Annotated in this window: 56 protein-coding genes, 1 pseudogene and 1 riboswitch (2 of these 58 running past the window's edge); of the genes and pseudogenes, 34 read left to right on the plus strand and 23 right to left on the minus strand. The window is 68.7% G+C overall.

Annotated features, from left to right (window positions below; genetic code table 11):
• The 10 genes and pseudogenes from ASE34_RS16835 to ASE34_RS18375 all read left to right on the plus strand — a co-directional run.
• A protein-coding gene (locus tag ASE34_RS16835; RefSeq protein WP_056280453.1) for a hypothetical protein crosses the window boundary here: on the plus strand, window positions 1-202 show its final stretch. The gene continues 221 nt to the left of window position 1, outside the view; 202 of the gene's 423 nt are visible here — the last part of the coding sequence; its start codon lies off the left edge, out of view; its stop codon occupies window positions 200-202.
• Window position 203: 1 nt separating this feature from the next.
• Window positions 204-611, plus strand: coding sequence for a phage holin family protein (locus ASE34_RS16840; protein ID WP_053097996.1), 408 nt, complete (start codon window positions 204-206; stop codon window positions 609-611).
• The gene (locus tag ASE34_RS16845) at window positions 598-879 is read left to right on the plus strand and encodes a hypothetical protein (protein ID WP_056280457.1); all 282 of its coding nucleotides are present in this window, start codon (window positions 598-600) and stop codon (window positions 877-879) included. The genes ASE34_RS16840 and ASE34_RS16845 overlap by 14 nt, the downstream gene beginning before the upstream one ends.
• Before the next feature lie 69 nt (window positions 880-948).
• Window positions 949-1,626, plus strand: coding sequence for a hydrogen peroxide-dependent heme synthase (gene hemQ, locus ASE34_RS16850; RefSeq protein ID WP_053097994.1), 678 nt, complete (start codon window positions 949-951; stop codon window positions 1,624-1,626).
• Window positions 1,627-1,633: 7 nt separating this feature from the next.
• Window positions 1,634-2,650 carry a hydroxymethylbilane synthase gene (hemC, locus tag ASE34_RS16855; protein ID WP_056280459.1) on the plus strand — a complete coding sequence of 339 codons (1,017 nt, stop codon included), beginning with the start codon at window positions 1,634-1,636 and terminating at the stop codon, window positions 2,648-2,650.
• The gene (locus ASE34_RS16860; protein WP_053097992.1) at window positions 2,647-3,438 is read left to right on the plus strand and encodes a uroporphyrinogen-III synthase; all 792 of its coding nucleotides are present in this window, start codon (window positions 2,647-2,649) and stop codon (window positions 3,436-3,438) included. The genes hemC and ASE34_RS16860 overlap by 4 nt, the downstream gene beginning before the upstream one ends.
• Window positions 3,435-4,412 (plus strand): porphobilinogen synthase, encoded by a 978-nt coding sequence (hemB, locus tag ASE34_RS16865; RefSeq protein ID WP_053097991.1) that lies wholly within the window; start codon window positions 3,435-3,437, stop codon window positions 4,410-4,412. The genes ASE34_RS16860 and hemB overlap by 4 nt, the downstream gene beginning before the upstream one ends.
• A gap of 111 nt (window positions 4,413-4,523) precedes the next feature.
• Complete coding sequence (hemL, locus tag ASE34_RS16870) at window positions 4,524-5,852, plus strand: glutamate-1-semialdehyde 2,1-aminomutase (RefSeq protein WP_056280461.1); 1,329 nt, start codon at window positions 4,524-4,526, stop codon at window positions 5,850-5,852.
• A 373-nt stretch (window positions 5,853-6,225) separates the two neighbouring features.
• The gene (locus ASE34_RS16875) at window positions 6,226-6,675 is read left to right on the plus strand and encodes a hypothetical protein (RefSeq protein WP_053097989.1); all 450 of its coding nucleotides are present in this window, start codon (window positions 6,226-6,228) and stop codon (window positions 6,673-6,675) included.
• Window positions 6,672-6,806 (plus strand): annotated as a pseudogene (locus tag ASE34_RS18375) (hypothetical protein); the annotation flags it as partial. The gene ASE34_RS16875 and the pseudogene ASE34_RS18375, both read left to right, overlap by 4 nt.
• Here the strand turns inward: ASE34_RS18375 and ASE34_RS18060 are convergent.
• Window positions 6,745-8,529: an ATP-binding cassette domain-containing protein gene (locus ASE34_RS18060; protein ID WP_235567525.1), complete on the minus strand. Its 1,785-nt coding sequence runs from the start codon at window positions 8,527-8,529 to the stop codon at window positions 6,745-6,747. The pseudogene ASE34_RS18375 and the gene ASE34_RS18060 overlap by 62 nt on opposite strands.
• Window positions 8,530-8,650: 121 nt before the next feature.
• Here ASE34_RS18060 and ASE34_RS16885 point away from each other — a divergent pair, with 121 nt between their 5' ends.
• The 3 genes from ASE34_RS16885 to ASE34_RS16895 all read left to right on the plus strand — a co-directional run bounded on the left by ASE34_RS16885 (window position 8,651) and on the right by ASE34_RS16895 (window position 13,883).
• Entirely contained in the window at window positions 8,651-9,712 is a 1,062-nt protein-coding gene (locus ASE34_RS16885; RefSeq protein ID WP_056280465.1) for an enoyl-CoA hydratase/isomerase family protein, read from the plus strand.
• A gap of 200 nt (window positions 9,713-9,912) precedes the next feature.
• Window positions 9,913-11,640 carry an ABC transporter ATP-binding protein gene (locus tag ASE34_RS16890; protein ID WP_056280467.1) on the plus strand — a complete coding sequence of 576 codons (1,728 nt, stop codon included), beginning with the start codon at window positions 9,913-9,915 and terminating at the stop codon, window positions 11,638-11,640.
• Window positions 11,637-13,883, plus strand: a complete 2,247-nt coding sequence (locus ASE34_RS16895) for an ABC transporter ATP-binding protein (RefSeq protein ID WP_056280470.1) — start codon at window positions 11,637-11,639, stop codon at window positions 13,881-13,883. Before ASE34_RS16890 ends, ASE34_RS16895 begins: the two co-directional genes overlap by 4 nt.
• Window positions 13,884-14,015: 132 nt before the next feature.
• Here ASE34_RS16895 and ASE34_RS16900 read toward each other — a convergent pair whose 3' ends face one another.
• Window positions 14,016-15,479: a D-alanyl-D-alanine carboxypeptidase family protein gene (locus tag ASE34_RS16900; RefSeq protein ID WP_056280473.1), complete on the minus strand. Its 1,464-nt coding sequence runs from the start codon at window positions 15,477-15,479 to the stop codon at window positions 14,016-14,018.
• A gap of 83 nt (window positions 15,480-15,562) precedes the next feature.
• Window positions 15,563-15,672, plus strand: a riboswitch (TPP riboswitch).
• Here ASE34_RS16900 and ASE34_RS18235 point away from each other — a divergent pair.
• The 5 genes from ASE34_RS18235 to ASE34_RS16925 all read left to right on the plus strand — a co-directional run bounded on the left by ASE34_RS18235 (window position 15,666) and on the right by ASE34_RS16925 (window position 21,229).
• Window positions 15,666-16,322 (plus strand): ECF transporter S component, encoded by a 657-nt coding sequence (locus ASE34_RS18235; protein ID WP_053097984.1) that lies wholly within the window; start codon window positions 15,666-15,668, stop codon window positions 16,320-16,322. (Overlaps the previous riboswitch by 7 nt.)
• Window positions 16,319-17,779 carry an ABC transporter ATP-binding protein gene (locus tag ASE34_RS16910; protein ID WP_235567526.1) on the plus strand — a complete coding sequence of 487 codons (1,461 nt, stop codon included), beginning with the start codon at window positions 16,319-16,321 and terminating at the stop codon, window positions 17,777-17,779. Before ASE34_RS18235 ends, ASE34_RS16910 begins: the two co-directional genes overlap by 4 nt.
• Window positions 17,776-18,573, plus strand: a complete 798-nt coding sequence (locus ASE34_RS16915; RefSeq protein WP_056280476.1) for an energy-coupling factor transporter transmembrane component T family protein — start codon at window positions 17,776-17,778, stop codon at window positions 18,571-18,573. The genes ASE34_RS16910 and ASE34_RS16915 overlap by 4 nt, the downstream gene beginning before the upstream one ends.
• A gap of 237 nt (window positions 18,574-18,810) precedes the next feature.
• The gene (locus ASE34_RS16920; protein WP_056280674.1) at window positions 18,811-19,851 is read left to right on the plus strand and encodes a TerC family protein; all 1,041 of its coding nucleotides are present in this window, start codon (window positions 18,811-18,813) and stop codon (window positions 19,849-19,851) included.
• A gap of 94 nt (window positions 19,852-19,945) precedes the next feature.
• The gene (locus ASE34_RS16925; RefSeq protein WP_056280479.1) at window positions 19,946-21,229 is read left to right on the plus strand and encodes a hemolysin family protein; all 1,284 of its coding nucleotides are present in this window, start codon (window positions 19,946-19,948) and stop codon (window positions 21,227-21,229) included.
• Between the two features lie 8 nt (window positions 21,230-21,237).
• Here the strand turns inward: ASE34_RS16925 and ASE34_RS16930 are convergent, their stop codons facing one another.
• Window positions 21,238-21,744: a phosphotransferase gene (locus tag ASE34_RS16930; RefSeq protein WP_082586713.1), complete on the minus strand. Its 507-nt coding sequence runs from the start codon at window positions 21,742-21,744 to the stop codon at window positions 21,238-21,240.
• Between the two features lie 139 nt (window positions 21,745-21,883).
• Here ASE34_RS16930 and ASE34_RS18240 point away from each other — a divergent pair, with 139 nt between their 5' ends.
• The 3 genes from ASE34_RS18240 (at window position 21,884) to ASE34_RS16945 (ending at window position 24,346) form a co-directional block, all read left to right on the plus strand.
• Window positions 21,884-22,540, plus strand: a complete 657-nt coding sequence (locus tag ASE34_RS18240) for a hypothetical protein (RefSeq protein ID WP_230101062.1) — start codon at window positions 21,884-21,886, stop codon at window positions 22,538-22,540.
• Window positions 22,541-22,707: 167 nt separating this feature from the next.
• Entirely contained in the window at window positions 22,708-23,469 is a 762-nt protein-coding gene (locus ASE34_RS16940) for an SDR family NAD(P)-dependent oxidoreductase (RefSeq protein WP_056280483.1), read from the plus strand.
• A 46-nt stretch (window positions 23,470-23,515) separates the two neighbouring features.
• Entirely contained in the window at window positions 23,516-24,346 is an 831-nt protein-coding gene (locus tag ASE34_RS16945) for an SDR family oxidoreductase (RefSeq protein WP_056280486.1), read from the plus strand.
• A 27-nt stretch (window positions 24,347-24,373) separates the two neighbouring features.
• Here ASE34_RS16945 and ASE34_RS16950 read toward each other — a convergent pair whose 3' ends face one another.
• Genes ASE34_RS16950 through ASE34_RS16960 form a run of 3 tightly spaced genes read right to left on the minus strand, consistent with a single transcriptional unit; the run spans window position 24,374 to window position 26,389 of the window.
• Entirely contained in the window at window positions 24,374-25,123 is a 750-nt protein-coding gene (locus tag ASE34_RS16950; RefSeq protein ID WP_053097979.1) for a sulfite exporter TauE/SafE family protein, read from the minus strand.
• 16 nt (window positions 25,124-25,139) lie between these two features.
• Complete coding sequence (locus ASE34_RS16955) at window positions 25,140-25,778, minus strand: bifunctional 4-hydroxy-2-oxoglutarate aldolase/2-dehydro-3-deoxy-phosphogluconate aldolase (protein WP_056280489.1); 639 nt, start codon at window positions 25,776-25,778, stop codon at window positions 25,140-25,142.
• Window positions 25,779-25,834: 56 nt separating this feature from the next.
• Entirely contained in the window at window positions 25,835-26,389 is a 555-nt protein-coding gene (locus ASE34_RS16960; protein WP_053097977.1) for a ribosomal protein L7/L12, read from the minus strand.
• Between the two features lie 70 nt (window positions 26,390-26,459).
• Between ASE34_RS16960 and rlmN the strand changes: the two genes are divergently transcribed.
• A complete protein-coding gene (gene rlmN, locus ASE34_RS16965) occupies window positions 26,460-27,749 on the plus strand; it encodes a 23S rRNA (adenine(2503)-C(2))-methyltransferase RlmN (RefSeq protein ID WP_171821948.1) in 1,290 nt (429 codons plus the stop codon).
• On the opposite strand, the gene ASE34_RS16970 is transcribed toward rlmN, so the two are convergent.
• Window positions 27,698-28,330 carry an NAD(P)H-dependent oxidoreductase gene (locus ASE34_RS16970; protein ID WP_056280492.1) on the minus strand — a complete coding sequence of 211 codons (633 nt, stop codon included), beginning with the start codon at window positions 28,328-28,330 and terminating at the stop codon, window positions 27,698-27,700. The genes rlmN and ASE34_RS16970 overlap by 52 nt on opposite strands.
• Before the next feature lie 66 nt (window positions 28,331-28,396).
• On the opposite strand from ASE34_RS16970, the gene ASE34_RS16975 reads away from it, so the two are divergent.
• From ASE34_RS16975 to ASE34_RS16985, 3 genes are all read left to right on the plus strand, one after another.
• A complete protein-coding gene (locus ASE34_RS16975; RefSeq protein ID WP_056280495.1) occupies window positions 28,397-28,963 on the plus strand; it encodes a TetR/AcrR family transcriptional regulator in 567 nt (188 codons plus the stop codon).
• Between the two features lie 77 nt (window positions 28,964-29,040).
• The gene (locus tag ASE34_RS16980; protein WP_056280497.1) at window positions 29,041-30,669 is read left to right on the plus strand and encodes a DUF4407 domain-containing protein; all 1,629 of its coding nucleotides are present in this window, start codon (window positions 29,041-29,043) and stop codon (window positions 30,667-30,669) included.
• A 39-nt stretch (window positions 30,670-30,708) separates the two neighbouring features.
• Window positions 30,709-31,722, plus strand: a complete 1,014-nt coding sequence (locus ASE34_RS16985; RefSeq protein WP_053097972.1) for an aldo/keto reductase family protein — start codon at window positions 30,709-30,711, stop codon at window positions 31,720-31,722.
• 62 nt (window positions 31,723-31,784) lie between these two features.
• On the opposite strand, the gene ASE34_RS16990 is transcribed toward ASE34_RS16985, so the two are convergent.
• The 4 genes from ASE34_RS16990 to ASE34_RS17005 are packed head-to-tail and all read right to left on the minus strand — an operon-like array spanning window position 31,785 to window position 36,250.
• The gene (locus tag ASE34_RS16990; protein WP_200955193.1) at window positions 31,785-32,690 is read right to left on the minus strand and encodes a carbohydrate ABC transporter permease; all 906 of its coding nucleotides are present in this window, start codon (window positions 32,688-32,690) and stop codon (window positions 31,785-31,787) included.
• A complete protein-coding gene (locus ASE34_RS16995; protein ID WP_053097971.1) occupies window positions 32,687-33,637 on the minus strand; it encodes a carbohydrate ABC transporter permease in 951 nt (316 codons plus the stop codon). Before ASE34_RS16995 ends, ASE34_RS16990 begins: the two co-directional genes overlap by 4 nt.
• A gap of 3 nt (window positions 33,638-33,640) precedes the next feature.
• Complete coding sequence (locus ASE34_RS17000; RefSeq protein ID WP_053097970.1) at window positions 33,641-34,954, minus strand: ABC transporter substrate-binding protein; 1,314 nt, start codon at window positions 34,952-34,954, stop codon at window positions 33,641-33,643.
• Window positions 34,955-35,014: 60 nt separating this feature from the next.
• Complete coding sequence (locus tag ASE34_RS17005) at window positions 35,015-36,250, minus strand: aminotransferase class V-fold PLP-dependent enzyme (RefSeq protein WP_056280500.1); 1,236 nt, start codon at window positions 36,248-36,250, stop codon at window positions 35,015-35,017.
• 165 nt (window positions 36,251-36,415) lie between these two features.
• On the opposite strand from ASE34_RS17005, the gene ASE34_RS17010 reads away from it, so the two are divergent.
• Window positions 36,416-37,132, plus strand: coding sequence for a FadR/GntR family transcriptional regulator (locus ASE34_RS17010; protein WP_056280681.1), 717 nt, complete (start codon window positions 36,416-36,418; stop codon window positions 37,130-37,132).
• Between the two features lie 120 nt (window positions 37,133-37,252).
• Here ASE34_RS17010 and ASE34_RS17015 read toward each other — a convergent pair whose 3' ends face one another.
• From ASE34_RS17015 to ASE34_RS17040, 6 genes are all read right to left on the minus strand, one after another.
• A complete protein-coding gene (locus ASE34_RS17015; RefSeq protein ID WP_053097968.1) occupies window positions 37,253-37,768 on the minus strand; it encodes a glycine cleavage system protein R in 516 nt (171 codons plus the stop codon).
• Window positions 37,769-37,902: 134 nt separating this feature from the next.
• A complete protein-coding gene (locus ASE34_RS17020; RefSeq protein WP_056280501.1) occupies window positions 37,903-38,961 on the minus strand; it encodes a PLP-dependent cysteine synthase family protein in 1,059 nt (352 codons plus the stop codon).
• A gap of 20 nt (window positions 38,962-38,981) precedes the next feature.
• The gene (locus tag ASE34_RS17025) at window positions 38,982-39,791 is read right to left on the minus strand and encodes a hypothetical protein (RefSeq protein ID WP_056280504.1); all 810 of its coding nucleotides are present in this window, start codon (window positions 39,789-39,791) and stop codon (window positions 38,982-38,984) included.
• A 113-nt stretch (window positions 39,792-39,904) separates the two neighbouring features.
• Window positions 39,905-40,708: a GntR family transcriptional regulator gene (locus ASE34_RS17030; RefSeq protein WP_056280506.1), complete on the minus strand. Its 804-nt coding sequence runs from the start codon at window positions 40,706-40,708 to the stop codon at window positions 39,905-39,907.
• 1 nt (window position 40,709) lies between these two features.
• Entirely contained in the window at window positions 40,710-41,114 is a 405-nt protein-coding gene (gene rbsD / locus ASE34_RS17035) for a D-ribose pyranase (protein WP_053097964.1), read from the minus strand.
• An 18-nt stretch (window positions 41,115-41,132) separates the two neighbouring features.
• On the minus strand, window positions 41,133-42,083 hold the full coding sequence (locus ASE34_RS17040) for a ribokinase (protein WP_056280509.1): 951 nt from the start codon (window positions 42,081-42,083) through the stop codon (window positions 41,133-41,135).
• 107 nt (window positions 42,084-42,190) lie between these two features.
• Here ASE34_RS17040 and ASE34_RS17045 point away from each other — a divergent pair, with 107 nt between their 5' ends.
• Window positions 42,191-42,853, plus strand: a complete 663-nt coding sequence (locus tag ASE34_RS17045) for a transaldolase family protein (protein ID WP_056280511.1) — start codon at window positions 42,191-42,193, stop codon at window positions 42,851-42,853.
• Window positions 42,854-43,023: 170 nt separating this feature from the next.
• Here the strand turns inward: ASE34_RS17045 and ASE34_RS17050 are convergent, their stop codons facing one another.
• Window positions 43,024-43,701 (minus strand): FadR/GntR family transcriptional regulator, encoded by a 678-nt coding sequence (locus ASE34_RS17050; RefSeq protein ID WP_053097960.1) that lies wholly within the window; start codon window positions 43,699-43,701, stop codon window positions 43,024-43,026.
• A 46-nt stretch (window positions 43,702-43,747) separates the two neighbouring features.
• Between ASE34_RS17050 and ASE34_RS17055 the strand changes: the two genes are divergently transcribed.
• Window positions 43,748-44,728 carry an amidohydrolase family protein gene (locus tag ASE34_RS17055; RefSeq protein WP_056280515.1) on the plus strand — a complete coding sequence of 327 codons (981 nt, stop codon included), beginning with the start codon at window positions 43,748-43,750 and terminating at the stop codon, window positions 44,726-44,728.
• A 52-nt stretch (window positions 44,729-44,780) separates the two neighbouring features.
• Here ASE34_RS17055 and ASE34_RS17060 read toward each other — a convergent pair whose 3' ends face one another.
• Complete coding sequence (locus ASE34_RS17060) at window positions 44,781-45,539, minus strand: SDR family NAD(P)-dependent oxidoreductase (RefSeq protein ID WP_056280518.1); 759 nt, start codon at window positions 45,537-45,539, stop codon at window positions 44,781-44,783.
• The gene (locus tag ASE34_RS17065) at window positions 45,536-46,396 is read right to left on the minus strand and encodes a fumarylacetoacetate hydrolase family protein (RefSeq protein WP_056280521.1); all 861 of its coding nucleotides are present in this window, start codon (window positions 46,394-46,396) and stop codon (window positions 45,536-45,538) included. Before ASE34_RS17065 ends, ASE34_RS17060 begins: the two co-directional genes overlap by 4 nt.
• A 135-nt stretch (window positions 46,397-46,531) precedes the next feature.
• Between ASE34_RS17065 and ASE34_RS17070 the strand changes: the two genes are divergently transcribed.
• Both ASE34_RS17070 and ASE34_RS17075 read left to right on the plus strand, forming a co-directional pair.
• Window positions 46,532-47,827 (plus strand): L-fuconate dehydratase, encoded by a 1,296-nt coding sequence (locus ASE34_RS17070; RefSeq protein WP_056280524.1) that lies wholly within the window; start codon window positions 46,532-46,534, stop codon window positions 47,825-47,827.
• Complete coding sequence (locus tag ASE34_RS17075) at window positions 47,814-48,779, plus strand: aldo/keto reductase (RefSeq protein ID WP_056280528.1); 966 nt, start codon at window positions 47,814-47,816, stop codon at window positions 48,777-48,779. Before ASE34_RS17070 ends, ASE34_RS17075 begins: the two co-directional genes overlap by 14 nt.
• 139 nt (window positions 48,780-48,918) lie before the next feature.
• Here ASE34_RS17075 and ASE34_RS17080 read toward each other — a convergent pair whose 3' ends face one another.
• Complete coding sequence (locus ASE34_RS17080; protein WP_056280532.1) at window positions 48,919-49,920, minus strand: LacI family DNA-binding transcriptional regulator; 1,002 nt, start codon at window positions 49,918-49,920, stop codon at window positions 48,919-48,921.
• 190 nt (window positions 49,921-50,110) lie between these two features.
• Here ASE34_RS17080 and ASE34_RS17085 point away from each other — a divergent pair, with 190 nt between their 5' ends.
• The 4 genes from ASE34_RS17085 to ASE34_RS17100 all read left to right on the plus strand — a co-directional run bounded on the left by ASE34_RS17085 (window position 50,111) and on the right by ASE34_RS17100 (window position 54,752).
• Window positions 50,111-50,980: a sugar phosphate isomerase/epimerase family protein gene (locus ASE34_RS17085; RefSeq protein WP_056280535.1), complete on the plus strand. Its 870-nt coding sequence runs from the start codon at window positions 50,111-50,113 to the stop codon at window positions 50,978-50,980.
• Window positions 50,981-51,167: 187 nt separating this feature from the next.
• A complete protein-coding gene (locus ASE34_RS17090) occupies window positions 51,168-52,670 on the plus strand; it encodes a sugar ABC transporter ATP-binding protein (protein ID WP_056280538.1) in 1,503 nt (500 codons plus the stop codon).
• A complete protein-coding gene (locus ASE34_RS17095) occupies window positions 52,670-53,704 on the plus strand; it encodes an ABC transporter permease (protein WP_171821947.1) in 1,035 nt (344 codons plus the stop codon). Before ASE34_RS17090 ends, ASE34_RS17095 begins: the two co-directional genes overlap by 1 nt.
• Before the next feature lie 49 nt (window positions 53,705-53,753).
• Window positions 53,754-54,752, plus strand: a complete 999-nt coding sequence (locus ASE34_RS17100) for an ABC transporter substrate-binding protein (RefSeq protein ID WP_056280540.1) — start codon at window positions 53,754-53,756, stop codon at window positions 54,750-54,752.
• An 81-nt stretch (window positions 54,753-54,833) separates the two neighbouring features.
• Here the strand turns inward: ASE34_RS17100 and ASE34_RS17105 are convergent, their stop codons facing one another.
• Together ASE34_RS17105 and ASE34_RS17110 are read right to left on the minus strand one after the other, a co-directional pair.
• Window positions 54,834-55,130, minus strand: a complete 297-nt coding sequence (locus tag ASE34_RS17105; RefSeq protein WP_056280542.1) for a putative quinol monooxygenase — start codon at window positions 55,128-55,130, stop codon at window positions 54,834-54,836.
• Window positions 55,131-55,202: 72 nt separating this feature from the next.
• A protein-coding gene (locus ASE34_RS17110) for a phosphotriesterase (protein ID WP_056280544.1) crosses the window boundary here: on the minus strand, window positions 55,203-55,425 show its final stretch. The gene runs 746 nt beyond the window's last position; the window shows 223 of its 969 coding nt (coding positions 747-969); the start codon falls outside the window, past its right edge — the gene reads right to left on this strand; the stop codon is at window positions 55,203-55,205.

The following is a 55,425-nucleotide window of genomic DNA, read 5'->3' on the forward strand; positions in this document are numbered from 1 at the left end:
GGCCGGCGGTGGCGACAAGACCGCTGGGCAGCGACTCGACTCCGCCGTGGCTGCGGGGCGCAAGGCCGCTGACGACATCGTCGACGCCACCGAGGACGCCGTCGACGAGGTCAAGGACGCCGCGAAGAAGGACGACGCGAAGAAGCCCGCGGCCAAGAAGCCGGCAACGCCCGGCTCCACCGCCGCGAAGTCTGGCAGCTGACATGCCCCGCGGATACCGCGATCGCGCCGAGGACAGCCTGCTGTCCCTGATCGGCGATCTTCCCGAGCTCATCAGCAGCCTCGTCAAAGCCGAGATCAACGCGGCCAAGACCTGGATCTCGAAGACGGCGAAGGACGCAGGAATCGGCTCCGTCTGGTTCCTCGTCGCTCTCTTCTTCCTGTTCTGGGCCGTGCCGGTGATCCTGGTGTTCGCGATCGCCGGGCTGTCGTCGTGGTGGCCGGTCTGGCTGTCCGCCCTGGCGGTGCTCGGCATCCTGATCCTCGCCGTGCTGCTGTTCGCGCTGCTCGGCATCCTGAAGTTCCGCAAGGTGCTCGCTCGTAAGAACCCCGCGCAAGCGGTGGGCGAAGACATCAGACTCGTGAAGGAAGCCGGCAATGACGAACTCTGAGATCACGAGGCCTCTGCCCAAGACGGCGGTTCCGGCGGGCATCGTCGACCCGGTCCAGTCGGCTCGGGCGGAGCTGAAGGCCGCTCTCGCGGCGATCGAGGTCAAGGGCAACTTCCCCCGGCGCATCGACACGGCCTCCAAGCGCGCCGCGGCGAAGGCGAGGGTCTTCGCCGACCGCAACCCGGCTGCCGCGATCGCGGGAGCCGTGGGCGTCGCGGTGATCATCGGCGGTGCCGTCTGGGCGATCGCCCGCGCGCTCTCACGCTGACCGCAGGCCGAATTCCTCGCATCCTGACTCGCGTTCGCGAGTGCTTCACAAAGGGGGCAGACTGGATCCATGTCCGATGCGCGCGAAGAGAACCCGTCCGGCTTCACCCTCTGGGCAGTCTGGCGACGAAACCCCGATGTGGCTGTCACCGAGTCCGACTCCACGGAGCTCGAGACGATCGTCTCGTACATCGAGGACTCCGGCGTCACGGTCCGCGGCTTCTACGACGTCTCGGGCCTGAAGGCGGACGCCGATCTGCTCGTGTGGCTGCACGGCGACACTGCCGAGGACCTGCAGAAGGCTCTTCGCCGCCTCCGCCGCACCGAGTTGCTGCGCACCCTGCTGCCGGTCTGGAACGTCATGGGCGTGCACCGCGATGCCGAGTTCAACCGGGCTCACGTCCCGGGATTCCTTCGCGGCGTGGAGCCGAAGGACTGGCTGTGCCTGTACCCGTTCGTCCGCACGCCGGAGTGGTATCTCGCGCCCGAAGAGGAGCGCCGGAAGATGCTCGCCGATCACGGACGCAAGGGAGCGGCGTTCACCGGGGTCATCGCGAACACGGTCGCGGCATTCGCCCTGGGCGACTACGAGTGGATCCTGCCGCTCGAAGCCGACGAGGTCACCGAGCTGGTCGATCTCATGCGCGACCTGCGCTACACCGACGCGCGCCTGTACGTGAAGGAGGAGGTCCCGTTCTACACGGGTCGACGCCTCCGGTTCGACGAGATCGCGGACGTGCTGCAGTAGGTCGACGATGAACACTCAAAGTCAGACCTCCTCCCCGATCCGATTGGGCACCCGCCGCAGCGCGCTCGCCCAGGCGCAGTCGGGGCACGTCGCCGCCGCGCTCGAGAAGATCTCGGGGCGCCCCGTCGAGCTCGTACCGATCACCAGCGAGGGCGACACGAATCGTGCGTCGCTGTCGGAGATCGGCGGTCAGGGCATCTTCGCCACGCGTCTGCGAGAGGCACTGCTCGCCGGCGAGTGCGACTTCCTCGTGCATTCGCTCAAGGACCTTCCCACCGCGATCCCCGACGGTCTCGTCATCGCAGCGACCCCGGTGCGTGAGGACGCGCGCGACGTCGCGATCACTCGCGGCGGCACACCGCTGCACCAGCTCCGTTCCGGCAGCAAGGTCGGCACGGGATCCCCCCGGCGCATCGCGCAGGTGCACCGGAGGGCTCCGCACGCGGAGGTCGTGGACATCCGGGGCAACGTCGATTCTCGTCTGCAGCGGGTCGCCTCCGGCGAGTTGGATGCGGTGATCCTGGCTGCGGCCGGTCTGTCGCGCCTCGGCACGGACTCCCCGCTGCGCCGCGAAGAGCTGGGCCTCTCCGAATGGCCGACAGCGCCGGGGCAGGGATCGCTCGCGGTGGAGACGCGCACGGATGCCCCCGCAGAGCTGCTCGCCGCGCTCGCCGAGCTCGACGACTTCGACACGCGTCTGGCGGTGACCGTAGAGCGTGCCGTTCTCGAGGGGCTGGATGCCGGATGCCAGGCGCCGATGGCCGCACATGCGGTCGTCGAGGGCGACGAGATCCGCATCAGGACAGTCGTCTACGCCACCGACGGTGGGCGCCGTATCGGCCTCGACGTCACCGAAGCCGTGAACGGGGAGTATATTCGTCGGAACGGCAGCGGCAATGGAGCGGATGCTGCCGGTGGTGCAGACCCGATGCACGCAGCACGCGAGATCGGGTTGTCTGTCGCCCATCGGCTGCTCGAGCAAGGGGCGGCCGACCTCGTCTCCCGAGAGCATTCCTCATCATGACCAATTCGAAGCAGGACCGACCGCTGGACGGCTGGCGCATCCTCGTACCCCGCGGAGGGCCGTGGGGCGACGGTGTCGCCGCCAGTCTGCGCTCCCGTGGCGCGGTGCCCGTCGTGGCACCGCTGATCAATTTCGCCGCCACCACCGACCAGGCAGCCCTCGACGTCGCTCTCACCCGGCTCGCGGATGGAGAGTACGACTGGCTGACGGTGACGAGTGCGACGACCGTCGACGTGATGTTCGCGCACCGCGCGATCGTCCCGCGCCGCACGAAGATCGCGGCCGTCGGCGAGACGACCGCCGCCGCCCTGCAGGCGGTCGGCTACGAAGTCGCGATGGTGCCGGACGAAGACAATTCGGCAGCGGGCATGGCCGAGCAGCTCATCGCCCTCGAGACCGAGCCTCGTCGCATCCTGGCGCTGCGCAGCGAGATCGCGAAGCCCGTGCTCAGCGTCCTCCTGCAGGAGGCCGGTCACGATGTCGACAGCGTTGTGGCATATCGCACGGTCGGCGTCCCGGTCACGGAGCGCATCAAGCGTGATGTCGAGAACGGACGGATCAACGCGATCCTGATCACGAGCGGTTCGGTCGCCGAGCAGGTGCGCGAGCAGTTCCCGCTGATCCCGGACGACACGCTGCTGGCGGCCATCGGTCCGCGCACCGCGAAGGATGCCGATCGGGCAGGTCTGCCGATCACCGTCGTCGCCGACCGTCAGACTGTGGACGCGCTGATCGACGCGGTGTCGAGCTACACCCTCCCGCATGCGGCGGACGAGTTGGCACCGTGAGCTTTCCCGACGTACGACTGCGCCGCCTCCGCCAGTCTGCTGCAGTCCGTGGACTGGTGCGCGAGACCTCGATCGAGCCCCGTCAGCTGGTGCTTCCACTGTTCGTTCGCGAGGGACTCACCGAGGCCGCGCCCATCGGATCGATGCCGGGGGTCGCGCAGCATTCGCTCGACTCTCTGCGGGCCGCCGCGACCGAGGCTGCCGAGGCGGGTGTCGGCGGTGTGATGCTGTTCGGCGTGCCCGCCGTGCGCGACGCTCAGGGCTCGGGCGCCGACGACCCCCAGGGGATCCTCAATGTCGCGACCGAGGCGCTGGCCGCCGAGGTGGGCGATGCACTCGTGGTGCAGACGGATCTCTGCCTCGACGAGTTCACCGATCACGGTCACTGCGGCGTTCTCGCAGCTGACGGGTCGGTCGACAACGATGCGACCCTCGAGCGGTACGCCTCCATGGCGCTCTCGCAGGCGCGCGCCGGCTCGCAGCTGCTCGGTCTGTCGGGGATGATGGACGGCCAGGTCGCGGTCATCCGCGAGGCGCTCGACTCGGACGGCTACACCGACGTGCTGCTGCTCGCGTATGCCGCCAAGTACGCGAGCGCGTTCTACGGCCCGTTCCGTGAAGCCGTCGACTCGCAGCTCACGGGCGACCGTCGTACCTATCAGCTCGACCCGGGCAATCGTCGCGAGGGTGTGCGCGAGGCCGTCGTCGACGAGGAGGAAGGCGCCGACATCGTCATGGTGAAGCCGGCGATGGCGTTCCTCGATGTGCTGCGGGAGGTGCGCGACACCGTCCACATTCCTGTGTGGGCATATCAGGTCTCCGGCGAGTACGCGATGATCGAGGCGGCCGCTGCGAACGGCTGGATCGATCGTCGTGCATCGGTCCTCGAGTCGCTGCTCTCGATCCGCCGTGCGGGTGCTGACGTCGTCCTGACCTACTGGGCGACCGAGGCCGCCCGCTGGCTGCGCGGCTGAGTCGCGCACGCCTTCGCTGAGAGCCCCGTCGATCTGAGTCCCGCCCTCAGGTCGGCGCATTAGCCTGGATGGGATGCCGGGAGAGGTCCGCGCATCGTTGAGGAGTGTGCTGTGACCGACCGCAATGACGACCTGTTCTCCGCTGCCCGCACGGTGATCCCCGGAGGGGTGAACTCGCCGGTGCGCGCGTACGGCTCGGTCGGCGGCACGCCGCGCTTCCTCGCCTCGGCGAGCGGCGCGACGGTGACGGATGCCGCAGGCAACCGCTACGTCGACCTCGTGGCATCCTGGGGGCCGGCGCTGCTCGGCCACGCGCAGCCGGAGGTCGTCGCCGCCGTGCAGGAAGCGGCCACCCGAGGCCTTTCGTTCGGCGCTCCCACGGAGGGCGAAGTCGAGCTCGCTCAGCTGATCGCCGACCGCGTGCGGTTCGGGGAGGTTCGGCCGGTGGAGCGGGTGCGGCTCGTGTCGACCGGAACCGAAGCGACCATGACGGCGATCCGCCTCGCCCGCGGCGCCACGGGACGCGACCTGCTGGTGAAGTTCGCCGGGCACTATCACGGGCACTCCGACGGTCTGCTCGCCGCGGCGGGCTCCGGTGTCGCGACGCTCGCGCTTCCGGGTTCCGCGGGTGTGCCTGCGCCCATCGCGGCTCAGACGCTGGTGATCGACTACAACGATCCCGACGCTCTCGCAGCTGTGTTCGCCGAGCACGGCCCGCGCATCGCAGCGGTGATCGTCGAGGCCGCAGCGGCGAACATGGGTGTCGTTCCGCCGCTGCCGGGGTTCAACCGCCTGCTCGCCGAGACCGCTCACGCGCATGGCGCCCTGCTGATCCTCGACGAGGTGCTGACGGGCTTCCGCGTGCACCCGGCGGGCTTCTGGGGGCTCCAGGCGGCCGCCGGTGAGGACTATCTGCCCGACATCATCACCTTCGGCAAGGTCGTCGGCGGAGGGATGCCGCTGGCTGCGCTCGGAGGCCGTGCGGAGATCATGGACCTTCTCGCTCCTCTGGGACCCGTCTACCAGGCGGGCACGCTGTCGGGTAACCCGCTGTCGGTCGCTGCGGGTCTCGCGACGCTGCGCCTCGCCATGCAGGAGGTGTACGCGACCGTCGACGCGGCCGCAGCGCGAGTCTCCCGCGCCCTGGATGAGGCGCTCACGGAGGCCGGTGCGACCCACGCCGTCGCCCATGCCGGCAACCTCTTCAGCGCCTCCTTCCGCGGATCTGCACCTCGCGACTACACCGAGGCTCAGGCGCAGGAGTCGTTCCGGTACGCCCCGTTTTTCCATGCGATGCGCGAGCAGGGCGTGGCGCTCCCTCCGAGCGTGTTCGAGGCGTGGTTCCTCACCGCCGCTCACGGTGAGGAAGAGCTGCAGCGCATCGAGGCAGCTCTGCCCGTGGCTGCGCGCGCCGCAGCTGATGCCGCCGCGACTGCCTGAGCGGAGCTGACCCCCCCCAGCCGCCGTGACGGCTCCCTCGCGGAAGGCCTCCAGGACGCGCGGGTGGCCCCGCTCGAGGAAAGCAGCATCCGTGGAGGCATACTCGATGCTGCCCTGAGCGATGCGACCGGCTGTTCGTCCTCCAGCCGCGATCTGCCGCCGCTTCTCGACCCAGGAGTCGAGCAGCTCCGCACGCTGCTCGAGGCCGGCGTCGGTGGCGAATGTCATGTTCCGAATCTAGTAGATTTGTTCGAAAGTCGAGCGAAACATCGGAATGGAAAAGGGGTGGAATCGTGGGAACCGACAACGGATCGTTGCCTTCCTGTGAACAAGACACAGACATCTGGAAGGGTGCCGCTGGCAGACTGGACGCATGGTGACGTTGCTGCTGGACCAGACGCAACTCGAGATCGTGCTCTCGCCGATCGAGCGTGCGGCGAGCTTCCACCGGGACAACGTGCGGCTCGTGCGCGACACCATCACCAAGGTCCAGCTCATCGATGATGCGTGGACCTGGTTGCGTGGCGTGCCGAACCCGGGGACGCACATCCCCGGAGTGCTCGCCGCGGGCACGTGGAAGGCCGCAGGCAGCGTCGACTTCGTCCTCATCCGCAAACGTCGTCCCAGCGTGGTCATCGATCTCTCCGGGGATGCGCAGTACCGGCGACTGATCCTCACGACGAGGCACGGCCTCGCCCTGACCCAAGCGCTCCGACTCGATGTGTCGGATGAGCCGGCGGACGTCGAGGAGATCGTGGCGACGTCGCCCACGCCGGTCTCGAAGGGCAGCCGCCGCCCAGTGATCCGCCCGCGTCCCGCCTGACCGTCACGGAACGGGAAACGCCCTCCGCAGCCTTATGGCGCGGAGGGCGTTCGCAATGGGGGAGCGACCTCAGGAGCGGTCGTGCTCACCTTCGTGGTGCTCACCTTCGTGGTGCTCACCTTCGTGGTGCTCACCTTCGTGGTGCTCACCTTCGTGGTGCTCACCTTCGTGGTGCTCGCCCTCGTGGTGCTCGCCTTCGGCATCCGACGCTGCCTGCGCGTCGGCTGATGCGTCGGCGTCTCCGAGCGGATAGTCCTTCGGCTCGTCCTCGTAGTACGCGCGCGCTGCTGCAGCGAGCATCGAGGTGACGGCCGCGGATCGGGGGTCATCGTCAGACGGCGCGGCGACGTCATCCGACGACTCCGACGCGTCTTCGGAGTCGTGCGCCTCGCCGAAGAACTCGACGCCGGAGTGCTCCTCCGCGCCGCTCTCGGCCGCCGAGGGCACATCGGGATCGGTGGGAGCATCGACAGGGGTCGTGCCGAAGAGGATGTCGTCGAAGGAGGGCTGAGGCTGCTCCTCGGCCGGGGTCTCGTGCTCGGTCGATTCCCCCGTCGAGTCGTCGTCGCCGGAGACCTCGTCACCGCCCGCATGCGCGGCGTCGGAGGCCACATCAGCCGCATCCTCGGCGTCGTTCGCATCCGAGGCGTCCGCTGCGTAGCCGAGCTCCGCCGCGGCGTACTCGATGTCGCGAGCCGCATCCGCTGCATCCGCGGCGGCGTCAGCCTCGACGTCGGCCGCATCGGCCTCCGCGCGTTCGGCGTCGGAATCGGACGAGTCGGAATCGGACGAGTCGGCTTCGGACGCGTCGGCATCGGACGCAGCAGAATCGGGGGCACTCGGACCGGACACGTCCTGAGCGTCGGACGCAGCAGGGACCGCCGCGAGCGGCGCCGTCGCATCCGCGACCGGCGTCTCCGACTCGATGACCGGTGCAGCCGTGATGGCCTGCGGGGCGAGTCTCCCGCCGCGCACGAGCTCGATGAAGACGTCTTCGAGCGTCGGGCCGCGCTGCACCAGGGTCGCCAGAGCGATGCCGGCCGATGCGGCGATGGCGCCGACGGCGCCGGCATTGCTGCCGCGGACCGTGAGACCCGAGCGGAGCACCTCGACCTCGAGGCCGGCGGCCGAGAGCGCCGCCTTCAAGGCCGCGCGATCTTCGGCGTCGACGACCACGGATCCGGCGGACGGGTCGGCCAACTTCTCGATGCCGCTCGAGAGGACCAGCTGGCCCTTCGAGAGCACGAGCACGTGGTCTGCGACCTGCTCGATCTCGCTCAGCACGTGTGAGGAGACGAGAACCGTGCGGCCCTCATCGGCGAGCCGGCGCAGGAGGAGTCGGATCCACCGGATGCCCTCGGGGTCGAGCCCGTTCGCCGGCTCGTCGAAGACGAGCGCGCCAGGGTCGCCCAGCAGCGCGTGCGCGACGCTCAGCCGCTGCCGCATCCCGAGCGAGAAGCTGCCGATGCGTCCTTCCGCTTCGTGCTCGAGCCCGACCAGAGAGAGGACCTCGTCGACACGCGAGAGCGGGATGCCGTTGGCCTTGGCCGCGATGGTCAGCTGGCGGGCTGCCGAACGCCGCGGGCGGTAGGCGGTCTCCTCGAGGACGGAGCCGATGGTGCGCAGCGGGTGACGCAGTTCAGGATGTGCGACTCCGCCGATCGTGGCGGTGCCGCTCGTGGCGCGCACCTGACCGAGGAGGATGCGCAGCGTGGTGGTCTTTCCGGCACCGTTCGGGCCGAGGAAAGCGGTCACGACGCCGGGCTCGACCCGCGCGGAGAAGTCGGACACCGCCGTCACGTCGTTGAACCGCTTCGTGACGTGCGTGAACTCGAGCACCTGTCCGTCGGGCATCTGCGACCTCTCGTTGCAGTGGGCAGTTCTGTCTATCCTGCCGGAAAAGCCGCCGGATCGTGCATTTACCGTACAGACACGGCCGGATGCAAGGCTCAATCCACCGGGTAGCCTGGCAATCGTGACCGAATCCAGCGCCGCTTCCCGGGTCCTCGTCCGTACCGAGGGAGCCCTCGGCAGGCTGACCCTGAACCGACCGGAAGCGATCAACGCGCTCGACTTCGGCATGGTGCAGGAGATCACGCGCACGCTGGAGCGGTGGCGGTACGACACCGATGTGCAGATCGTGCTGATCGACGGCGAAGGCGACCGAGGCATGTGCGCCGGCGGCGATGTGCGGGGACTGCACGCGCAGATCGTGGAGGGCCGATCCGATGAGACGGCGGAGTTCTTCCGCGCGGAGTACGCGCTGAACGCGATGATCGCCGAGTACTCGAAGCCCGTGGTCACCGTCGCCGACGGCATCACGATGGGCGGAGGCGTCGGACTGTCGGGCCACGCGGCCATCCGCATCGTGACCGAGCGGTCGAAGCTCGCGATGCCGGAGACGCGGATCGGCTTCACTCCCGACGTGGGCGGCACGTGGCTGCTGTCACGCGCTCCTGGGCGGTTCGGCGAGTACTTCGGGCTCACGGGGGCGTCGATGAACGGAGCGGATGCCGTGCTGCTCGGCTTCGCCGACCATTTCGTGCCCTCCGATCGCCTCGACGCGCTGCGCGAGGCGCTCGCGTATCGTGCCGATCCGACAGGTCCGGCCGAGATCGTGCTGCTGTTCGACGAGACTCCCGATCCCTCGACGCTTCCGGCCTCTCGGGGATGGATCGACCACGCGTTCTCCGCCGACACGGTCGCGGAGATCGTGTCGCGGCTGCGCGCGGACGAGGCCCCGGATGCCGCGGCGACCGCGGATCTGCTCGAGAGCCTGGCGCCCACCGGGCTGGCCGTCACGCTCGACGCCGTGCGGGAAGCACGTGCGCTGCCGAACCTGCGTGCCGCCCTGGAGGGTGAGTACCGCCGCGTCATGTGGTTCGTCCTGCGGCATCCCGACCTCGTGGAGGGGATCCGGGCGCAGCTGATCGACAAGGACCGCAATCCGAAGTGGAACCCGGCGACGATCTCCGAACTGCCTGCAGACCCCGGCGCCGACGCTCGACACTTCACGCCCGAAGACCCCCTCTTCTAGAGCATTTCGATATATCCGCGGTTGTTCGCCGCGGTGCATAAACCGCTGGCCGCGCCCGAAATGGTTCGCTGTGAGCGAAGGTCCGCCCACAGGGGGATACGAATGTCCGGAGTTCGTGCCACCCTTGCATGTGCGCGATCGTCGGCCTGCGTCCGCCCGTCGGGAGATCCGCCGATTCATCCTTCCTAGAAAGTCCGCCTGTGCTGGGAAAAATCCTCCTCCGTTATCTCGCCCGCTATAAGTGGCTGCTCGTCGCCGTGCTGGTGTTCCAATTCGCCAGCGCTCTGGCCACCCTCTACCTCCCGCGCCTGAACGAAGACATCATCAACAAGGGCGTGGCCCAGTCCGACACCGCCTACATCTGGCGCACCGGGCTCTTCATGCTCGCCGTCTCGCTCGGCCAGATCATCGCGTCGGTCATCGCGACCTACTTCGCGGCTCGCGCGTCGATGGGTGCGGGGCGCGACATCCGTGCCGACGTCTTCGCCAAGGTCAGCGGATTCTCCGAGCGAGAGGTGTCGCAGTTCGGCGCCGGCTCGCTCATCACGCGCAACACGAACGACGTGCAGCAGGTGCAGATGCTCGCGATGATGGGCGCGACGATGCTCGTCACCGCGCCGCTGCTCGCGATCGGCGGCATCATCTTCGCCGTGCAGACGAACATCGGCCTGAGCTGGCTCATCGCCGTGTCCGTCCCGCTGCTGCTGATCGTCGCCGGTCTCGTCGTCAGCCGCATGGTTCCGCTGTTCCGCAGCTATCAGGGAAAGCTCGACACCGTGAACCGCGTGCTGCGCGAGCAGCTCACCGGCGTGCGCGTGGTCCGTGCCTTCGTCCGAGAGGGCATCGAAGAAGAGCGCTTCCGCGGTGCCAACACCGACATCATGGTGGTCGGCCGCAAGGTCGGCTCGCTGTTCGTCCTGCTGTTCCCGCTGTTCATGCTCATCCTCAACGTCACGATCGTGGCGGTCGTGTGGTTCGGCGGCATCGAGGTCAACAGCGGCACGGTGCAGGTCGGCACGATCTTCGCCTTCATGCAGTACATCGGCCAGATCATGGGCGGCGTCATCATGGCCAGCTTCATGGCGATCATGATCCCGCGCGCGGCAGTGTCGGCCGAGCGCATCGGCGAGGTGCTCGAGACGCAGTCGAGCATGGTGCGGCCGGCCGACGGCGTGACCGACTTCCCGACACCCGGTTCGGTCGCCTTCGACGGCGTCGAGTTCACCTACCCGGGCGCCGACTCTCCCGTTCTCAAGGGCATCAGCTTCGCGGCCGAGCCCGGCGAGACGGTGGCGATCGTCGGATCGACCGGTGCCGGCAAGACGACCCTCGTGTCGTTGATCCCACGACTCTTCGACGTCTCCGGCGGAGCCGTCTTCGTCGGCGGCGCCGATGTGCGCGATGCCGACGTCGAGTCGCTGTGGGCGACCATCGGCCTCGTTCCGCAGCGTCCGTTCCTCTTCACCGGAACCGTGGCCTCGAACCTCCGGTACGGCCGCGAGGACGCGACCGACGAAGAGCTCTGGCATGCGCTGGAGATCGCTCAGGGACGCGACTTCGTCGAGGAGATGCCCCAGGGGCTCGACTCGAGGATCACCCAGGGCGGCACCAACGTCTCGGGCGGTCAGCGTCAGCGCCTGGCGATCGCCCGCGCGATCGTCCGTCAGCCGCAGATCCTGGTCTTCGACGACTCGTTCTCCGCGCTCGACCTCACCACCGACGCCCGACTGAGGCAGGCGCTGTGGCGTGAACTGCCGCACGTGACCAAGATCGTGGTCGCGCAGCGCGTCTCATCCATCACCGATGCGGACCGCATCGTCGTCCTCGAAGGGGGCACCATGGTCGGCGTCGGCACGCACGAGGAGCTTCTCGAGACCAGCACGACCTACCGAGAGATCGTCGAATCGCAGCTGGGGGTGGACGCATGAGCGAGCAGGACGCTCCCCGGACCCGCCGCGGTCGCGCGGCCAAGGCGGCGGACACGACCCCTGCGGTCGAGCCGGAGCTGACAGACGAAGAGAAGTACGAGGCCGAGCTCGCCGAGAAGGCGCGCCAGGACGGCGGCGGCTGGGACAGCGTCGCTCCCGGAAAGGCCGACAACTTCGGCAAGAGCTTCAGCCGGATGATCGGGCTGCTCAAGCCGTCGGCCGTCTGGTTCATCCTGGTGTCGATCGCCGGCGCCGTCGGCGTCGTGCTCACGGTCGCGGCGCCGAAGGTGCTCGGTGAGGCCACGAACCTCATCTACAAGGGCTTCATCTCCGTGCAGCTCGCGCAGGCGAACGGGGACTTCCCCGGGTTCCCCGCCGGCACTCCGCAGGACGATGTCGTCGCGGCACTCCGCCAGGGAGGGCAGGACGACTTCGCCAACCAGGTCGAGGCCCTCGGCGCCTTCCGTGTCGGTGACGGTGTCGACTTCGACGCGCTGCGGTGGATCATCATCGCCGTGCTGGCGATCTATGTCACCGCCGCCTTCCTCAGCTGGATCCAGGGTTACGTCATCAACGTCATCATGGTCCGCACCATGTGGCGTCTGCGCGAGCAGGTCGAGGCGAAGATCAACCGTCTGCCCCTGTCGTACTTCGACAAGGTGCAGCGCGGTGATCTGATCTCGCGCGTGACGAACGACATCGACAACATCACCCAGACCATGCAGCAGTCGCTGTCCGGCGCGATCACGGCCGTACTCACGGTCGTGGGCGTGCTGGTCCTGATGTTCTCGATCTCCTGGCAGCTCGCTCTCGTCGCGCTCGTGGCGCTCCCGCTCATGGGTGTGATCTTCGGCGTCATCGGCCCTCGCTCGCAGAAGGCCTTCGGCACGCAGTGGCGCAAGGTCGGCCGTCTGAACGCTCGCGTCGAAGAGGCCTTCTCCGGTCACGCGCTGGTCAAGGTCTTCGGTCGCGAGCAGGACGCGCTGGAGAAGTTCCAGGGCGAGAACGAGGAGCTGTTCCAGGCCAGCTTCAAGGCGCAGTTCCTCTCCGGCATCATCATGCCGGCGATGACCTTCGTCGGCAGCCTCACCTACGTGGGCATCGCGGTGCTCGGCGGTCTCATGGTCGCCAACGGGCAGCTGCGTCTCGGAGACGTGCAGGCGTTCATCCAGTACTCGCAGCAGTTCACGCAGCCGCTGTCCGAGCTCGGTGGGATGGCGGCCGTCGTGCAGTCCGGCACGGCATCGGCCGAGCGGGTGTTCGAGCTCCTCGACACCGAAGAGCAGGAAGCGGACGACGCGGATGCTCCGAAGCTCGCCGACGGCAAGGGCGTCGTGGAGTTCGAGAACGTCGCGTTCTCGTACACTCCCGACCGTCCGCTGATCACCGACCTCTCGTTCCGGGTCGAGCCCGGTCAGACGGTCGCGATCGTCGGTCCGACGGGAGCGGGCAAGACCACTCTCGTCAACCTCATCATGCGGTTCTACGAACTGAACGGCGGGCGCATCCTGCTCGACGGTCAGGACATCTCCGAGGTCACGCGTGACCAGCTGCGCTCTCGCACCGGCATGGTCCTGCAGGACCCGTGGCTGTTCGCCGGGAGCATCCGCGAGAACATCCGGTACGGACGCTCGACCGCGACCGACGACGAGGTTCTCGAAGCGGCGAAGGCGACCTATGTGGATCGCTTCGTGCATGCCCTCCCCGAGGGCTACGACACCGTGCTCGACGAAGACGCGTCGAACGTCTCGGCGGGCGAGCGTCAGCTGATCACGATCGCGCGAGCGTTCGTGGCCCAGCCGTCGATCCTGATCCTCGATGAGGCCACGTCGGCGGTCGACACCCGCACCGAGCTGCTGCTGCAGCACGCGATGGCGGCGCTTCGACAGGGACGCACCTCGTTCGTGATCGCGCACCGCCTGTCGACCATCCGCGATGCCGACCTCATCCTCGTGATGGAGCACGGAGACATCGTCGAGAAGGGCACGCACGACGAGCTCATCGCCGCGCAGGGCGCCTACTGGCGCCTCTACCAGTCGCAGTTCGAACAGGCGGCGACCGACATCGACGCAGAGGACGCGCTCACCGGCTCGACTCCGGTCGTCATGAGCGGCGACGCCGAAGACGCGGCTGCGTCGGCACAGGTCGGCGTCTCGGTGGGGGCGCAGACTCCCGCTGCCGAGGCAGCGGCCGCGCAGGCAGTGGTCGAACGGCCGGATGCCGGAGGCTCCTCACGCGCCTGAAGCGCCAGAGCGCCTGAAGCGCCAGAGCGCCTGAAGCGACAGAGCCCCTGAAGTGACAGAACGCCTCGCCTCCCGAATCCCGGGCGGCGAGGCGTTCTGCGTCCGTCGGGCTTTCGCTGGAGGGACGACGCGTCAGCGCTGGTCGGCCGTGATGCCGAGGAGTTCGAGGGGGTGGGTCAGCCGCCACCACGGGCTCGGGGCATCGACATCGTCGGCGAGCGACAGCGACGTCGTCACCGTGTTCAACGGCCCGACGCTCGTCATCGTGCCGACCTCGTCGCCCGCTTCGCGGCTGTCGCCGAGTGAGAAGTCCGTCGAGGCCTCGGCGACGGCGCCGTTCCACAGAACCACATCGGCATCCGCATCCGTCACGACATCGGTGCTCGCGCCCCACGCCGTGGTGACGGTGCCGACGACCGTGCCCTCGGCGACGGCGGGAGTCTGCTGCTCCAGCGCCGTCTCGACCTGCGTGAACAGCGAACGGGTCTCCGTGAGGCGCTGCGCGTCGTCGGCCTGACCGAGAACCGACGCGTACAGATGCACAGTCGTGTCGTCGACGGTGACGACCTTCGCGGTCAACAGGTTCCAGCTGTCGCCGAGCGTGCCGGTCTTGACGCCGACGACGCCGGGGTCCGCCAGCATCCCGTTCGTGTTCACCACCGTGCCCGCACCCGGAAGATCGACCGACGGAGTTCCGACGATGCCGGCGAAGACGGGGTTCTGCATCGCGATCTGGGCCAACGCGACGAGCGACTCGGGTGTGGCCCGGTTGCGGTCGTCGAAGCCCGACGGAGTGATGATCGTGATGTCGTCGAGACCACGGTCGCGCAGCCACACAGCTGCTGCGGCGGTGAACGACGACGGGGAACCCCAGATCTCCGCGGAGAGCCGGTCGATGTAGTTGTTGGCCGATCCGAGCAGCGTTCCCTGGAGGAGCTGGAACTCGGTGAGAGTGCCCCCCACGGGCACGTCGAGCGCGGACTGGTCGGAGCGGCGGTAGTCCCAGTAGGCCAGGTTGTCGGCCCGCGTGAACGAGAACTCGGGGCCCTGCTCGCCCACGGCGAGGGGCATCCGCTCGAGCACCATCAAGCTCGAGACGACCTTGGTGACGCTTGCGATCGCCGCAGCGTCGAGCGACGACGACGTCGTGCCGATGCCGCCGATCCCCACGGCAGCGCTTCCCTGGGCAGGGAAGGTGATCGCGGCGGCGGGCGCCGCGACGGGGGCGAGTTCGACGGCCTGAACCGTCGGCGCGACCTCGTGCAACGGCCACAGCATGGCCGATCCGGCGTAGGTGCCGAGCAAGCCGACGAGGACGCCGAGCGGCACCAGCACGCCGGGCCGGGCGATCGCCGGGCGCAGGTGCGCTCCGGTCAGCAGCGCACCTGCGCTCTCCACGGCCGGCGCGTCGTCGAGCGCGTCGGTCGCCGGGTGCTGGGCCACGTCGACCGGGTCGACCCACGTCAGGGGAGTGCCGCCGCTGTCTTCCTCCGCCCACTGCGCGGGGGGAGTCGCCTCAGGGGTGAAGATCGCAGAGACGTCGTCATCCGCAGGAACGGTGGAGGCGGTGGCCTCGGCGGAATCGGGAGCGGTCACCTCCTCACGGTACCGAACTCGTGCGGGGATCCGTGTCGCTGCAGCGGGAGAGGACGCGGGGTGTCGCCTCTGGGTAAGATCGTGGGTACAACCACGGGAGTCCGGCGAGCCGGGCTGAGAGGGAGCGAATCGCGCTTCGACCGTCGAACCTGATCTGGGTCATGCCAGCGCAGGGAGGAGTCACAGATGAGTACATCCACGTCCGGATCCACCACGGGATCGGCATCGGCCACGCAGTCGTCGACGGGCCTCGGTCGCCCGCAGCTCTGGCGCTGGCGGGTCGTCGACATCGTCGTGGCGAGTGTCATCGCCGTCGCATGCGCGATGATCTTCCTGCTCTGGAACGTCGGCTACGAGGTGCCGAGCAGCATCCTGACGCCGCTGCTCCCCGGTGTGCAGGGCCTGCTCGCCGGCCCCTGGCTGATCGCCGGCGTGCTCGGCGGTCTGATCATCCGCAAGCCCGGCGCCGCTCTGTACACCGAGCTGGTCGCCGCGATCATCTCAGCACTCGTCGGCAACGCGTGGGGCCCGCTCACGATCGTCTCGGGCCTTGTGCAGGGTCTCGGCGCAGAGCTGGTGTTCCTGATCTTCCTGTACGGCGTCTGGCGGCTGCCTGTCGCGATGCTGGCTGGTGCCGGTGCGGGTCTCGCCTGCGGCATCAACGACCGCATCCTCTGGTACGCCGGCGCCGACACGCTCTTCACGAGCGTCTACATCGTCTCGACGACCATTTCGGGCGCGGTCATCGCCGGACTCGGGGCGTGGTTGATCGCACGAGGCCTCGCCGCCACGGGCGCCCTCAGCCGGTTCGCCGCCGGCCGCGAGGTCACCGCACGGGTGTGAGCTCGCTCACGACGCCCGCCACCCTCGAAGCCCGTGGCTGGGGGTGGCGGTACGCGACGCGACGGCGCTGGGCGGTGCGCGACGTCGACCTGCGCATCGAGCCGGGGGAGCGGGTGCTGCTGCTCGGCGCCTCCGGCTCGGGCAAGTCGACGCTGCTCCAGGGGTTCGGTGGGGTGCTCGGCGGTGCGGATGAGGGCGAGACGCACGGTGCGCTGCTCGTCGACGGCGTGCCGCCCACCGATGCCCGGGGACGGGTCGGGATGGTCCTGCAGGATCCCGATACGCAGACGATCCTCGCGAGGGTCGGCGACGACGTCGCCTTCGGCTGCGAGAACCTCGGCGTACCCCGAGACGAGATCTGGCAGCGGGTGCGCGCGGCGCTGGACGCCGTAGAGCTCGACGTCGCCCTCGATCGATCCACGGCCGCGCTGTCGGGCGGCCAGAAGCAGCGCCTCGCCCTCGCCGGCGTGCTCGCGATGCGACCGGGTGCCATCCTGCTCGACGAACCGACGGCGAACCTCGACCCCGAGGGGGTGCGGGACGTACGGGATGCCGTGGCCGCCGCCCTCGATGCGACGAGTGCGACCCTCGTGGTCATCGAGCATCGCATCGACATCTGGCTGCCGCTCGTGACCCGGGTGATCGTGCTCGGCGCCGAGCCGGATGGAACGGTCGTGCTCGCCGACGGCAGCCCGGACGCGGTCCTCGGCGCTCGGGGCGCGGAGCTCGCGGCATCCGGTGTCTGGGTTCCCGGGCACCCGCCCGCCGTCCCGCCCGCACCGGCGCAGCGGCCGGGAGTGACGCTGCTGGAGGCCCGCGGTCTCACTGTGTCTCGCAGGCGCGGGCTCGCCGTCGCCGGTCCGTTCGACGTCGATGTGCGCGCCGGAGAGGTGCTCGGGGTCACCGGCGCGAACGGCGCAGGCAAATCGACGCTCGGGCTCACGCTCGCGGGATTGATTCCGGCCGAAGAAGGTCGGGTCGCCGCTCTGCCGCCCCTCGCCGCCGGAGAGAAGCCCGATCCCATCCACTGGTCGTCGCGCGCCCTGCTCACGCGCATCGCGTCGGTCATGCAGACGCCCGAGCACCAGCTGCTCGCCAAGACCGTGCGCGACGAGCTGTCGGTCGGGCCGCGGGCGCTGAAGCTGCCGGACGCCGAGATCGCCTCCCGAGTCGACGACCTGCTCGAAAGACTGCGGCTCACCTCGCTCGCCGCAGCCAATCCCTACACCCTGTCGGGCGGAGAGAAGCGGCGGCTCACGGTCGCCGCCGCCCTCGCCACGCGACCCCGGATGCTGGTGCTCGACGAGCCCACCTTCGGGCAGGATGCGACGACCTGGGCCGAACTCGTCGGCCTGATCGCACGTCTGCGCGACGAGGGCACGGCGATCGTGGCGATCAGTCATGACGAGGCCGTGCTCGAGGCTCTGCACGCTCGGCGCATCGAGGTGGGACGATGATCGATCCGCTGACCGCCCGCGTCGAACGATCCGGTCCGATCGCCCCGCGCTCGGCCCTCGCGAAACTCATCGCGGCGCTTCTCATCGCCCTGCCCCTCGTGCTGACGATTGACGTGGTGTCGGCATCCGTCGCCCTGCTGCTCGAGATCCCTCTGCTCGTGCTCGCAGGCCTGCGCGCGAAGGAGTTCTGGACCCGCACCGCGGTGCTGTGGATCGCGGCGCCGCTCAGCGCGGTCACGATCGCTCTCTACGGCGCGACCAGCGGCACCGTGCATGTCGAGTGGCTCGTCATGCGCATCAGTGACGGGTCGCTCGCGCTCGCTGCGGCGACCGCCGTGCGCGTGCTCGCGATCGGACTCCCCGCGGTGGTGCTCTTCATCACGGTCGACCCCACCGACCTCGCCGACGACCTGGCGCAGCGGGTGAGGCTTCCGGCGCGATTCGTCGTCGGCGCGCTCGCGGGGATGCGGATGCTGGGACTGCTCGTCGACGACTGGCGGGCGCTGTCTCTCGCACGGCGTGCGCGCGGGGTGGCCGACGAGGGGCGGGTCCGTCGTGCGCTCGGCATGGCGTTCGCGCTGTTCGTGCTGGCGATCCGTCGTGGATCGTCGCTGGCGACGGCCATGGAGGCTCGCGGCTTCGGCGGTGCGGCACCGCGTTCGTGGGCGCGGGAGTCGAGGTGGGACCGACGCGACACGGCGCTGGTCATCGTCGCGGCGGTGATCCCGGCGGTGGCGATCGCGGCGGCGGTGCTCACGGGTGCGTGGAACTTCATCCTCGGCCCGACCGCCTGACGAGCCCACGACCTGACATCGCCGCCCGAACCACCGGAACCGGAAGCATCCACTCAGCTTTCTCATAGCTGGAATGCCGATGTATTCGCTAGCATCGAGTGAACCCAAGGGGAGTACTCCACCACGGGCGGCTCGTCATTACGGATGTACCTGCATCCCGGGTCCCCGGTCCTCGTTCTCGAGGATGGAGAAGACCTTGGCGTCGACCTCGTCACGCCTCGTCTTCTGGAGACCTCCTTGAACATCACCCCCCTCGTGTGGATCATCACGATCGCCGTCACGATCGCCTTCTTCGTGTACGAGTTCTTCGCGCACGTGCGAAAGCCCCATGAGCCCACCATCGGCGAGTCCGCCCGCTGGTCGGCGTTCTACATCGGTCTGGCCCTGCTGTTCGGCGTCGGCATCGGCACCGTGTCGGGCTGGACGTACGGCGGTGAGTACTTCGCCGGGTACCTGACCGAGAAGGCGCTGTCGATCGACAACCTCTTCGTGTTCCTCATCGTGATGACCGGCTTCGCCGTGCCGCGCATCTATCAGCAGAAGGTGCTGATGATCGGCATCGTCATCGCGCTCATCATGCGCGGTGGATTCATCGCGCTCGGCGCCACGCTGATCGAGAACTTCTCCTGGATCTTCTACCTCTTCGGTGCGCTGCTGCTGTTCCTGGCCTACCGCCAGGCGTTCGCACAGGGCGACCACAACCCGGCCAACGGCCGGTTCATGCGCTTCGTGCGCCGTATCCTGCCGGTGAGCGACGAGTACAACGGCGACCGCCTGACCGTGCAGCGCGACGGCAAGCGATTCTTCACGCCGATGTTCCTCGTGATCATCGCGATCGGCTTCGTCGACCTGATCTTCGCGGTCGACTCGATCCCCGCCATCTACGGCCTGACCGAAGAGGCCTACATCGTCTTCACGGCCAACGCCTTCGCCCTCATGGGCCTGCGCCAGCTGTACTTCCTCATCGGCGGCCTGCTGCAGCGCCTCGTGTACCTCGCGCAGGGCCTCGCGGTCATCCTCGCGTTCATCGGCGTCAAGCTCGTGCTGCACGCGATGCACGTCAACGAGCTCCCGTTCATCAACGGCGGCGAGCCGATGCTGTGGGCGCCTGAGATCCCGATCTGGTTCTCGCTCGTCTTCATCGGCGCGACGATCGCCGTCGCCACCGTCGCGAGCCTCATGAAGACGCGACGCGACGACAAGCGCGACGCGCTCGACGCTCCTGATCCGTCCCGCTCTGCACCGCTCACCACCGACACCCAGAAGGAACACTCGTGAACCAGTCGCGCCGCTCCGACGCGTCCGCAGACCCCGACAGACCCGGCGCCCGAATGACCTCGGGCACCCCCGCACCTCGTGAGGTGACCCGCTGATGGGCGACCTCGCGGTGAACATCGCTCTGGTGTTCGTGTTCGTCCTCGTCGGCGGCGTGTTCGCCGCGACGGAGATGGCCCTCGTCACGTTGCGTGAGAGTCAGATCAATGCGATCGCTGCTCGTGGCAGACGAGGCGAGAAGGTCGCGAGCCTGGCTCGCAACCCGAACACCTTCCTCTCGGCGGTGCAGATCGGCGTGACGGTCGCCGGCTTCGCCTCGGCCGCTTACGGTGCGACCTCGATCGCCCCGTCGGTCGCGCCTCTGCTCGAGAACCTCGGGGTCGCCGCTCCGCTGGCTCTCACCCTCTCGACCGTGCTGCTGACGCTCGTGATCGCCTACCTGTCGCTCGTGCTCGGCGAGCTCGTGCCCAAGCGGCTCGCCATCCAGCGCAACGCCCAGTTCGCGTATGCCGTCGCGCCGGTGCTCGACGGCTTCGCCGTGGTCATGAGGCCGGTCATCTGGCTGCTGTCGGTGTCGACGAATGCGGTCGTGCGTCTGCTGGGCGGCGACCCGCACAAGGCGGCGGACGAGCTCAGCGAGGAGGAGCTGCGCGACATCGTCGCGACGCATCAGAGCCTCCCCGACGACGAGCGACGCATCCTCGACGACGTGCTGTCGCTGCGCGGACGTCAGGTGAGCGAGGTCATGCGGCCCCGTCCCGAGGTCGTCGCGCTCGACGGCGCCGCGACGCTCGCCGAGGCCATCGCGGACGTGCGCGAGCTGCCGTTCTCGCGGTACCCGGTGATCGACGCCTCGCTCGACGACATCGTGGGCTTCGTGCATGTGCGCGACCTCTTCGAGGCCGCCGCCGACGACGCGACGCGCGCGGTGCTCGGACTCATGCGTCCCGTCGAGTACGTGCCCTCGACCGCGGGCGTGCTACCCACCCTGACCCGCATGCGGGCGGCCGGTCACCAGATCGCCGTCGTGGTCGACGAGTACGGCGGCACTGACGGCATCGTGACGCTCGAGGACCTCGTCGAAGAGGTCGTGGGCGAGATCTTCGACGAGTACGACACGGAGGACCGGATGCCGGACGCCGGCGGCGCACTCGACGGCCGCCTCAATCTGCAGGACTTCGCCGAGATCACCGGGATCGCGCTGCCCCGTGGCGCATCGGACACGGTCGCGGGCTTCGTCACCGAGATGCTCGGCCGCCTCGCGGTGGTCGGTGATTCGGTCGAGGTGCCCGGTGCGACGATCCGCGTGACGGCCGTCGATCGTCGCCGGATCTCGGAGATCCGAGTGGCCGTGCACGAGGACGCCTCGCCGACCGACTGAGTCGGGTCTCAGGTCTCGTTCCAGAGTCGGCGGTAGTACTCGAGCCGAGGCGGCTCGTGCAGGTCGGCCGGCACCGTGACGCCGCGCTCGACCGCGTTCGCGATCCTCCATGCGGAGCTCCAGGTCCAGGGGCACTGCTCGACGGGCAGCGAGTCGTGCATCGCGCGCAGCGCGGTTCCGACCGCGCGTACGGCGGTCTCGGGGTCGTCGATCCATCGGGGGTCCACAGCGCTGCGGCCCGGGAATGCAGCCGTGACGAGCCACTCGTGCGTGGCGTCCTCACCCTGATCGATCACCTCGGGAACAGCGATCCAACGCCGTGCCCACCGCATCCGCTCCGCTTCGTCCCGCATGTTCGCCTCGGCGTCATGCGGGCCCCACTTGATGTAGCGCCCGTCGTCGGTGCGAAAGGTGAGCCCGCCGATGCCGTTCAGCCATACCGGCGTGAGCGTGGCGCCCGCGGCCAGTGACCGCACGATCGGCGGGATCTCCGTCGTCGTGGAGGGGATGCTCATGGGGCGCTCATCTCATGTTCGAACGTATATCGGTATGCGTGTATTTTTCCGGCTCCGGGCGGCGGGACGCGGTTAGTCTCAGTCGCGGTCGCCGTCGGCGGCCGCATCATCCATCCCACTCGACACATCAGAGGTCTTCGTGCGCGTTTCGTCCCGGTCACAGTGGTGGCGGCGGCAGGGCAGCGATGCCGATGCCTCCTCGTCCGCATCCGCGGCTCCCGAGGTCGCACCCGGTGCCGATTCCGATGCCGCTCACGCTACCGCGGTCGGGCTGCCGAAGGCTCCGGCGATCTCGTCGCAGGAATCCGGCGAACGGGATCTCGACCAGTTCGTCGAGTGGATCTGGAGCGGCGACGTTCCGGCATCCGCACAGGCACCTGACGCCGACGTCGAGAGCACACGCATCACCATAGAGGAGCAGTACAACATGAGTTCACTTGACGACGCCCTGCAGCAGCTGCTGGCCATCGAGGGCGCCACCGGCGCCGCGATCGTCGACTACGGCAGCGGAATGGCACTCGCCCAGGGAGGCAACCCCTCATTCGACCTGGGGATCGCCGCCGCGGGCAACTCGAACGTCGTGCGCGCCAAGCTGGCGACGATGCGCGACCTCGGCATCACGGATGAGATCGACGACATCCTCATCACCCTGAGCTCGCAGTATCACCTGATCAACGTGCTCAACACGACCGGTGCGAGCGGGCTCTTCATCTACCTCGTGCTCAACAGTGCGTCGGCGAACCTCGCGCTCGCACGCCACAAGCTGAAGGGCATCGCCGCGCAGATCCAGGTCTGATCTCGTGAGTCACTCCGAAGGGGCGGGGCCGTCATGGCCCCGCCCCTTCGACGTGCGCGGCGTAGGCTCGGGGTCGACACCGTCGCGAGGCCTCTGGCGATGTGTCACCTGAAACTCGGAATCAGCTAAACTGACACTGAGTCGCACACGTTTCGAAGGAGAACCGCATGCAGATCCAGGGCTCGAGTGCTCTCATCACCGGCGGTGCGTCCGGTCTGGGCCTCGCCACCGCGCGGACGCTCGCCGCCGCCGGCGCCGTCGTCACCATCCTCGACCTGCCCTCGTCGGCCGGTGCCGAGATCGCGTCCGACCTCGGCGGGGTGTTCTCAGGCGGAGACGTCACGAGCGCTGAGGATGCCGCTGCCGCCGTGGCCGCAGCGCAGGCCGCCGCTCCGCTGCGGATCGTCGTCAACTGCGCGGGCATCGCCCCGCCGGCGAAGGTGCTCGACCGCGAGGGCAACCCGGCCGTGCTCGCCGACTTCGAGCGCATCGTCCGCATCAACCTCGTCGGCACCTTCAATGTCCTGTCGCAGGCCTCCGCCGTGATCGCGAAGAACGACGCGACCGACACCGGCGACCGTGGTGTCATCGTGAACACCGCGAGCGTGGCCGCTTTCGACGGGCAGATCGGCCAGCCGGCATACTCGGCCTCGAAGGGCGGCGTGCACGCCATGACGCTTCCCGTCGCTCGCGAGCTCGCTCGTTACGGCATCCGCGTCTGCACGATCGCTCCCGGCATCATGGAGACCCCGATGCTGATGGGCCTGCCGCAGGCGGCGCAGGACTCGCTGGGCCAGCAGGTGCCGTTCCCCTCGCGTCTCGGACGCCCCGACGAGTACGCCTCTCTCGTGCAGCAGATCGTCGAGAACGGCTACCTCAACGGCGAGACGATCCGCCTCGACGGCGCGATCCGCATGGCACCGAAGTAAGCCCGAACCCCGAAGTCCCGAAGCCCCGACGCTCCAAGGAGAATCCATGTCACTGGCAGGCAAGACCATCCTGATGTCCGGCGGCAGCCGCGGCATCGGACTCGCGATCGCGCTGCGTGCCGCGGCTGACGGCGCGAACATCGCGATGCTGGCGAAGACCGACACCCCGCATCCGAAGCTCGAGGGAACGGTGCACACGGCCGCCGACCAGATCAGGGCGGCGGGCGGTCAGGCGCTGCCGATCGTCGGGGACGTGCGCGACGACGACGACATCACCGAGGCCGTGCTCAAGACGCAGGGCGAGTTCGGCGGCATCGACATCGTCATCAACAACGCCAGCGTCATCGACCTCTCGCGCTCGCTCGACCTCGGCGCGAAGAAGTACGACCTGATGCAGGACGTGAACGTCCGCGGCACGTTCATGCTCTCGCGCGCGGCGGTGCCGATCCTCAAGGACGCCGAGAACCCCCACATCCTGTCGCTGTCGCCGCCCCTGAACCCCACGCCGAAGTGGCTCGGTGCGCACACCGGATACACGCTCGCGAAGTTCGGCATGACGATGGTCACGCTCGGCCTTGCCGCGGAGTTCGCCCGCGACGGCATCGCCGCCAACACCCTGTGGCCGCGCACCACCATCGCCACCGCCGCGGTGCAGAACCTGCTCGGCGGCGACAAGGTCATGGCGGCGAGCCGCACGCCCGACATCTACGCCGACGCCGCCTACGCGGTGCTGCTCAAGCCCGCGGCCGAGTACAGCGGTCAGACCCTGATCGTCGAGGACGTGCTCGAGGCCGACGGCGTGACCGACTTCTCGCATTACGCCGCCGTCCCCGGCACTCCCGACGACCGGCTGTTCCCCGACATCTTCCTCGACTGAGGCGGTCCTGCCGCGGGGAGCAGACGGTCAGAACAGCAGGTAGACGGCGCCGGCGATCGTCAGCACGATCACGATGCGGTCGAACAGCACCTGGTTCATGCGCTTCGCGAGGCGGATGCCGCCCAGAGCGCCGAGCACCACGAGCGGCGCGAGCACGGCATCCATGAGCAGCACGTGGCCCTCGAAGAGGCCGAGGCCCGCGAGGAACGGGATCTTCACGAGGTTGATGATCGCGAAGAACCAGGCCGAGGTGCCGAGGAACACCTGCACGGGCGTGCGGGTGGCGAGGAAGTACATCGACATCACGGGTCCGCCCGCATTGGCGACCATGGTCGTGAAGCCCCCGAGAGTGCCGTAGACGCCCGAGAGCACGATGCCTCCCGGTGCGGGCGACGCGGCATCCGCCCGGTCCTGCCGCCATCGCCGCCACAGGGTGACTGCGATCATCGCCAGCAGGATCACGCCGATCGCCCGACGTACGATGCCGTCGCCCGCGAGCGCGAGGAACGCGAAGCCGGCCAGCAGCCCTGCGAGTACGGCGGGCGCGAGGCGCAGCAGCGTCGGCCAGTGCGCGTGGCGGCGATAGGTGATCAACGCGAACACGTCGCCGACGATGAGCAGCAGGAGCATCGCGGCGGTCGACGTGCGCGCGGGGAGCACGGTCGCGAACAGTGCGATGGCCAGGATGCTGCCGCCGGGGAGCGCGGTCTTCGAGATGCCGATCGTGACGGCGGCGAGGCCGAGCGCCGCCCAGGCGAGGGGTGCGAGTTCGATCACCGGGTCATCGGCCGACTCAGCTGCGGGTCGCAGCGAGCGCCGCGGCGAAGCGGGCCGAGCGCTGTTCGATGTCGGCCCAGTCGGATGCAGCGAGCGAGGCGCCGTTCGCGAGGTCGCCGCCCGCTCCGACCGCCACGGCTCCGGCGCGGAACCAGTCGGCGAGGTTGTCGGGGCTGACGCCTCCCGTCGGCATCAGCGGAGCATCCGGGAACGGTCCGCGCAGCGCGCCGAGGTACGAGGGCCCGCCGAGGGACGCGGGGAAGATCTTGACCACGTCGACGCCGAGCTCGAGCGCGCCCATGACCTCGGTCGGGGTCATGGCACCTGTCATGACGACGCGGCCGGTCTCGAGCATCGCTCGGGTCAGAGCGGGCAGGGTTCCGGGGCTGACGAGGAACTCCGCACCGGCATCGGCGGCGAGGGCGGCCTGCTCGGCAGTCGTCACTGTGCCCGCGCCGATGTAGGCCGCGTCGCCGTGGCGCGCGATGAGTTCGCGGATCACCGAGGGGGCGTCGGGGGTCGAGAAGGTGACCTCGATGCCGGTCACGCCACCGCGGATGATCGCCTCGGACGCCTCGAGTGCGAGCTCGGGCGAGGGTGCGCGCAAGACGGCGAGGACGCCGGCGGAACGGGCGCGGGAGAGGCGGTCGGGCATGGCGAAGACTCCTTCGATGGGGGATCGGCTCCATTCTCCCCGACCGCAGCCTGTAACTACAAGTGGCGCGGGTGTGGCCAGGCCTCGACGACGTCCTTCGCCTGCTTGAGGCCGAGCCCGGTGTGCTCCCTGACCAGCTTGATCGCCTGGATCTTCTGCTCGGCGGCGATGAGCCGGTCGACCTCGGAGGCGACGGATGCCGGCAGCGCGCCCCGCACCGACGACGGCGTCGCCGTGATCGACGAGTGGGCGGCCGAGGCGTTCGAGACGGCCGCGAGGTGCGGTGCCGTGGTGCTGACGGACCAGTGGTCGATCCGGTCCTTGGCCTCCTGCAGGCGCACGCCCGTGTGCTGCCGGTAGAGCTTGATCGCGTGGATCTTCTGCCCGGCGGCGACGAGACGATCGATCTCGGCGATCGCCGCAGGCGTCAGCTGCGATGCCGAGGCGGTCGACGTCGAAGCGGATGCCACGGATCGGGCCATCGTCGGCGACGGGGTGAACACGTGCGGCTCCGGTGCCTTCGGGCGCATCGATCGCAGGGCGGCGCCGATGATCACCACGCCCACGACGACAGCTGCGATGACCGCGCCGACAGCGATGATGATGTCCATGGGGTCAGTCTAGGGACGCCGGGGCCGGCGCCCCAGGCGCTTCCCACCCGGCACCGCGTACCCTGGAGGTATGACCGAGACTCCCCGCACGCGCGAGACGCGCCCCGCCACGGCACCCGCGTCGTCCCGTTCGGGGGCAGTCCGCTCGACCGGCACCCCGCAGGTGCGTCCTGCGACCGAGGGGTGGACGCAGCAGAAGGATGCCGAGGGGCGGCCGCTGCTGCAGTTCGCGAGCCCGAAGCGCGGCAAGCCGCCGGTGCATCTCGCCGACCTCACGCCCGCCGAGCGCGTCGAGAAGGTCAAGGAGCTCGGCCTGCCCGGCTTCCGCGCGAAGCAGCTCTCGACCCACTATTTCCGGCACTACACGTCGGACGCTGCGGAGATGACGGATCTTCCGGCCGACACCCGGGAGCAGCTCGTCGCCGGCATGCTGCCGCCGCTGCTCACCGAGGTGCGCCGCCTGGAGACCGACCGCGGCGACACGATCAAGTTCCTCTGGCGTCTGCACGACGGCGCGCTGGTCGAGTCGGTGCTCATGCGCTACCCGGGCCGCATCACCCTGTGCGTCTCGTCGCAGGCCGGGTGCGGCATGAACTGCCCGTTCTGCGCCACCGGCCAGGCGGGTCTCACCCGCAACATGTCGACCGCCGAGATCATCGAGCAGATCGTCCGCGCCAACCGCCTGATCGCCGAGGGCGGTCTCGGCGGCAAGAAGGCCGACGACCACTCGATGGAGCGCGTGTCGAACATCGTCTTCATGGGCATGGGTGAGCCGCTCGCCAACTACAAGCGCGTGATGGACGCGGTGCGCTCGATGGTCGCGCCCCAGCCCGACGGCCTGGGCATGAGCGCGCGCGGCATCACGGTGTCTACTGTCGGACTCGTGCCGGCCATCAAGAAGCTCGCCGACGAGGGCATCCCCGTCACCTTCGCGCTGTCGCTGCACGCACCGGATGACCACCTGCGTGACGAGCTCATCCCGGTGAACTCCCGCTGGAAGGTCGACGAGGCGCTCGACGCCGCCTACGACTACTACGCCAAGACCGGCCGCCGTGTCTCGATCGAGTACGCGCTGATCAAGGACATGAACGACCACGCCTGGCGCGCCGACCTGCTCGCCGACAAGCTCAACGAGCGCGGCCGCGGCTGGGTGCACGTCAACCCGATCCCGCTGAACCCGACGCCCGGCTCGATCTGGACGTCGTCCGAGCCCTCGGTGCAGAACGAGTTCGTGCGCCGCCTCAACGACGCAGGCATCCCGACGACCCTCCGCGACACTCGCGGCAAGGAGATCGACGGTGCGTGCGGTCAGCTCGTCGCGACGACCGAAGACGAGGCTGCCTCCGCCGCCATGGCCTGAGGGCCGGTGCCGCGATCGCGAAGGCCGTCGCGGCGACCGAGAGTCTCGGCGCGCGACAGCCACGACTCGATGCGCGCGGGGCTCGCGTCCTTGATTCCCAGCATCCGCGTGGTGCGCACCGAGCGGATGCCGCAGAACCTCATCGTCCCGCGGGCGACGTGCGTCTGTGCGGGGAGCCCGGTGAAGGGCGTGAGGAACCACGGGGTGTCCGCCAGCAGGAACAGGCGTCCGTTCGCAGCCGTCAACAGGCCTTCGGGCATCCCGAGCTTCGAGTACCGGTACTCCTGCTGCGGCAGCAGGGCCCGATCGAAGAACCCCTTCAGCAGCGCGGGCACCGACCCCCACCAGAGCGGGGTGAACACCACGACCGTCCGCGCTTCGGCCAGTGCGCGCTTCGCGTCGATCAGGTCGGGCTCGAGCTGCATGCGCCGGCGGTAGCCGAAGCGCAGCGACGGATCGAAGTCGAGATCGCGCAGAGCGAGGACACGGGCGTCGCCATGCGCTGCGGCATAGCGTCGGGCCAGTTCTGCGGTGAGGGATCCGGCATCGGGGTGGCCGTCGATGATCAGTGCGGATGGCATGTGCTCTCCTATGTTGACAGTGTCAAGCAGTGGTGGACAGTGTCAAGATAAGCAACAATGTTGCTTGTGTCAAGTTCCCGATCCGGCTATCACCACGGTGACCTCGCCCACGCCCTCGAGGCGGCGGCGATGCAGCTGCTCGCCGAGAAGCCCGCGGGGGAGATCAGCCTGCGCGAGGTCGCCCGCGCCGCCGACGTGAGCCATAACGCCCCGTACCACCACTTCTCCGACCGGCGCGGTCTGCTCAAGGTCCTCGCCGAGCGCAGCATGGCCGACCTGGTGGCCGCGGTGCGCGGCGGGATCGAGGAGGCGCCGGACTCCGCATCCGCCGTGATCGAAGGCGGTGCCGCGTATATCCGCTACGCGGTCGAGCATCCGCACGGCTTCGACGTGATCTACGACCCGACGGTGTGCATCCCCGGTGAGCCGAGCGAGACCATGGCCCCCCTGATCGATGAGCTCGAGCAGCTGCTGTCGGAGGCGTCCGTGGCGGCGGGCCTCGACGCGCAGAGCGTCACCGGAGTGTGGGGCCTCGTGCACGGACTCGGAACGCTGTGCGCCGCCGGACATTTCTCGCTCAAGGACGCGCTCGCCGCGAGCGCCGATGCGCTCGTCCGCATGCTGCCGCGCTGACCCTGACGAGGCCCGCGGAGGCGGAAACACAGGGTTCGTGCACGTTTTCCACAGGCGACATTTCGTAGATTGTCGGAATGCCCTATTCCGCTCACCGCCCAGGACGGTTCGATTCGCAGGGTCGGATCATCCTCGACAGCGACCCGAACGCTGACACGGACGACCTCGACTTCCTGCGCGCGTACGAGCCCACGGGCGCCGATCTGCCGCAACCGCAGCAGGCACCCGAGGTGCCCGATGCGCCGGAGCAGGAGCAGGATGCCGCGGCATCCGCCCGTCCCGTGCGTGAGCCCAAGCCCCGGCGTCAGCCGCGCGAGCGCGCACCGCGCGTGCCGGGTTCGCGTCTGCGCAAGCTCGCCATCCTCGGCGGAGCCGAGGGCGAGATCCTCGACCGCGTCCCCGGCGAGACCCCGCGCTTCGTGCAGATGTTCTTCGTGCTGGCCGGAACCGCACTGGTCTCGGCGATCTCCATGCTGTTCGCACTGACCACGGGCGTGCAGGCCGCGATCTGGCTGGCCGTGCCGCTGGCGGTCGTCTGGGCGCTCATCATCTTCAACCTCGATCGCTTCCTCACCTCGACCATGACGTCGACCCGCAACGTCTGGAAGCTCATCGGCCTCGCGATTCCACGTGTGATCATGGCCGCGATCATCGGCTTCGTCGTCGCCGAGCCGCTCGTGCTGCAGATCTTCCACAACGACATCGCGCGCGAGGTCGCCTCGACGAACATCACCCAGGCGCAGGCCGACCAGGATGCACTCGAGACCGGCCCCGAGAAGAAGGCGCTCGACGCCGCATCGGACCGCGTCGCCGAGCTCGAGAACCAGGCGGCGACCGGAATCGTCGCCGGCACCGACTCGTCGTCGGCGACCGAATCGGCCGCGCAGGCCACGGTCGACGACCTCACGGCCAAGATGACCGAGCAGCAGGCCGTGATCGACCAGGCCCGCGTCCTCTACCAGTGCGAGCTCACCGGCGAAGGTGCAGGCACGGTTCCCGGCTGCACCGGCGTGAACGGCGAGGGTGCGAGCTCGGATGCCGCCCAGGCCCAGCTCGCCGAGGCGCAGCAGACCTACGACGCGCTCGCCGCGCAGCTGCGCACCGCCAACGAAGAGCTGGCAGCCGCGGGCACCGCCGCGAAGGAGAACACCAGCACGTCGGAGTCGCAGAACCGTGAAGAGGCGCAGTCTCAGCTGCCCGCCGCGCGCGACAGCTATGACACCGCGCTCGCCGCGTACAACGCGCGCGCCGAATCGGTGGCATCCGGCAACGCCGGCGCGATCGGTCTGCTCAGCCAGATCAGCGGTCTGAACAGGCTCAGCGAGAAGGAGCCGACGATCCTGTGGGCGCACATCCTCATCGCCGCACTGTTCTTCATGATCGAGCTGCTGCCCGTGCTCGTGAAGGTGCTCACCTCCTACGGCGACCCGTCGCTCTACGAGAAGGCCGTCGCGATCCGCAAGCAGGTCGCGCTCGACAAGGTGACCGCCGAGGGGTTCCGCGACCGCGCGGCGATCGTCACCGTGCAGTCGCAGGGGATCCAGGCGGATGCCGGATCAGGCGAGCCGCAGACCCGCGCCGAGCGCAGGGAGGCCGCCCAGGCCGCCGAAGCGCGTGACGCGGCGCAGGAGCGCGAGCTCGCCGAGAAGCGCGCCCAGGCGCAGACGCTCGCCGAGCAGGAGCAGCTGGTCGAACCGCGCGTCTGATCCGGGCCCGGCGTCTGCCACGGCCGGTAGCGTTATGGCATGGTCAACTATCGCTATCTCGGCAACAGCGGTCTCAAGGTCTCTGAGATCACCTACGGCAACTGGGTCACGCACGCTTCGCAGGTCGGCGACGACGCCGCCGTCAAGACGGTGCACGCGGCGCTCGACGCCGGCATCACCACATTCGACACCGCAGACACCTACGCGAACACCGCGGCGGAGGTCGTGCTCGGCAAGGCGCTCGAGGGTCAGCGCCGCGAGGGTCTCGAGATCTTCACGAAGGTCTACTTCCCGACCGGCCCCAAGGGTCCGAACGACACCGGGTTGAGCCGCAAGCACATCCTCGAATCGATCAACGGCTCGCTGACGCGACTCGGCACCGACTACGTCGACCTCTACCAGGCGCACCGTTTCGACTACGAGACCCCGCTCGAGGAGACGTTCCAGGCGTTCGCCGACGTCGTGCGCCAGGGCAAGGCCCTCTACATCGGCGTGTCGGAGTGGACGGCCGAGCAGCTGCGCGAGGGGCATGCGCTCGCGAAGCAGCTCGGCGTGCAGCTGATCTCGAACCAGCCGCAGTACTCGATGCTGCACCGTGTGATCGAGGGCAAGGTCGTGCCCGCATCGGAGGAGCTCGGCATCTCGCAGATCGTCTGGTCGCCGATGGCGCAGGGCGTGCTGTCGGGCAAGTACCTGCCGGGTCAGCCGGTTCCCGAGGGCTCCCGCGCGACGGATCCGCACAGCGGCTCCGACTTCATCAAGGGGTTCCTGCAGGACGACATCCTCACCGCCGTGCAGAAGCTCAAGCCGATCGCCGAGCAGGCCGGCCTGTCGATGCCGCAGCTCGCGATCGCCTGGGTGCTGCAGAACCCGAACGTCGCCGCAGCTCTCGTCGGGGCCTCGCGCCCCGAGCAGCTCGCCGAGACGGTCAAGGCCTCGGGAGTGACGCTCGACGCCGACACGCTCGCGGCGATCGACACCGCACTGGGCGACACGGTCAACCGCGATGCAGAGGCCACGTACTCGGTGTCGCCGAAGGCCCGCCTGGTCTGACGGATGCTTGACGAAGGCCGCCGTCCCTGAGAGGCGGCGGCCTTCGTCATGTCCGGATGCGCCTACTCCTTGACGGCGCCGGCGGTCAGGCCCTGCACGATCCAGCGGCTCGCGAGTGCGAACATCACCATGGTCGGCAGGATCGTCAGCACGGCTGCGGCGCTCATCGAGCCCCAGTCGATGTTGAAGGTCGAGATGAACCCGTTCAGCGCCGACGGCACGGTGCGGTTCTCGTCGGTGTTCATCAGCACGACCGACAGGAACAGCTCGTTCCAGCAGTTGACGAAGTTGAAGATGAAGGCCGCGATGATGCCCGGGGTCATCACCGGCACGAGCACCCGGAACAGCGCGCCGAAGCGCGAGCATCCGTCGATCATCGCCGCCTCTTCGAGCGCGTCCGGCACGTTCTCGAAGAAACCGCGCAGCATGACCGTGGAGAACGGGATGCAGACCGCGATGTACACGAGGATCAGGCCGGGCTTGGTGTCGACGAGGCCCAGGTCGGTCATCATCGAGTACAGCGGCCCCAGCGCGATGAACGCGGGGATCATCTGCGTGAGCAGGAACGCCACCAGCACCGTCCCCTTGCCGCGGAACTCGAAGCGCGCGATCACATAGGCGCTGAGCAGAGCGATGAGCGTCGCGACCGCACCCGCGATCGTCGCCACCAGAGCCGAGTTGCCGAGGAAGACCCCGAACGAGCTCTGCTCGAACAGGCTCACGTAGTTGTCGAGCGACGGCTCGCTGGGCCAGTACTCGATCGGGAAGGAGTTGATCGTTCCCGGCGACTTGAACGACGTCAGCGCGATCCAGTACAGCGGGAAGAGCGTGATGACGAGCCAGAGGGCGAGACCGACGACGCGCACGACGCCGCCGGCCGAGACCTTGCGCTTCGGACGCGGTGCCTTCGCGATGTCGGGGACGGTGAGACGCCGGGTCTCGGTGACCGTGGTTCCGGTGATGGTCATCGCTGGACCCTCCGCATCGCCATGAGGTAGAACGCGCAGAACACGAACAGGAACGCGACGACGATGAGTCCGATGGCGCTCGCGATGCCGTAGTTGCCCTGCTGCGTGTAGTTGATCATCCACGTCGTGATGATGTGGGTCTGGTTCGCCGGCCCGCCGTTGGTCATCGCGTAGATGATGTCGGGGAAGTTGAAGATCCAGATGATGCGCAGCAGGATCGTCAGCAGCAGCGTCATCGAGATGTACGGGATGATGATCGAGAACAGCTGACGCACCTTGCCTGCGCCGTCGAGGCTCGCGGCCTCGAGCATCTCATCGGGCACGGACTGCAGAGCCGCGAGGATCATGATCGCGAAGAAGGTCACGCCGTACCAGATGTTGGCGACGATGACCGCGAACATCGCGAGCTTCGGATCCGCCAGCCAGGGCAGCGGGGCGTCGATCAGGCCGGCCTTCATGAGCAGGTCGTTCACGACGCCGAACTCGGCGTTGAACATCCAGCGGAACAGCATCCCGATCAGGAAGCCCGAGACGGCCCACGGGAAGAACACGAGCGCCTGGTAGAGGCCGCGGAAGCGGAAGCGCTTGCGCAGGGCGAGCGCGATCAGGAAGCCGATCACGAGCTGAGGCACGAGCGAGCCGACGACCCACAGGACGGAGTTCCAGGCGACGATCGGGAAGGCAGGGTCCTGGAAGACGGTGACGAAGTTGTCGAAACCCACCCACGGGGTGGAGGTGAGATCCCACAGGTTCCAGTCGTGGAAGGCCATGCGTGCGCCCTGCAGCATCGGCCAGTAGGTGAACCAGCACACGAACACGATCGCCGGGGCCATGAAGGCCAGCAGCGTCAGCGCGTGGCGGCCACGGAAGGGGCGGCGCCGGCGGGATGCCGGGGAGGCTCCGCCGGCGGTGCCGACGGAGCCCCCTTCGAGAGTGGTCCGGGTCACGGATCAGCCCTTTTCCGCAGCGTACTTCTCGGTCCAGAAGGTGTCCCACGACTCGAGTAGCTCGGTGGTCGACATGTTGCCGAGCAGCACGTTCTGCACGTCCTGGTCGGACTTCTGGATCCACTCGGTCCACCAGCTGACGCCGCGAGGCTGCTTGACGTTGACGTAGGTCTCGGGGTCCTCGGTCATCGTGACATAGCTCGTCCACGGGCCCGAGGAGTAGAACTCGTCATCGGCTGCCTCGGAGATGATCGGCACGAGGCTGTTGGCCTGCGCGAACTCGGTGGCCGGCTCGGCCGACGAGAGGAACTCGACGAGCTTGACCGCGGCATCCTGGTGCTCGCTGTTCTCCGCGACGCCCCAGCCGGCGACGGCCAGCGGCTGCGCGGCCTTGCCCGACGGCCCGACGAGCAGCGGGGCGGTGTCCCACTGATCCTCGGTCAGAGAGGAGTCCTGCACGGTCGCGATGACCTCGGGGTCCTGCAGCAGGAACGCCGTGGTGCCGTTGGTGAAACCGGCGACCATCTCGGGGTAGCCCCACGACACGGCGGACGGCGGCGACGCCTCCTTGAAGAGGTCGAAGTAGTCGTCGACGGCTTCCTGTGCCTCGGGAGCGGCGAAGATCGTCGACCCGTCCTCCATCAGGAAGGCGTCATCGACGTCGAGGCCGTCGATCGTGTAGGCCTCGATAGCCGCGACCACATTGCTGTTCGCGTTCTGGCCACCGCGGAACGCGTAGCCGTAGATGTTGTTCGCGGGGTCCTGGATGGCGCTGGCCTGCTCGAGCAGATCCTTCCAGCTGTGCGGCGGGCCGTCGAAGCCCGCCTCCTCGACGAGGTCGGTGCGATAGAAGAGCGACAGGCCGTAGAAGCCGTACGGCACGAAGTAGCTCTTGCCGTCTGCGGCCACGGACGCCGACTGCGCGTTGTCGGTGAGGGCATCCCAGCCGTCCCACTTCTCGAGGTCGGCCGAGATGTCGTGCAGCCAGCCGTTGTTCGCGAACGGTCCGACGGTGATGTCGCGGACCTCGAGGACGTCGACGCCCTTGCCCGACTGCAGCATCTGCTGGATCTTCGCGTCGGCCTGCTCGGTGGGCGGCGAGACGAGCTTGACCTTGATGTCGGGGTTCTCCTTCTCGAAGTCGTCGAGGAGTCCGCGCAGCAGGTCGGTGCGGGCAGGATTGGTCAGGCTCTCGACCATCTGCAGGGTGACGGTGCCGTCGGCGGACTCGCCGCCGCCTGCGGAACAGCCGGTGAGCGCGAGTGCGGCGACGGTGCCGATTCCCGCGGCGGTCGTCAAGATTCTGTTCTTCTTCACGAGGTGCCTCTCAGTTGGTGATGGTGGTGGGTCGGGTGGTGGGTGGAGGGGTGGGTCGGGTCAGGAGACGATGATGGAGTCGGCGGTGCGGATGCCGGCGCGGCGGAGGATCTGCGGGATGCAGCGCTCGACGAAGGCCTCGAAGTCGGACGCCTCTGTGTAGAGGTGCGCCGACAGGCGGAAGTAGCCGACGCCGCGGAAGCTGGTGAACGCGGTCTCGACGCCGGTCTCGTCGAGCAGGTCCATGCGCAGGGCATCGGCCTCTTCGCGGGTCGAGCCGAGTCCGAGCGGCAGTCGCACGAGTCGCATCGACGGCACGGGCGAGGGCAACGGGGTGAGGGGGTCTTCGTCGCCGTAGGGGCGCAGACCCTCGGCGATGATCTCGGCCCCGGCATCCGCCATCTGCGCCATCGCCTGGCGGGCGTTGTGCCACCCGAACTCGGACTCGATGAACTCGATCGACGCCGGGGTGGCGAGATAGGTCGTCGCGTCGATCGTGCCCTGGGTGTCGAAGCGCTCGGGGTAGGGCTCGTTCGCCGCCCACGAGTCGATGAGCGGCCACAGGTCGTCGCGGTCGGGGGCGTTCGTGACGAGCAGGGCGGAACCGCGCGGGGCGCAGGGCCACTTGTGCAGGTTGCCGAACCACCAGTCGCCGCCGGCGACCGCGGCGGCATCGGCGACGAGACCGGGAGCATGGGCGCCGTCGACGAGGGTGCGGAGGCCCCGTTCCGCCGCGAGCTCGGCGATGCGCCGGGTCGGCAGCATCCGCGCGGTCGGCGAGGTGATCTGGTCGACCACGATCAGGCGGGTGGCCGGAGTGAGTGCGTCGGCGAAGCGCTGCACGACCTCGTCGTCGGAGGCGAGCAGCGGCAGCTCGACGGCGCGGACGGATGCTCCGAAGCGGCGGGCCAGGCGCTCCGCGCCCATGGTGATCGCTCCGTAGCCCTGGTCGGTGACGAGGATCTCGTCGCCGCGCTCGAGGTGCAGGGCGTTGTAGACGACGGTCGCGGCGGCGGAGGCGTTCGGGACGAAGACGCTGTCTTCGGCATGGGCGCCGAGGAACGGAGCCGTGCGCTCGCGAGCGTTGCGCACCCGCTCGGCGATGCGGGGGAACCACTCGACCGGGCTGAGGTCGGCGCGACGTCGAAGGGCATCCTGCTGCTCGACGACGGCCGTGGGAACCGCGCCGAACGAGCCGTGGTTCAGGTGGATCACGTCGGGATCGAGCGGCCACGCATCACGGGCTCGGATGCCGGAGTTCAGCGTGAGCGGTGCGGGGAAGAGTGGTGCGGGCATCGGTCCTCGTCGGTGCAGTGGGGGAGTTGTTGCACAACTTTGCCACACGGCTTTCGAAATGGCTACGAAAAGGCGAGGATGAAACATAGTTGTCATACGAATTTGACGAAGGGTCTGCGTCCGACAGACTCAGCAAGGGAATCGGGCGGTGTCAGGAGGATGACGATGAGCGCACTGGACACAGCGCTGCACGGGCTGCGTGCGCTGATCGCGGACGGCGAGCTGCGCCCCGGCGACCGTCTGCCGAGCGAGGGTGAGCTGTGCGAGACGCTCGGCGTCTCACGCGGATCGCTGCGCGAAGCCATCCGCATGCTGGCCGCCCTCGGTGTGCTCGAGACCCGGCACGGCTCGGGCAGCTACGTCAGCGAGCTGCGCGCCGCCGACCTGATCGGCAGCCTCTCTCTCACGGTCGGACTCCTGCCCATGGCCGGGGTGCTCGAACTGACGGAGCTTCGCCGGGTGCTCGAGCCCCATGCGGCTGCGCTCGCCGCGGCCCGCATCGACGCCGCCACGATCGAGACGCTCAGCGGCGTGCTCGATGAGATCGAGGCGAGCGACGACTTCGAGGACCACTCCCGCCTCGACCACGCCTTCCACATGACGATCTCGGAGGTCGCCGGCAACGACGCGCTCACGAGCCTGATCGACGTGCTGCGCTCACGCTCGCGGGCCTATCGGATCCCGGATGCCGGCGACGCCGCCGAACTCAAGCTCCACTCGGATGCCGGGCACCGGGCGATCCTCCGCGGACTCGCGGCGGCGGACCCGGTCGCGGCGTCGGCTGCGGCATCCGCCCACGTGGCTCAGACCGAGTACTGGGTGCGCCGGTACACCGATACGGATCTGCGCGCCGAAGGGTCGTCCGTCGATCGCCCTGAGTGACGACGATCGCCCTCTCATCTCGCCCGGTCTGCACAGTTCGCCTCGGTCTGCACGGGCGTGCGGTCGCCTCGGGGGCCGTGCGGGGCGCTGTGTGCGTATCGGGCGGAGGGGACGCCGCGGTCAGGCGAGGGTGATGTCGACCTGGATCTCCGTGGCGATGCGCTCGAGGTCGCGACGCAGGGCATCGATGTCGACCGACGACGGAACCCGTGCGATCACGGAGGCCTCGAACAGACGGCCGCCGGCCATCGCGGCATCCCGGGTCTCGGTCGCGAGCTCCTCGATGCTGAGTTCGTGCGCGTTCAGCACGTTCGAGACCTCGCGGACGATGCCGGATCGGTCGTTGCCCAGCACCCGGATCTCGAGTCGCTGCTCGTCCTCCGCGTCGTCATCAGGCGTTCCGGTGAGGACGGCGAGCGTCAGGAGCCCCTGTCCCTGAAGTCCGCGGAGCGCCGTCTGCAGCTCGTCGGAACGGTCGGCGGCGACCGAGACCTCGATCACTCCGGCGAAGGTGCCCGCGAGCTCGGCCAGCGAGCTGTTCTCCCAGTTTCCGCCGTGGGCATCGACGACATCGGCGACGGCTGCGACGAGTCCGGGGCGATCGGCACCCGCGACAGTGAGGATGAGAGTAGTCATGCGGCCAGCGTAGCCGGAGCGCCTCGGCCCGCGACGTGCCGTGACTCCGGAGAATGTGGCGGCTCGAACCCGAGGAAGCGTGTTCTCCCGGGTGACCTGCCCGGATCTCCGGAGTCATGGAAGCGGAACGAGGGTCAGTCGACCCAGACCCCGGTCTCGAGGAAGTGATCGAGGCGGGTGCGATGCGGGTCGAGGTCCCAGCCCTGCTCGGCGACCCACTCATCGTTGAAGTACGTGCCGGCGTAGCGGATGCCGCTGTCGCAGATGAGCGTGACGATGCTGCCGGTCTCGCCCGCCGCGCGCATGCGCGCGATCAGCTGGAATGCGCCGTACAGGTTGGTGCCGGTCGAACCTCCGGCCCAGTGCAGGGTGCGCTCGCGCAGCATCCGGATCGCGGCGATCGACCCCGCGTCGGGAACGCGGATCATCTCGTCGATCACGCTGGGCACGAACGAGGCCTCGACGCGCGGACGGCCGATGCCCTCGATGCGACTGGGGCGTCCGGCCGGCGCGTCGACGGTGCCCGCCCATCCGTCGTAGAACGCCGAACCCTCGGGGTCGACGACCGCGATCTGCGTCTCGTGGCGGCGGTACTTCACGTACCGGCCGAAGGTGGCGCTCGTGCCGCCGGTGCCTGCGCCCACGACGATCCAGCGGGGGATCGGGTGGCGTTCCTGCGACAGCTGGCTGAACACGCTCTCGGCGATGTTGTTGTTGCCGCGCCAGTCGGTCGCCCCCTCGGCGAACGTGAACTGGTCGAGGTAGTGGCCGTGGCATTCGGAGGCCAGTCGCTGAGCCTCAGGAGACATGTCCTCGGCACGGTCGACGAAGTGACAGCGTCCGCCGTAGAACTCGATGAGGTCGATCTTCTCCTGGCTGGTCGAGCGCGGTACGACGGTGACGAAGGGCAGCCCCAGCATCCGCGCGAAGTACGCCTCGGAGACGGCCGTCGATCCGCTGGACGACTCGACGAGAGTGGAGTCCTCGGTGATGCGTCCGTTGACGAGTCCGTACAGGATCAGCGAGCGCGCGAGACGGTGCTTGAGCGACCCGGTCGGATGCACCGACTCGTCTTTCAGGTACAGGTCGATGCCCCACTCGGGTGGCAGTGGGAAGAGGTGCAGATGGGTGTCGGCGCTGCGGTTGGCGTCGGCTTCCAGCAGGGCGATCGCGGTGCTGGTCCAGTCGCTCATGCTTCGAGCGTAACGCTCCTCTAGCGGGGCGTGTAGCCGCCCTCGCCCGTCTCGCCGTCGTACGTGAAGACCTCGTCCTCGAGGGTGATCTGGATGTCGTCGCCGAGGGGCTGCTCGGCGAGCAGACGCTCCTCGAGCATCGTCATGCGCTCCTCGTACTCCTGCGCCTGCGCATCGTCGACACCCCAGATGGTGGCGACCTTCATGTCGGTGAGGAAGTAGAGGAAGGCGGAGACGGCCGTGCGGTTGAACTCGGTGTCGGGGATGCTCTGCCAGAGCGCGCCGCTGTCGCGCAGGCGCTTGTACTCGTCGATCTTCGCCTGGAGCGCGTCGGCGATGGCGGAGGCATCGGCGTCGCCCGAGCCGTCGGAGTCCGGGTCGCCCTGCGGTGCCTCGGAAGGCGATGCGGGCTCTTCCGTGACGCTCGTGGCCGGAGGCGCGGTCGCCGGTTCGGTGCGCGAGCTCAGCAGCAGGCTCACGGCCACCGCGATGCCCACGACGACGATCAGCACGAACGCCGCGACCGCTGCGATGACGATGCCGACGGTCCGTCCTGAACGTGCAGGAGGAGGCGCGGACGGGGAAGCATATGCGGCGCCGTAGGGAGGCGACGGCTGCCCGGGGTGCGGCGGCGGGTACGCGGCCATCTGCGGATGCTGCCCCGGCTGGGAGGCAGAGGCGTACGGCGGCAGCGGCGCAGGCGGCCCGGGGATCCCGCCCAGCGGCGGGGCCAGCGGGACGGAGGATCCGAGCTGTCCCGGCGCCGCGGCAGGCGGCGGAGGGATGACCGGGTCGGAGTCGGATGCCGGTGGATGCGCGTCGTCGACCATCGTGTCTTCCCCCCGATCGCATCGCCCCGTGCGATGCGTGCTCTCGTTCCAGGCTAGTCCGCGACCCGTGCTCGGCCGACCCACCTGTGAGTGGATGCCGCGTGCGGATGCGGCTAGCGGACGGTGCCAGCGCGCGAGGTGCTGCCGTCGCCGTCGACGTGCAGCAGCGACGCCTGCGACTGCTCCTGCTGCAGCTGGAACTCGAAGCGCGAGCGGTCGCCGCGGTGGTGCGCCACGAAGTACTCGATCGGCGTGCCGTCGGAGGAACGGCTCACGCTGCGCAGTCGCAGCAGGGCGGAGCCGGCGCTCACCCCCAGATGCTGCGCCTGCTCGTGGGTCGCGACGGTGGCCTCGGCCGAGCGGACGCCGCTGGTCGCCACGATGTCGTGATCGGCGAGCAGGCGGTACAGGGACCGCTCCGAGAGGTCGACGCCGAGCGTGACTCCGCCGACGGCATCCGGCATCCAGGTGGTCGAGAGCGACCAGGGTTCGGCGTCGACGTGACGCAGACGGTCGAGCACCACGACCGGTGCGCCAGGGTCGACCTCGAGTGCCGCCGCGATCTCGTCGTCGGCGAGAGTCTGCTCGTGGCGCAGGACGTCGCTGTGCACGTGCCCGCCGCGGCGCTCGACGTCGTCGTAGAGGCCGATCAGCGTGTGCACCAGGCTCTCGCTCGTGCGGGGGCGCGACACGAACGTGCCCTTGCCCTTGACGCGTTCGACGAGCCCCTCGTGCTCGAGCTGGGCCAACGCCTGGCGCACCACGGTGCGCGAGATGCCGTACCGCTCGCAGAGGCGGTGCTCGCCGGGCAGCGGGTCGCCGGGCTGCAGGCCGTCTCTCGCGATGCCGTCGACGATCAGCTGACGCAGCTGGTCGTACATGGGCGCGGCGGAGTGGCGGTCGATCGTGTCGTTCATATCAGTACGCCACTCCCGCGTGCAGGATCACGTTCGCGTAGGGGGTGAACTCTCCCGAGCGCACGAACGCGCGCGCCGAGTGGGTCAGCTTCTTGAAGTCGACGTGCGGGATGAGCTCGATCTCGAAGTCCTGGTCGGCGAAGCGCTCGCGCAGCGCGGCCAGCACCTCGGGGCTCTTCTCGGCGACCTCGGCCGACACCGTCGCTCCCTCCACGACGAGCTCGGCGAGCACGGTGTCGAGCACGTCGAAGAAGGCCGGAGCGCCGGGACGATAGGCGAGGTCGATGCGCTCGGATCCGGGCGGGATGGGCAGGCCGGCGTCGGTGACCACCAGCAGATCGGTGTGGCCGGTCTCGCTGATCACGCGCGAGAGTGCGGGGTTGATGGTCGTCGCTGTCTTGCGCATGATGTCTCCTCGGGGATGTCAGTGGGCTTCTCGGGCGGCCAGGAAGGCGTCGACCTCGGCCCGCAGCGGCAGGCTGGGCGAGGCGCCCTGCTTCGTGACGGCGAGGGCTCCGGCGGCGGTCGCCAGGCGAACGGCATCCGTCAGCCCCCAGCCGTTGGCGAGGGCGGCGCCGAGATACCCGGCGTAGGCGTCGCCGGCCGCGGTGGTGTCGACGGCCTCGACAGGGAAGGGCGGGATGACGAATGCGCCCGCTGCGGTCACAACGCACGAGCCCTGACCCGCGAGCGTGATCACGGCGGCGCCGACGCCCCGGTCGAGGAACCAGCGTCCGGCGATCTCCGCCGACGCGGCATCCGTCACCTCGACGCCGCTGAGCACCGAGGCCTCGGTCTCGTTCGGGGTGACGATGTCGATGCTCGCCCACACGGCGTCATCCAGCGGAGCGGCGGGGGCGGGGTCGAGGATGACGGTCATGCCGTGCTCGCGTCCTCGTGACGTGATGTGCGCGGTGAGCGCCGAGGGCGTCTCGAGCTGGGTGAGCAGCACCGACGTGGTCGGCGCGAGGGCTTCGAGCGCCGCGTCGATCTGCTCGGTGCTGAGCGCGGCGTTGGCCAGAGGCACCATGACGATGTCGTTCTGCGCCGAGGCGTCGACGCGGATGTGCGCGATGCCCGTCGGCCCCGGCACCGTGCGGAGGTGCGTGAGGTCGACTCCGGCCTCGCTCAGCCCGTCGACGACGAGGTCGTGGAAGAGGTCGTCTCCCACGCATCCGACGAAGCTCGTGCGGGCCCCCGATCGTCCGGCGGCGACCGCCTGATTCGCGCCCTTGCCGCCGAGCATCAGGGTGAACTCGTCGCCGAGGATGGTCTCTCCGCGGGCGGGGAGCCTGGTCGAGAAGGTCGTCACGTCTGCGGTCACGCTGCCGACGATGACGACGCCGGTGCGATCGGGCGAGGTGGCGGCTGTCATGGCACTCCTGATCGTCGTCGATGCGGGGTGCTTTGACATCCTCCGCGGCTGTCATTACATTAGCCGAATCCGAACCTGTAACGACAGGTTGTGCACAAGGAGACCCGATGACCGCGCTGGCCCCCCGTCTCTATGTCGACAGCGCGGACGTCGACCGCGTCGCCTCGCTCCTCACCGCGGGCGTCGTGCATGGCGTGACGACCAACCCCACGATCCTCGAGCGCGGCGGCCGCACCGCCGCGGAGATCCCCGACCTCTACGCCCGCTGGTCGGACGAGGGCGCCCGCGAGATCTTCTTCCAGACGTGGGGCGGCGACACCGCATCCTTCCTCCGCAACGCCGAGGGCATCCGTGCGCTGGGCGATCGCGTGGCCGTGAAGGTGCCGGCGACCCGCGACGGCTTCGCCGCGGCATCCGCTCTGGTGCGCGACGGCGCGACCGTGCTCGTCACCGCCGTCTACTCGGTCGCACAGGCGCTGGCATGCGCCTCGATCGGCGCGCAGTACATCGCCCCCTACCTCGGACGGATGCGGGATGCCGGCATCGACGGGGATGCGGTGATCGCCCGCATGCAGGAGGTGTGCGCGGGCAGCGACTCGAACGTGCTCGCGGCCAGCCTGCGATCACCTGACGACATCACCGGTCTGCGTCTCGCGGGGGTGCCGTACTTCACGGCGGCACCCGACGTGATCGACCAGGTGCTGTTCCACGAGGTCAGCGACAGCTCCGCCGCCGAGTTCGACGCGGCGATGGGGCGGCTCGGGGCCTGAGTCGCACTTCGGCGGGTGGGCCAGCGTCGGCCAGACGCGCCAGATTCGGCCCGACGTCACGGATACGGCCGAGCGAAGCGCATCTGGCCGAACGTGCCTGTCAGGGCCCGGGCGACGACGGCGTGCACGGAAGGCCGCTGGGACGAGTGGCCGAGAAAGGCGTCGCGGCGTCAGGCGGATGCCGCCTGGCGCAGCCACCGCTCGACGCCGGCGATGTGCGCCGTGGCGAGCGAGGTGGCGAGACCCGAATCGCGCCGGGCGATGGCGTCGGCGATCGCCCGGTGCTCCGAGAGGGTGCGCTCGACCGCTCCGCCCTCGGTGAGACCACGCCACACGCGGGCGCGCACGGTCTGACTGCTCAGGTGCTCGATGAGGCTGGCGAGATAGGCGTTGCCGGCCATGCCGACGATCTCACGGTGGAAGCGGATGTCGTGCTCGACGAGCTCTTCGATGCTGACCGTCGGATCGATGGAGGCGACCTCGCTCTCGAGGCCGGCGATCGCGTCGTCGCTGCCGAGGGTGGCCGCGAGGCCGGTCGCCTGCGACTCCAGCATCCGTCGCACCGCGAAGATCTCGAGCATCGAGTCGTCGTCGTGCATGTCGACCACGAACGAGATCGCCTCGAGCAGCAGGTGGGGCTCCAGGCTCGTGACATAGGTGCCGTCACCGCGGCGCACGTCGAGCACCCGGATCACCTCGAGCGCCTTCACGGCCTCGCGCATCGAGTTGCGTGACAGGCCGAGACGCTCGGACAGCTCCTTCTCGGGAGGGAGGCGATCGCCGGGGGCGAGTTCGCCCGACACGATCATCGCCTTGATCTTCTCGATCGCGTCGTCAGTCACTGCCATGGCGTCATCCTAGCCATTCATCGGATGTCTGCGGCAGGATGGGGGCATGCGCGTACTCGATTCGCACCTGCACCTCTGGGACCCCGAGCTTCTGCACTACACGTGGCTCGAGGGTCCGCTCGCCTGGCTGTTCGGTGCGACCGAGATCGAGCACGCCCGCATCGCCCGCGCGACGACCGAGCGCGCGGTGTTCGTGCAGGCCGAGACCGTCGAAGACGACTTCCTCGAAGAAGTGCGGTGGGTGGCCGGGCTCGCGCCCCGCGTCGGGGTGGTCGGCATCGTCGCGGGGGCGCGTCTGGATCGCGGCACCGACACCACCGCGCACCTCGAAGGACTCGCCGCTGAGCCGCTCGTGGTCGGCGTGCGGCACAACCTGCAGGGCGAACCCGACGGACTGGCGGTCTCGGCCGACTTCGTCACCGGGGCGCGCGAGGTCGCGGCGCGCGGCTGGGCCTTCGACGCGTGCGTGCGCGCCGCGCAGCTGCCCGAGGTGGCCCGACTCGCGGGGGCGGTGCCCGAGCTGCGGATCGTGCTCGATCACCTCGGCAAGCCCGAGGTCGGCACGGCGAAGGCCCCGGTGGCGCCGACCATGGAATGGGTGCGCGATCTCGACGACCTGGCACGGCATCCGAATGTGTGGTGCAAGCTCTCGGGGCTGCCGGGGGAGGCCGGAGGCGACTGGTCGGCCGAGCAGCTGCACCCGTTCCTCGACGCCGCGGCCGACGCGTTCGGCGTCGAGCGGCTGATGTGGGGCAGTGACTGGCCGGTCTCGGTCATCGGACCCCCGGAGGAGGGCGACCCGTACGCGAACGTCGACGGATCGCCCATGTATCAGCCGACGGCTCGGATCAGATGGGCGGATGCGGTGATCGCCTGGGCCGAGCGACGCGGGCACGACGTCGACGCGATCATGTGGACGAACGCCGAGGAGTTCTACCGGATCGGCGAGCGGCCGACGCATGAGGACTCTCGGGAGGAGCGGCCGCGCCGCGGCATCCTGGGTTGGCTGCGCGGCGGTCGCTCGTAGCGCCCGCTGTCCGGGGCAGGGACCGGGACCGGGACCGGGGGCGACGCGGCGGTCAGCCCCCGACGGGACGGAGCCGCAGCTGAGCCATGCCGCCGTCGACCTCGATGAACGTGCCCGTGGTCGAGCCCGCGGCGGGGCTCACCAGGTAGGCGACCGCCGCGGCGACCTCGTCGGGTGAGACCAGGCGGCCATGCGGCTGGCGGGCCTCGAGGGCGGCGCGCTCGGCGGCCGGGTCGTCGGCCGAGTCGAGCAGCCGGCCGACCCACGGGGTGTCGGCGGTGCCGGGGTTGACGGCGTTGACGCGGATGCCCTCGCGCAGGTGATCGGCGGCCATGGCACGGGTCAGGGCCGAGACGGCGCCCTTCGACGCGCTGTAGAGCGCGCGCTGGGGAAGGCCGGTGGTCGAGGCGATGGATGCCGTGTTGCAGACCGCCGCGCTCGGCGACTCCTTGAGCCACGGCAACGCCGCCGACGTGACGCGGGCGATGCCCGTGACGTTGATCGAGAGCACACGCGCCCACTCGTCGTCGTCGTTGGCGCTGATGTCTCCCTGGGCGCCGACCCCGGCGTTGTTCACGACGATGTCGATGCGCCCGAACCTCTCGGCGACGGCGGCCACGGCGGCATCGACCGATGCACGGTCCGACACGTCGGCCGTGAAAGCGGCGAAGGCGGCATCCGCTCCTGAGGTATCGCGGTCGAGCACCGCGATCTGCGCGCCGTCGGCGTGCAGCCGGGCGGCGATGGCCGCGCCGATCCCGGATGCTCCGCCGGTCACGATCGCGACGAGTCCGTCGAGTGCGCTGCTCATTTCTGTGCCTCCCATGCCACGAACTCCTGGCGCTGATGCCCGAGTCCTTCGATCTCGATCTCGACCACGTCGCCCGCCGTCAGATACGGGAACTTGCCCCCGAAGGCCACGCCCTGGGGAGTGCCCGTGAGGATCAGATCGCCCGGCTCGAGCGTGACGTACTGCGACAGGTGGTGCACGATCACGCGCACGTCGAAGATCATGTCGTCGGTGTTCGAATCCTGACGCGCTTCGCCGTTCACCCAGCTGCGCAGCCGCAGGTCGTCGACGTCGACCTCGTCGGGTGTCACCAGCCAGGGGCCGGTCGGGTTGAAACCGGGGGCGATCTTGCCCTTCGACCACTGCCCGCCCGAGACCTCCATCTGGAAGGCGCGCTCCGAGACGTCGTTCGCCACCACGTAGCCGGCGATGTGGGCGTCGGCGTCGTCAGGCGAATCGAGGTAGGCGGCGCGGGCGCCGATCACGATGCCGAGCTCGACCTCCCAGTCGGTCTTCTCGCTGCCGCGGGGGATCGTGACCGCATCGTTCGGGCCGACCACCGTGTTCGGCGTCTTCAGGAACATGATCGGGACGGTCGGCGGCTCGGAGCCGGACTCGCGGGCGTGCGCCGCGTAGTTCTGGCCGATGCAGATGACGGCGCTCGGGCGCGCGATCGGCGCGCCGATGCGCATCGCCGCGGCATCCCCGAGAACCGGCAGTTCGTCGGCGGCACGGGCCGCGGCGACGCGAGCCCGGAAATCACCGGCGAGGAAATCACCGTTCACATCGGATGTCACAGAGCGCAGATCGAGGTAGCGGTCGCCTTCGACGAGGACGGGGATCTCGGCGCCGGGGGTGCCTAGCCGTGCGAACTTCATGTCTCTCCTGCTCAGTGAGGTGTCCGTGGGTGACGAGGCGCGTCAGTGCGGCCCGTCTCGTTGACAGTATAGACATCCGATGTTTACACTCCAAGAGATCTGCACGGATATCCGTCCCGTGCACGAGAGGAACCCGTGAGCCGCATCGTCGCCCTCGACACGACCGACATCCGCTTCCCGACATCGCTGAGTCTGGACGGATCGGATGCCATGAATCCCGACCCCGACTACTCGGCGGCATACGTGATCGTGCGCACGGATGCCGAGGACGGCATCGACGGCCACGCGTTCGTCTTCACGATCGGGCGCGGCAACGATGTGCAGGTCGCCGCGATCGACGCGCTCGCCGGGCACCTCGTCGGTCGCGAGATCGAGCCGCTGCTCGACGACATGGGCACGACGTTCCGCGACATCATCGGCGACTCGCAGCTGCGCTGGCTCGGCCCCGAGAAGGGCGTCATGCACATGGCCATCGGCGCGGTCATCAACGCGCTGTGGGACATCAAGGCCAAGCGGGCCGGGCTGCCGCTGTGGCAGCTGCTCGCGCGGATGACGCCCGAGGAGCTCGTGGGCCTCGTCGACTTCCGCTACCTCACCAATGCGCTGACGCCCGAGGACGCCCTCGAGATCCTGCGCGCCGCCGAGCCGGGACGCCTCGAGCGCGAACGAGAACTGCTCGCCACCGGATACCCCGGCTACACGACCAGCCCCGGATGGCTCGGATACTCCGACGAGAAGCTCGAGCGGCTCGCCCGCGAGGCGATGGCCGACGGCTTCACCCAGATCAAGCTCAAGGTCGGCGCCGACCTCGACGACGACATCCGCCGTTTCCGCAAGGCCCGCGAGGTGTGCGGACCGGACTTCCCCATCGCGATCGACGCCAACCAGCGGTGGGAGGTGTCGGAGGCGATCGAATGGATAGGCGCGCTCGCCGAGTTCCACCCCGCCTGGATCGAAGAGCCCACGAGCCCCGACGACGTGCTCGGTCACGCCGAGATCGCCAAGGGGGTAGCACCCATCCGCGTCGCCACCGGCGAGCACGCGCAGAACCGCGTCATCTTCAAGCAGCTGCTGCAGGCCGAGGCGATCTCGGTCATGCAGATCGACGCCGTGCGCGTCGCGGGCGTCAACGAGAACATCGCCAACCTGCTGCTGGCCGCGAAGTTCGGTGTGCCGGTCTGCCCGCATGCCGGCGGCGTCGGGCTGTGCGAGGCCGTGCAGCACCTCTCGATGTTCGACTTCGTCGCCGTCACCGGCACCCGCGAAGGACGGATGATCGAATTCGTCGACCACCTGCACGAGCACTTCGTGATCCCCACCGACATCCAGGGCGGGTCGTACATGGCGCCCACGGCGCCCGGATCCGGCATGGAGATGAAGGCCGAGAGCATCGCCGCGTATACGTGGACGGGGCAGCATGTCGGAGTCTGATGCTCTGGCGGTTCCGCCCCTCGGATACGGGGCCGCGAATGTCGGCAACCTCTTCCGCGCGCTGAGCGATGACGAGGCGTGGGCGGTGCTCGATGCGGCGTGGGACAGCGGCATCCGCTACTTCGACACCGCTCCGCATTACGGGCTCGGGCTCTCGGAGCGTCGTCTCGGGGCGTTCCTGCAGACCAAACCGCGCGACGAGTACGTGCTGTCGACCAAGGTCGGGCGCCTGCTGCGACCGAACCCCGACCACGACGGCGGCCTCGACACCGCGAACGACTTCCATGTTCCCGACGATCTGCAGCGCGTGTGGGACTTCTCGGCTGAGGGGATACGCACCAGTCTCGATGAGTCCCGCGAACGTCTCGGGATCGAGCGCATCGACCTGCTCTACCTGCACGACCCCGAGCGGCATGACCTGGATCTCGCGCTCGCCGAGGCGCTGCCGGCGCTCGAGCAGCTGCGTCGCGACGGCGAGGTGACTGCCGTCGGCATCGGCTCGATGGTGTCGGATGCGCTCGCCGCCTCCGTGCGCTCGGCCGACCTCGACCTGGTCATGGTCGCGGGCAGATACACGCTGCTCGAACAGCCGGCGGCGGCCGAGGTGCTGCCGGCGTGCCGAGAGACCGGGACAGGGATCGTCGCGGCATCCGTCTTCAACTCCGGGCTGCTGGCATCGAACGAACCTCGCCGCGACGGGCGATACGAGTACGGGCAGCTTCCCGACGAGCTGTGGGAACGGCTGCTGCGCATCGCACGGGTGTGCGCCGAGCACGACGTGCCGCTGCCCGCCGCCGCGATCCAGTTCCCGCTGCAGTCAGACGTGGTGCGCTCGGTGGTGGTCGGAGGAAGCCGGCCAGGGCAGCTGACGCAGAATGCCGAGTATGCGGCGCTCGAGATTCCTGGCGCGCTGTGGAATGAGCTCGCTGCAGAGGGGCTGATACCAGGCTGAGCCGGACGGCGCGCGTTCACAATTCAGCATAGGTCTGCGCTGGTGGGCGGTCTGGGGCTTCGGCGGCGGCATCAGTGCGGGTTCGTGCTGAATTGTGAACCGGGCCTGCGCCATAACTCCGCGACGGCGGAGACGAGGCTCAGCGGCCGACGGTGGACTCGCGGACCACGAGCTCGGCGGCGAACGGCGTCGGCGCCGGGAGGTCGGCGGTGGGGTCGGTGAGCTGGCGGATGAGTGCCGCGCCCGCCGCCCGGCCGATCTCGTACCCGGGCTGCCGCACGCTCGTGAGCGGCACGACGGTCTGGTGCGCCTGGGCGACGTCGTCGAAGCCGACCAGCGCGATCTCCTCGGGCACGCGGATGCCCCGGCGCAGCAGCTGGGTGAGCACGCCGATCGCCACCATGTCGTTGGCGGCGAAGATCGCGTCGGGGCGTTCGGTGGCAGGCATCTCGGCGATCCGCGCGCCGACGTCGAGGCCGTCCTCGGTCGTCAGGTGCGGCACGTCGATCACATCGGCCGTCGCCCCGGCCGCGGTGACGGCATCGCGCAGCCCGAGGAGGCGGTCGTTCGACTGGCTGACGCTCGGCGCCCCCAGGAAGAGGATGCGGCGGCGGCCGAGCGACAGCAGGTGCTCGCCCGCCAGCCGTCCGCCGCCGCGGTCGTCGAACAGCACCGAACCGACGGTCGGCGAATCGGGGATGGGGCCGACGACGACCGAGCGGATGCCGCGGTCGGCGAGCTGTTCGAGCCGGGGCACCACGTCTTCGAGCGGGTAGATGACGATGCCCTGCACCCGGTGCGCCTCGAACATGTCGATGTTGCCGCGTTCGGTGTCGGCGTCGCGGTTGCTGTTGCTGAAGAACAGCGACCAGCCGCCCTCGCGGGCCACGTCTTCGACCCCGCGCGAGAGCTCGTGGAAGTACGGCAGCCAGGCGTCGAGAAGAATCAGCGCCAGCGCCTTGCTGGAGCCGGCTCGCAGTTGACGGGCGGATTCGTTGGGCACGTAGCCGAGCTGCGCGATCGCCTCCCTCACCTTCGCCGCGCTCGATTCGCCGAGCACATGCGGGTGGTTGAGGTAGTTCGAGACGGTCGAGGAGGACACCCCGGCGAGAGCGGCGACGTCTTTGACGCTGGCGGGCATGGAGCTCCTGTCGACTGCGCGTCGACGCAGGACGGTCGGCGGCGAGTCCAGAGTAGCCCAGCGATTGCAACGTGCCAAGAAAGTTCTTGACACCGCATCCCCGACCCGCGTACGGTGACCTGAACGCAGAGTTGCAACGTGCCAATCCTGCCGAGGCGAAGGTGCCGCACACCCGTCTCCGAGAGGTCTCATGAACATCGGATGCCACGGGCTCGTCTGGACCGGACACTTCGATGCCGACGGCATCCGTCTCTCCGTCGAGAAGACGAAGGCGGCCGGATTCGACCTGATCGAGTTCCCGCTGATGGACCCGTTCTCGTTCGACGTCACCGCGACGAAGGACGCGCTCGAAGAGCACGATCTCGCCGTCAGCGCCTCGCTCGGACTCTCGGGCGCGACCGACGTGACGAGCTCCGACCCGGCCGTCGTGGCCGCGGGAGAGGCGCTGCTGCTCAGGGCGGTCGACGTGCTCGCCGACCTCGGCGGCCAGCACTTCTGCGGCGTGATCTACAGTGCGATGCAGAAGTACATGGACCCGGTGACGGCCGAGGGGCTGGAGAGCAGTCGGCAAACGATCGCCCGCGTCGCCGACCATGCCGCAGAGCGCGGCATCTCGGTCTCGCTCGAGGTCGTGAACCGCTACGAGACGAACGTGCTGAACACCGCACGGCAGGCGCTCGCCTACCTCGCCGAGGTCGATCGGCCGAACCTCGGCATCCACCTCGACACGTACCACATGAACATCGAGGAGTCGGATATGTTCGCGCCGGTCCTCGACGCGGCTCCGGCCCTGCGCTACGTGCACATCGGGGAGAGCCACCGCGGCTATCTCGGCACCGGCACCGTCGACTTCGACAACTTCTTCAAGGCGCTGGGCCGCATCGGCTATGACGGTCCGATCGTGTTCGAGTCGTTCTCGTCAGCCGTCGTCGCCCCCGATCTCAGCCGCATGCTCGGCATCTGGCGCAATCTGTGGACCGACAACGTCGAGCTCGGAGCGCACGCCAACGCCTACATCCGCGACAAGCTCGTCGCGGTCGACTCGATCCGGCTGCACTGAGCCGGGCCGTCGCCTCGATCCGCCGACCTGTTGCCAACTTGTTATTACAGGTCTTCCCATCCGAAGAAGTCTTAGTTACATTTAGATACAACTTGCGCAGGGTGGGGCGTAAGACGCAGAATTGATCCGATGTTTCCGGACCCGACCGGAATATCGCATCACGACCTTCAAGGAAGCAGGTGAGCACATGAGTGACCCCATTCTCAGAGTCGACGGGATCAGCAAGGGATTCCCCGGTGTGCAGGCTCTCAAGGATGTGCACCTCGAGGTGCGAGCCGGCGAGGTGCTGGTGCTCGTGGGCGAAAACGGCGCCGGCAAGTCGACCCTGATGAAGATCCTCTCGGGGATCTACACCAAGGACGAGGGCACCATCACGTTCGAGGGCCAGGAGGTCGAACTCACCAGCCCGCTGCAGGCGCAGCAGCTCGGCATCACGATCATCCACCAGGAACTCAACCTGATGCCCGATCTCACCGTGGCGCAGAACATCTTCGTGGGTCGCGAGCCCACCACCGGCCCCTTCCTGTCGGAGCGCAAGCTCAACGCGCAGACGGCCGAACTGCTGCAGCGCCTCGGCATCAGGGTCAACCCGCGACAGCTCGTCGGCGAGCTGACCGTGGCCGAGCAGCAGATGGTCGAGATCGCCAAGGCGCTCTCGTTCAACGCCAAGGTGCTCATCATGGACGAGCCCACCTCGGCGCTCACCGACTCCGAGACCGAGACCCTGTTCCTGCTGATCGAGCAGCTGCGCGCCTCGGGGACCGGCATCGTCTACATCTCGCACCGCATGGACGAGCTGCGGCGTCTCGCCGACCGGGTCACGGTGCTCCGTGACGGCACATACATCGGATCACTGGAGAAGTCAGAGGTCAGCGTCCCGAAGATCATCGAGATGATGGTCGGCCGCGTGATCGACGAGGGAACCCGTCCGCAGGCCCGCGATCACATCAACGACCCGATCGTGCTCGACGTGCAGGGACTCTCGACCAAGAACCTCCTCAAGGACGTCTCGTTCCAGCTGCACAAGGGCGAGATCCTGGGCTTCGCCGGACTCATGGGCGCCGGGCGCACCGAGACTGCGCGGGCCATCATCGGTGCCGACCACCGCGACGGCGGCACGATCGCGATCGGCGGCGACCCGGTGCGAATCGGACAGCCGGCGGATGCGGTCAAGCACGGCCTCGGCTACCTCTCGGAGGACCGCAAGCTGCTGGGCCTGATGCTCGAGCAGGACGTGACCTTCAACACCGTGCTCGCCTCGCTCGGGTCGTACGCCAACGGCATCGGCTGGATGGGCGACGCGAAGGCGAAGAACCGCACCAAGGAGTACGTGCAGCAGCTGCGGGTCAAGACGCCCTCGGTGAACCAGGTCGTGAAGCTGCTCTCGGGAGGGAACCAGCAGAAGGTCGTCATCGCCCGGTGGCTGATGCGCGACTGCGACATCCTCATCTTCGACGAGCCGACCCGAGGGATCGACGTCGGCGCGAAGGAGGAGATCTACCGCCTCATGCAGCAGCTCGCTGACCAGGGCAAATCCATCATCGTCATCTCATCGGAGCTCCCCGAGATCCTCCGCGTCGCGAACCGCATCGCGGTCTTCGCGAACGGTCGGATCACCGGGACGCTCCGCAACGAGGAAGCCAGCCAGGAGAAGATCATGCAACTCGCAGCCCACGGGGAGGAAGACTGATGAGCACCCCACAGCAGTCCGGATCGTCGACGACGACGATCATCCAGACGGCGGTCGATGAGAACACCGACAAGCGCGACTTCGGCGGGTTCCTCCGTCGCCAGCTGCAGCAGTCGCTCGCCTTCGGCACGCTGATCGTCCTGGTGATCTTCTTCTCGATCGCCAGCCCGAACTTCTTCACCTTCAGCAACATCGCCACGGTGCTGCTGTCGACGGCGGTCATCGGCATCCTCGCCCTCGGCACGACCTTCGTCATCATCACCGGCGGCATCGATCTCTCGATCGGCACCGGTATGGCGCTGTGCGCCGTGATGACGGGTGTCTTCGTCACCAACATGGGACTCCCCGTCTGGGTCGGCGTGATCGGCGGTGTGCTCACGGGTGTCCTCATGGGACTCGTGAACGGCATCAACATCACGTTCCTCCGGCTGCCGCCCTTCATCGCGACCCTCGCGATGATGATGATCGCCGGCGGACTCGCCCTCGTCATCTCGAACGTCTCGCCGATCTACTTCTCGACCTCGGCCCCCGACTTCAAGAAGATCGCGCTCGGCGTGATCATCCCCGGCATCCCGAACGCCGTGCTGATCACCGCCGTGGCCGCGATCATCGCGTGGCTCGTACTGTCGAAGACGCTCCTCGGCCGCTACACCTTCGCGATCGGCTCGAACGAGGAGGCCACCCGGCTGTCGGGTGTGAACACCCGCCGCTGGACGATCCTCATCTACATGTTCGCGGGCGCCTTCACCGGCATCGCGGGCATCGTGATCGCGGCCCGTCTCGACTCGGCGCAGCCGCAGATCGGCACCGGCTACGAGCTGCAGGCGATCGCCGCCGTCATCATCGGCGGAACGTCGCTGCTCGGCGGACGAGGCTCGATCCTCGGCACCGTGATCGGTGCGCTCATCATGAGCGTGCTCGTCAACGGCCTGCGCATCATGTCGATCCAGTCGGAGTGGCAGAACATCGTCGTCGGCATCGTCGTGCTGCTGGCCGTCTTCCTCGACTCGCTGCGCAACCGCCAGCGCACCTGACCCACAGATCTACACCCCCCACCACCACACAGAGAACAATGGAGTTTCCATGAAATTCGGCAAGAAGACCGCATTCGCGGCACTCGTGGCCGCATCCGCCCTCGTCTTCGCGGGTTGCGCAGGCGGCGGTGACGTCATCGAAGAAGGCAGCGGCGACGGAGGCAGCGGCGACGGCGAGATGTACATCGCGCTCGTCTCGAAGGGCTTCCAGCACCAGTTCTGGCAGGCCGTCAAGACCGGTGCTCAGGAGAAGGCGGACGAGCTCGGCGTGAAGATCACGTTCGAGGGCCCGGCCGCCGAGACCGAGATCGCCCAGCAGCTCGAGATGCTCACCACCGCGATCGACAAGAACCCGGATGCCATCGCCTACGCCGCCCTCGACCCCGAGGCGTGCGTCGCCCCGCTCGAGCAGGCGAAGGCCAAGGACATCCCCGTCGTGTACTTCGACGCTCCGTGCGACGGCGACGTCGGACTCAGCCTGTCGGCGACCGACAGCAAGGTCGCCGGTGCGCTCGCCGCAGAGCACATGGCCGAGCTGATCGGCGGCGAGGGCGAAGTCGCCATCGTCGGCCACTCGAACATCAACTCGACCGGTGTCGAGCGTCGTGACGGATTCGTCGAGAAGATCGAGGCGGACTTCCCCGACATCAAGATCGTCGACATCCAGTACGGTGACGGCGACCACCTGAAGTCGGCTGACATCGCGAAGACGCTGATCGCCGCTCACCCCGACCTCAAGGGCATCTACGGCACCAACGAGGGCTCGGCCATCGGCGTCGTGAACGCCGTGAACGAGCTCGGCCTCGAGAAGGGCAAGATCACGATCGTCGGCTTCGACTCGGGAGCTGCCCAGATCAACGCGATCAAGGACGGCACGATGGCCGGCGCCATCACGCAGGACCCGATCGGCATCGGCGCGCAGGTCGTCCAGGCGGCGTACGACGCGGCCAACGGCGAGGATGTCGAGGAGTTCTACGACACGGGTTCGTACTGGTACGACAGCACGAACCTCGAGGACGAGGACATCGCAGCGGTCCTCTACGAGTGACCCGCTGAGAAAGAAGCCCCTCACCTTCGGGTGGGGGGCTTCTTGCGTGCCGGGGGTGCGGGGGGCGCGTGGCGGGGTGCGTCAGATGCGTCGGAGGAAGGTCAGCACGGATGCCGGCTCGACGATCAGCTGCTGCAGCGCCTCATTGAACGGGACGCCGGCCGGGGCCGAGATGTGCGCCTGGAAGGCCGCCTCGTCGCGGTAGACCTCGTAGACGAAGAAGCGGTCGGGGTCGTCGACGAGCCGCGTCGCATCGAACACGACGTTGCCCTCTTCGGCGCGCACCACCGCGGCGAAGTCGCGCAGCAGCGCCGCGACCTCGTCGCCCTTGTCGGGGCGTGCGGTGAACACGGCATGCAGGATGGTCGGCTCGGTCATGCGGACTCCTCGGGTGTGGGCTGGCGGGGTGGGACGGTGCGGTCAGGCAGCGGTGTGGTCAGGCTGACAGGGTCAGGTCGACAGGGTGAGCAGGCGCGCGGGGTTGGCGACCAGCATCCGCTCGACCACGTCGTCGCCCACCGCGGAGCGCAGCCGCGGCAGGTAGCGCTCGCCGAGATAGGCGAGACCCGGCATGCCGCCGTACGCGAGGTAGCGGGTGCGGCGGGCGACATCGCCGCCGAGCAGGATGCGGTCTCTGCATCCGAGGGCGACGGCCTTCTCGGTCAGGGCGAGC

The organism is Microbacterium sp. Root280D1, from assembly GCF_001428975.1.
Lineage (GTDB): Bacteria > Actinomycetota > Actinomycetes > Actinomycetales > Microbacteriaceae > Microbacterium.

Bases quoted from the DNA above. Each gene is read 5' to 3' on its own strand.
- ASE34_RS16840 (WP_053097996.1), top strand. From the start codon at position 204: ATGCCCCGCGGATACCGCGATCGCGCCGAGGACAGCCTGCTGTCCCTG.
- ASE34_RS16845 (WP_056280457.1), top strand. From the start codon at position 598: ATGACGAACTCTGAGATCACGAGGCCTCTGCCCAAGACGGCGGTTCCG.
- hemQ (WP_053097994.1), top strand. From the start codon at position 949: ATGTCCGATGCGCGCGAAGAGAACCCGTCCGGCTTCACCCTCTGGGCA.
- hemC (WP_056280459.1), top strand. From the start codon at position 1,634: ATGAACACTCAAAGTCAGACCTCCTCCCCGATCCGATTGGGCACCCGC.
- ASE34_RS16860 (WP_053097992.1), top strand. From the start codon at position 2,647: ATGACCAATTCGAAGCAGGACCGACCGCTGGACGGCTGGCGCATCCTC.
- ASE34_RS16875 (WP_053097989.1), top strand. From the start codon at position 6,226: ATGGTGACGTTGCTGCTGGACCAGACGCAACTCGAGATCGTGCTCTCG.
- ASE34_RS18060 (WP_235567525.1), bottom strand. From the start codon at position 8,529: ATGCCCGACGGACAGGTGCTCGAGTTCACGCACGTCACGAAGCGGTTC.
- ASE34_RS16895 (WP_056280470.1), top strand. From the start codon at position 11,637: ATGAGCGAGCAGGACGCTCCCCGGACCCGCCGCGGTCGCGCGGCCAAG.
- ASE34_RS18235 (WP_053097984.1), top strand. From the start codon at position 15,666: ATGAGTACATCCACGTCCGGATCCACCACGGGATCGGCATCGGCCACG.
- ASE34_RS16915 (WP_056280476.1), top strand. From the start codon at position 17,776: ATGATCGATCCGCTGACCGCCCGCGTCGAACGATCCGGTCCGATCGCC.
- ASE34_RS16925 (WP_056280479.1), top strand. From the start codon at position 19,946: ATGGGCGACCTCGCGGTGAACATCGCTCTGGTGTTCGTGTTCGTCCTC.
- ASE34_RS16930 (WP_082586713.1), bottom strand. From the start codon at position 21,744: ATGAGCATCCCCTCCACGACGACGGAGATCCCGCCGATCGTGCGGTCA.
- ASE34_RS16940 (WP_056280483.1), top strand. From the start codon at position 22,708: ATGCAGATCCAGGGCTCGAGTGCTCTCATCACCGGCGGTGCGTCCGGT.
- ASE34_RS16945 (WP_056280486.1), top strand. From the start codon at position 23,516: ATGTCACTGGCAGGCAAGACCATCCTGATGTCCGGCGGCAGCCGCGGC.
- ASE34_RS16955 (WP_056280489.1), bottom strand. From the start codon at position 25,778: ATGCCCGACCGCCTCTCCCGCGCCCGTTCCGCCGGCGTCCTCGCCGTC.
- ASE34_RS16960 (WP_053097977.1), bottom strand. From the start codon at position 26,389: ATGGACATCATCATCGCTGTCGGCGCGGTCATCGCAGCTGTCGTCGTG.
- rlmN (WP_171821948.1), top strand. From the start codon at position 26,460: ATGACCGAGACTCCCCGCACGCGCGAGACGCGCCCCGCCACGGCACCC.
- ASE34_RS16970 (WP_056280492.1), bottom strand. From the start codon at position 28,330: ATGCCATCCGCACTGATCATCGACGGCCACCCCGATGCCGGATCCCTC.
- ASE34_RS16980 (WP_056280497.1), top strand. From the start codon at position 29,041: ATGCCCTATTCCGCTCACCGCCCAGGACGGTTCGATTCGCAGGGTCGG.
- ASE34_RS16985 (WP_053097972.1), top strand. From the start codon at position 30,709: ATGGTCAACTATCGCTATCTCGGCAACAGCGGTCTCAAGGTCTCTGAG.
- ASE34_RS16990 (WP_200955193.1), bottom strand. From the start codon at position 32,690: ATGACCATCACCGGAACCACGGTCACCGAGACCCGGCGTCTCACCGTC.
- ASE34_RS17005 (WP_056280500.1), bottom strand. From the start codon at position 36,250: ATGCCCGCACCACTCTTCCCCGCACCGCTCACGCTGAACTCCGGCATC.
- ASE34_RS17010 (WP_056280681.1), top strand. From the start codon at position 36,416: ATGAGCGCACTGGACACAGCGCTGCACGGGCTGCGTGCGCTGATCGCG.
- ASE34_RS17015 (WP_053097968.1), bottom strand. From the start codon at position 37,768: ATGACTACTCTCATCCTCACTGTCGCGGGTGCCGATCGCCCCGGACTC.
- ASE34_RS17020 (WP_056280501.1), bottom strand. From the start codon at position 38,961: ATGAGCGACTGGACCAGCACCGCGATCGCCCTGCTGGAAGCCGACGCC.
- ASE34_RS17025 (WP_056280504.1), bottom strand. From the start codon at position 39,791: ATGGTCGACGACGCGCATCCACCGGCATCCGACTCCGACCCGGTCATC.
- ASE34_RS17030 (WP_056280506.1), bottom strand. From the start codon at position 40,708: ATGAACGACACGATCGACCGCCACTCCGCCGCGCCCATGTACGACCAG.
- rbsD (WP_053097964.1), bottom strand. From the start codon at position 41,114: ATGCGCAAGACAGCGACGACCATCAACCCCGCACTCTCGCGCGTGATC.
- ASE34_RS17040 (WP_056280509.1), bottom strand. From the start codon at position 42,083: ATGACAGCCGCCACCTCGCCCGATCGCACCGGCGTCGTCATCGTCGGC.
- ASE34_RS17045 (WP_056280511.1), top strand. From the start codon at position 42,191: ATGACCGCGCTGGCCCCCCGTCTCTATGTCGACAGCGCGGACGTCGAC.
- ASE34_RS17050 (WP_053097960.1), bottom strand. From the start codon at position 43,701: ATGGCAGTGACTGACGACGCGATCGAGAAGATCAAGGCGATGATCGTG.
- ASE34_RS17055 (WP_056280515.1), top strand. From the start codon at position 43,748: ATGCGCGTACTCGATTCGCACCTGCACCTCTGGGACCCCGAGCTTCTG.
- ASE34_RS17060 (WP_056280518.1), bottom strand. From the start codon at position 45,539: ATGAGCAGCGCACTCGACGGACTCGTCGCGATCGTGACCGGCGGAGCA.
- ASE34_RS17065 (WP_056280521.1), bottom strand. From the start codon at position 46,396: ATGAAGTTCGCACGGCTAGGCACCCCCGGCGCCGAGATCCCCGTCCTC.
- ASE34_RS17075 (WP_056280528.1), top strand. From the start codon at position 47,814: ATGTCGGAGTCTGATGCTCTGGCGGTTCCGCCCCTCGGATACGGGGCC.
- ASE34_RS17080 (WP_056280532.1), bottom strand. From the start codon at position 49,920: ATGCCCGCCAGCGTCAAAGACGTCGCCGCTCTCGCCGGGGTGTCCTCC.
- ASE34_RS17085 (WP_056280535.1), top strand. From the start codon at position 50,111: ATGAACATCGGATGCCACGGGCTCGTCTGGACCGGACACTTCGATGCC.
- ASE34_RS17090 (WP_056280538.1), top strand. From the start codon at position 51,168: ATGAGTGACCCCATTCTCAGAGTCGACGGGATCAGCAAGGGATTCCCC.
- ASE34_RS17095 (WP_171821947.1), top strand. From the start codon at position 52,670: ATGAGCACCCCACAGCAGTCCGGATCGTCGACGACGACGATCATCCAG.
- ASE34_RS17100 (WP_056280540.1), top strand. From the start codon at position 53,754: ATGAAATTCGGCAAGAAGACCGCATTCGCGGCACTCGTGGCCGCATCC.
- ASE34_RS17105 (WP_056280542.1), bottom strand. From the start codon at position 55,130: ATGACCGAGCCGACCATCCTGCATGCCGTGTTCACCGCACGCCCCGAC.